The 56672-nt window shown below is 74.0% G+C and carries 57 protein-coding genes and 7 tRNA genes (2 of these 64 cut by a window edge); 30 read left to right on the forward strand and 34 right to left on the reverse strand.

Annotation, left to right across the window (positions count from 1 at the left end; all coding sequences use genetic code 11):
* From FIC82_RS12445 to pdxT, 9 genes are all read right to left on the reverse strand, one after another.
* Positions 1–306, reverse strand: the 5' portion of a protein-coding gene (locus FIC82_RS12445) for an adenine phosphoribosyltransferase (protein ID WP_154798759.1). The gene continues 300 nt to the left of window position 1, outside the view; 306 of the gene's 606 nt are visible here — the first part of the coding sequence; its start codon is at positions 304–306; its stop codon lies off the left edge, out of view.
* Complete coding sequence (gene secF, locus FIC82_RS12450) at positions 303–1418, reverse strand: protein translocase subunit SecF (protein WP_154798760.1); 1116 nt, start codon at positions 1416–1418, stop codon at positions 303–305. Before secF ends, FIC82_RS12445 begins: the two co-directional genes overlap by 4 nt.
* On the reverse strand, positions 1418–3406 hold the full coding sequence (gene secD, locus FIC82_RS12455; RefSeq protein ID WP_154798761.1) for a protein translocase subunit SecD: 1989 nt from the start codon (positions 3404–3406) through the stop codon (positions 1418–1420). Before secD ends, secF begins: the two co-directional genes overlap by 1 nt.
* Positions 3407–3487: 81 nt before the next feature.
* A complete protein-coding gene (gene yajC / locus FIC82_RS12460; RefSeq protein WP_154798762.1) occupies positions 3488–3934 on the reverse strand; it encodes a preprotein translocase subunit YajC in 447 nt (148 codons plus the stop codon).
* A gap of 209 nt (positions 3935–4143) precedes the next feature.
* Positions 4144–5154, reverse strand: coding sequence for a Holliday junction branch migration DNA helicase RuvB (gene ruvB / locus FIC82_RS12465; protein ID WP_418884359.1), 1011 nt, complete (start codon positions 5152–5154; stop codon positions 4144–4146).
* 68 nt (positions 5155–5222) lie between these two features.
* The gene (gene ruvA / locus FIC82_RS12470; RefSeq protein ID WP_168731813.1) at positions 5223–5861 is read right to left on the reverse strand and encodes a Holliday junction branch migration protein RuvA; all 639 of its coding nucleotides are present in this window, start codon (positions 5859–5861) and stop codon (positions 5223–5225) included.
* A 186-nt stretch (positions 5862–6047) separates the two neighbouring features.
* Positions 6048–6617 (reverse strand): crossover junction endodeoxyribonuclease RuvC, encoded by a 570-nt coding sequence (gene ruvC, locus FIC82_RS12475; protein WP_168731814.1) that lies wholly within the window; start codon positions 6615–6617, stop codon positions 6048–6050.
* Positions 6618–6835: 218 nt separating this feature from the next.
* Complete coding sequence (locus FIC82_RS12480; protein ID WP_154798765.1) at positions 6836–7597, reverse strand: YebC/PmpR family DNA-binding transcriptional regulator; 762 nt, start codon at positions 7595–7597, stop codon at positions 6836–6838.
* Between the two features lie 6 nt (positions 7598–7603).
* Positions 7604–8254 carry a pyridoxal 5'-phosphate synthase glutaminase subunit PdxT gene (pdxT, locus tag FIC82_RS12485; protein WP_168731815.1) on the reverse strand — a complete coding sequence of 217 codons (651 nt, stop codon included), beginning with the start codon at positions 8252–8254 and terminating at the stop codon, positions 7604–7606.
* A gap of 65 nt (positions 8255–8319) precedes the next feature.
* On the opposite strand from pdxT, the gene FIC82_RS12490 reads away from it, so the two are divergent.
* Positions 8320–9000, forward strand: coding sequence for a hypothetical protein (locus tag FIC82_RS12490; RefSeq protein WP_154798766.1), 681 nt, complete (start codon positions 8320–8322; stop codon positions 8998–9000).
* A 55-nt stretch (positions 9001–9055) separates the two neighbouring features.
* Here FIC82_RS12490 and FIC82_RS12495 read toward each other — a convergent pair whose 3' ends face one another.
* The 9 genes from FIC82_RS12495 to FIC82_RS12535 form a co-directional block, all read right to left on the reverse strand.
* A complete protein-coding gene (locus FIC82_RS12495) occupies positions 9056–9622 on the reverse strand; it encodes an NUDIX hydrolase (protein ID WP_154798767.1) in 567 nt (188 codons plus the stop codon).
* A gap of 60 nt (positions 9623–9682) precedes the next feature.
* Positions 9683–10582 carry a pyridoxal 5'-phosphate synthase lyase subunit PdxS gene (pdxS, locus tag FIC82_RS12500; RefSeq protein ID WP_168732278.1) on the reverse strand — a complete coding sequence of 300 codons (900 nt, stop codon included), beginning with the start codon at positions 10580–10582 and terminating at the stop codon, positions 9683–9685.
* A 222-nt stretch (positions 10583–10804) separates the two neighbouring features.
* On the reverse strand, positions 10805–11455 hold the full coding sequence (locus FIC82_RS12505; protein WP_168731816.1) for a hypothetical protein: 651 nt from the start codon (positions 11453–11455) through the stop codon (positions 10805–10807).
* On the reverse strand, positions 11452–12657 hold the full coding sequence (locus FIC82_RS12510; protein ID WP_168732279.1) for a glycosyltransferase family 4 protein: 1206 nt from the start codon (positions 12655–12657) through the stop codon (positions 11452–11454). Before FIC82_RS12510 ends, FIC82_RS12505 begins: the two co-directional genes overlap by 4 nt.
* A gap of 2 nt (positions 12658–12659) precedes the next feature.
* Positions 12660–13664 carry a phosphatidylinositol mannoside acyltransferase gene (locus FIC82_RS12515; protein ID WP_154798769.1) on the reverse strand — a complete coding sequence of 335 codons (1005 nt, stop codon included), beginning with the start codon at positions 13662–13664 and terminating at the stop codon, positions 12660–12662.
* Positions 13664–14347, reverse strand: a complete 684-nt coding sequence (gene pgsA / locus FIC82_RS12520; protein ID WP_154798770.1) for a phosphatidylinositol phosphate synthase — start codon at positions 14345–14347, stop codon at positions 13664–13666. The genes FIC82_RS12515 and pgsA overlap by 1 nt, the downstream gene beginning before the upstream one ends.
* Positions 14347–14997 (reverse strand): HIT family protein, encoded by a 651-nt coding sequence (locus tag FIC82_RS12525; RefSeq protein ID WP_418884320.1) that lies wholly within the window; start codon positions 14995–14997, stop codon positions 14347–14349. The genes pgsA and FIC82_RS12525 overlap by 1 nt, the downstream gene beginning before the upstream one ends.
* A gap of 6 nt (positions 14998–15003) precedes the next feature.
* On the reverse strand, positions 15004–17031 hold the full coding sequence (thrS, locus tag FIC82_RS12530; RefSeq protein WP_171445708.1) for a threonine--tRNA ligase: 2028 nt from the start codon (positions 17029–17031) through the stop codon (positions 15004–15006).
* A gap of 133 nt (positions 17032–17164) precedes the next feature.
* Positions 17165–17344, reverse strand: coding sequence for a hypothetical protein (locus tag FIC82_RS12535; RefSeq protein ID WP_154798772.1), 180 nt, complete (start codon positions 17342–17344; stop codon positions 17165–17167).
* A gap of 160 nt (positions 17345–17504) precedes the next feature.
* On the opposite strand from FIC82_RS12535, the gene FIC82_RS12540 reads away from it, so the two are divergent.
* From FIC82_RS12540 to FIC82_RS12550, 3 genes are read left to right on the forward strand one after another with little or no spacing between them, the layout of a single operon-like run.
* Positions 17505–17948 carry an XRE family transcriptional regulator gene (locus FIC82_RS12540; protein ID WP_154798773.1) on the forward strand — a complete coding sequence of 148 codons (444 nt, stop codon included), beginning with the start codon at positions 17505–17507 and terminating at the stop codon, positions 17946–17948.
* A complete protein-coding gene (locus tag FIC82_RS12545) occupies positions 17941–18345 on the forward strand; it encodes a hypothetical protein (protein WP_154798774.1) in 405 nt (134 codons plus the stop codon). Before FIC82_RS12540 ends, FIC82_RS12545 begins: the two co-directional genes overlap by 8 nt.
* The gene (locus FIC82_RS12550) at positions 18342–19430 is read left to right on the forward strand and encodes a hypothetical protein (RefSeq protein WP_154798775.1); all 1089 of its coding nucleotides are present in this window, start codon (positions 18342–18344) and stop codon (positions 19428–19430) included. Before FIC82_RS12545 ends, FIC82_RS12550 begins: the two co-directional genes overlap by 4 nt.
* 586 nt (positions 19431–20016) lie before the next feature.
* On the opposite strand, the gene FIC82_RS12555 is transcribed toward FIC82_RS12550, so the two are convergent.
* The 3 genes from FIC82_RS12555 to FIC82_RS12565 all read right to left on the reverse strand — a co-directional run bounded on the left by FIC82_RS12555 (position 20017) and on the right by FIC82_RS12565 (position 22163).
* Positions 20017–20088 (reverse strand) — tRNA-Val (locus FIC82_RS12555).
* Between the two features lie 54 nt (positions 20089–20142).
* Entirely contained in the window at positions 20143–21063 is a 921-nt protein-coding gene (locus tag FIC82_RS12560) for an aminotransferase class IV (RefSeq protein WP_154798776.1), read from the reverse strand.
* Positions 21060–22163: a chorismate-binding protein gene (locus FIC82_RS12565; protein ID WP_168731817.1), complete on the reverse strand. Its 1104-nt coding sequence runs from the start codon at positions 22161–22163 to the stop codon at positions 21060–21062. Before FIC82_RS12565 ends, FIC82_RS12560 begins: the two co-directional genes overlap by 4 nt.
* 176 nt (positions 22164–22339) lie before the next feature.
* Here FIC82_RS12565 and FIC82_RS12570 point away from each other — a divergent pair.
* From FIC82_RS12570 to FIC82_RS12610, 9 genes are all read left to right on the forward strand, one after another.
* Positions 22340–22412, forward strand: a tRNA-Gly gene (locus FIC82_RS12570).
* Positions 22413–22460: 48 nt separating this feature from the next.
* Positions 22461–22531: transfer RNA gene (locus tag FIC82_RS12575), tRNA-Cys, on the forward strand.
* Positions 22532–22552: 21 nt separating this feature from the next.
* A tRNA-Val gene (locus tag FIC82_RS12580) sits at positions 22553–22624 on the forward strand.
* 154 nt (positions 22625–22778) lie between these two features.
* A tRNA-Gly gene (locus FIC82_RS12585) sits at positions 22779–22851 on the forward strand.
* Between the two features lie 56 nt (positions 22852–22907).
* A tRNA-Cys gene (locus FIC82_RS12590) sits at positions 22908–22978 on the forward strand.
* Between the two features lie 23 nt (positions 22979–23001).
* A tRNA-Val gene (locus FIC82_RS12595) sits at positions 23002–23076 on the forward strand.
* A 58-nt stretch (positions 23077–23134) separates the two neighbouring features.
* Positions 23135–24031 carry a hypothetical protein gene (locus tag FIC82_RS12600; protein WP_154798777.1) on the forward strand — a complete coding sequence of 299 codons (897 nt, stop codon included), beginning with the start codon at positions 23135–23137 and terminating at the stop codon, positions 24029–24031.
* Between the two features lie 51 nt (positions 24032–24082).
* Entirely contained in the window at positions 24083–24406 is a 324-nt protein-coding gene (locus FIC82_RS12605) for a DUF2277 domain-containing protein (protein WP_154798778.1), read from the forward strand.
* Between the two features lie 75 nt (positions 24407–24481).
* The gene (locus FIC82_RS12610) at positions 24482–24799 is read left to right on the forward strand and encodes a hypothetical protein (RefSeq protein ID WP_336240036.1); all 318 of its coding nucleotides are present in this window, start codon (positions 24482–24484) and stop codon (positions 24797–24799) included.
* Positions 24800–24802: 3 nt separating this feature from the next.
* On the opposite strand, the gene FIC82_RS12615 is transcribed toward FIC82_RS12610, so the two are convergent.
* On the reverse strand, positions 24803–25018 hold the full coding sequence (locus FIC82_RS12615) for a hypothetical protein (protein ID WP_154798779.1): 216 nt from the start codon (positions 25016–25018) through the stop codon (positions 24803–24805).
* Positions 25019–25235: 217 nt separating this feature from the next.
* Here FIC82_RS12615 and glgX point away from each other — a divergent pair, with 217 nt between their 5' ends.
* From glgX to FIC82_RS12640, 5 genes are read left to right on the forward strand one after another with little or no spacing between them, the layout of a single operon-like run.
* Positions 25236–27431, forward strand: a complete 2196-nt coding sequence (glgX, locus tag FIC82_RS12620) for a glycogen debranching protein GlgX (protein ID WP_154798780.1) — start codon at positions 25236–25238, stop codon at positions 27429–27431.
* Positions 27428–30091, forward strand: coding sequence for a malto-oligosyltrehalose synthase (gene treY, locus FIC82_RS12625; RefSeq protein ID WP_154798781.1), 2664 nt, complete (start codon positions 27428–27430; stop codon positions 30089–30091). Before glgX ends, treY begins: the two co-directional genes overlap by 4 nt.
* 56 nt (positions 30092–30147) lie before the next feature.
* Positions 30148–31977 carry a malto-oligosyltrehalose trehalohydrolase gene (gene treZ / locus FIC82_RS12630; RefSeq protein ID WP_216610056.1) on the forward strand — a complete coding sequence of 610 codons (1830 nt, stop codon included), beginning with the start codon at positions 30148–30150 and terminating at the stop codon, positions 31975–31977.
* A 14-nt stretch (positions 31978–31991) separates the two neighbouring features.
* On the forward strand, positions 31992–32918 hold the full coding sequence (locus FIC82_RS12635) for a PPK2 family polyphosphate kinase (RefSeq protein WP_154798782.1): 927 nt from the start codon (positions 31992–31994) through the stop codon (positions 32916–32918).
* Positions 32919–32923: 5 nt separating this feature from the next.
* Complete coding sequence (locus FIC82_RS12640; RefSeq protein ID WP_216609904.1) at positions 32924–33475, forward strand: GNAT family N-acetyltransferase; 552 nt, start codon at positions 32924–32926, stop codon at positions 33473–33475.
* A 28-nt stretch (positions 33476–33503) separates the two neighbouring features.
* Here FIC82_RS12640 and zapE read toward each other — a convergent pair whose 3' ends face one another.
* Complete coding sequence (gene zapE, locus FIC82_RS12645) at positions 33504–34628, reverse strand: cell division protein ZapE (protein WP_418884321.1); 1125 nt, start codon at positions 34626–34628, stop codon at positions 33504–33506.
* Positions 34629–34665: 37 nt separating this feature from the next.
* On the opposite strand from zapE, the gene FIC82_RS12650 reads away from it, so the two are divergent.
* Entirely contained in the window at positions 34666–35550 is an 885-nt protein-coding gene (locus tag FIC82_RS12650; protein WP_253691113.1) for a dihydrofolate reductase family protein, read from the forward strand.
* A gap of 5 nt (positions 35551–35555) precedes the next feature.
* A complete protein-coding gene (locus FIC82_RS12655) occupies positions 35556–36041 on the forward strand; it encodes a hypothetical protein (RefSeq protein ID WP_168731819.1) in 486 nt (161 codons plus the stop codon).
* Positions 36042–36098: 57 nt separating this feature from the next.
* Here the strand turns inward: FIC82_RS12655 and cuyB are convergent, their stop codons facing one another.
* Positions 36099–36839, reverse strand: coding sequence for a cysteate racemase (cuyB, locus tag FIC82_RS12660; RefSeq protein ID WP_168731820.1), 741 nt, complete (start codon positions 36837–36839; stop codon positions 36099–36101).
* A 144-nt stretch (positions 36840–36983) separates the two neighbouring features.
* Here cuyB and FIC82_RS12665 point away from each other — a divergent pair, with 144 nt between their 5' ends.
* The 3 genes from FIC82_RS12665 to FIC82_RS12675 are packed head-to-tail and all read left to right on the forward strand — an operon-like array spanning position 36984 to position 39544.
* Entirely contained in the window at positions 36984–37571 is a 588-nt protein-coding gene (locus FIC82_RS12665; RefSeq protein ID WP_154798783.1) for a GNAT family N-acetyltransferase, read from the forward strand.
* Between the two features lie 5 nt (positions 37572–37576).
* On the forward strand, positions 37577–38263 hold the full coding sequence (locus tag FIC82_RS12670; RefSeq protein WP_154798784.1) for an HAD family hydrolase: 687 nt from the start codon (positions 37577–37579) through the stop codon (positions 38261–38263).
* Positions 38264–38311: 48 nt separating this feature from the next.
* The gene (locus FIC82_RS12675) at positions 38312–39544 is read left to right on the forward strand and encodes a carboxylate--amine ligase (protein ID WP_154798785.1); all 1233 of its coding nucleotides are present in this window, start codon (positions 38312–38314) and stop codon (positions 39542–39544) included.
* Between the two features lie 101 nt (positions 39545–39645).
* On the opposite strand, the gene FIC82_RS12680 is transcribed toward FIC82_RS12675, so the two are convergent.
* Together FIC82_RS12680 and gndA are read right to left on the reverse strand one after the other, a co-directional pair.
* Entirely contained in the window at positions 39646–40815 is a 1170-nt protein-coding gene (locus FIC82_RS12680; RefSeq protein WP_154798786.1) for a DegT/DnrJ/EryC1/StrS family aminotransferase, read from the reverse strand.
* A 196-nt stretch (positions 40816–41011) separates the two neighbouring features.
* Positions 41012–42448 carry an NADP-dependent phosphogluconate dehydrogenase gene (gene gndA, locus FIC82_RS12685; protein WP_154798787.1) on the reverse strand — a complete coding sequence of 479 codons (1437 nt, stop codon included), beginning with the start codon at positions 42446–42448 and terminating at the stop codon, positions 41012–41014.
* 260 nt (positions 42449–42708) lie between these two features.
* On the opposite strand from gndA, the gene FIC82_RS12690 reads away from it, so the two are divergent.
* From FIC82_RS12690 to FIC82_RS12720, 7 genes are all read left to right on the forward strand, one after another.
* The gene (locus tag FIC82_RS12690; protein ID WP_253691114.1) at positions 42709–43332 is read left to right on the forward strand and encodes a DUF3000 domain-containing protein; all 624 of its coding nucleotides are present in this window, start codon (positions 42709–42711) and stop codon (positions 43330–43332) included.
* Positions 43329–44603 carry an HRDC domain-containing protein gene (locus tag FIC82_RS12695; protein WP_154798789.1) on the forward strand — a complete coding sequence of 425 codons (1275 nt, stop codon included), beginning with the start codon at positions 43329–43331 and terminating at the stop codon, positions 44601–44603. Before FIC82_RS12690 ends, FIC82_RS12695 begins: the two co-directional genes overlap by 4 nt.
* Positions 44604–44624: 21 nt before the next feature.
* Positions 44625–45671, forward strand: coding sequence for a lipid II:glycine glycyltransferase FemX (locus FIC82_RS12700; protein WP_253691115.1), 1047 nt, complete (start codon positions 44625–44627; stop codon positions 45669–45671).
* Positions 45672–45863: 192 nt separating this feature from the next.
* A complete protein-coding gene (locus FIC82_RS12705; RefSeq protein ID WP_154798790.1) occupies positions 45864–47159 on the forward strand; it encodes a thiolase family protein in 1296 nt (431 codons plus the stop codon).
* Between the two features lie 2 nt (positions 47160–47161).
* Positions 47162–49327, forward strand: a complete 2166-nt coding sequence (locus FIC82_RS12710; RefSeq protein WP_154798791.1) for a 3-hydroxyacyl-CoA dehydrogenase NAD-binding domain-containing protein — start codon at positions 47162–47164, stop codon at positions 49325–49327.
* Positions 49328–49550: 223 nt separating this feature from the next.
* Positions 49551–49763 (forward strand): hypothetical protein, encoded by a 213-nt coding sequence (locus tag FIC82_RS12715; protein ID WP_154798792.1) that lies wholly within the window; start codon positions 49551–49553, stop codon positions 49761–49763.
* Positions 49764–49772: 9 nt separating this feature from the next.
* Entirely contained in the window at positions 49773–50123 is a 351-nt protein-coding gene (locus FIC82_RS12720; RefSeq protein WP_154798793.1) for a hypothetical protein, read from the forward strand.
* 1 nt (position 50124) lies between these two features.
* Here FIC82_RS12720 and FIC82_RS12725 read toward each other — a convergent pair whose 3' ends face one another.
* From FIC82_RS12725 to pflB, 8 genes are all read right to left on the reverse strand, one after another.
* Entirely contained in the window at positions 50125–50895 is a 771-nt protein-coding gene (locus tag FIC82_RS12725) for a PIG-L deacetylase family protein (protein WP_154798794.1), read from the reverse strand.
* Positions 50896–50913: 18 nt separating this feature from the next.
* Positions 50914–51627 (reverse strand): GNAT family N-acetyltransferase, encoded by a 714-nt coding sequence (locus tag FIC82_RS12730; protein ID WP_216609905.1) that lies wholly within the window; start codon positions 51625–51627, stop codon positions 50914–50916.
* 95 nt (positions 51628–51722) lie between these two features.
* The gene (locus tag FIC82_RS12735) at positions 51723–53945 is read right to left on the reverse strand and encodes a DEAD/DEAH box helicase (RefSeq protein ID WP_154798795.1); all 2223 of its coding nucleotides are present in this window, start codon (positions 53943–53945) and stop codon (positions 51723–51725) included.
* Positions 53942–54328, reverse strand: a complete 387-nt coding sequence (locus FIC82_RS12740) for a type II toxin-antitoxin system death-on-curing family toxin (RefSeq protein ID WP_168731821.1) — start codon at positions 54326–54328, stop codon at positions 53942–53944. Before FIC82_RS12740 ends, FIC82_RS12735 begins: the two co-directional genes overlap by 4 nt.
* A gap of 2 nt (positions 54329–54330) precedes the next feature.
* Positions 54331–54528, reverse strand: a complete 198-nt coding sequence (locus tag FIC82_RS12745) for a CopG family transcriptional regulator (protein ID WP_154798796.1) — start codon at positions 54526–54528, stop codon at positions 54331–54333.
* A gap of 202 nt (positions 54529–54730) precedes the next feature.
* Positions 54731–55363, reverse strand: coding sequence for a GrpB family protein (locus FIC82_RS12750; RefSeq protein ID WP_216609906.1), 633 nt, complete (start codon positions 55361–55363; stop codon positions 54731–54733).
* A gap of 132 nt (positions 55364–55495) precedes the next feature.
* The gene (gene pflA / locus FIC82_RS12755) at positions 55496–56497 is read right to left on the reverse strand and encodes a pyruvate formate-lyase-activating protein (RefSeq protein WP_154798797.1); all 1002 of its coding nucleotides are present in this window, start codon (positions 56495–56497) and stop codon (positions 55496–55498) included.
* 20 nt (positions 56498–56517) lie between these two features.
* A protein-coding gene (pflB, locus tag FIC82_RS12760) for a formate C-acetyltransferase (protein ID WP_154798798.1) crosses the window boundary here: on the reverse strand, positions 56518–56672 show its 3' portion. 2155 nt of this gene lie beyond the right edge of the window; 155 of the gene's 2310 nt are visible here — the last part of the coding sequence; its start codon lies beyond the right edge, outside the window; the stop codon is at positions 56518–56520.

The following is a 56672-nucleotide window of genomic DNA, read 5'->3' on the forward strand; positions in this document are numbered from 1 at the left end:
GCCGACGCCCAGGTGCGTCGCGAGGGGCGCGCCGATGAGGAACCCGCGCGCCTCCATGCCGGCGACGAGGTCGATGCCGCCCGCGGCGCGCGCCGCGTCCCCGAGCGCCTCGACGACGTGCCCGAACGCCTCGCCGTCGGCGAGGAGCCCGGTGATGTCGCGGAACGTGATGCCGGGCCCGGGGTAGTCGGGCACGGCGCGGACGAGCTCGAGCACGCGCGCGGCCCGCTGCGCGCCGAGACCGGCGAGGCCGACGGCCCGCAGGCCGTCCGCCTCGCCGGTCGGCGGTTGGAGCGCGTCGCTCATCGCGGGCGACGGCGGCGCGGCTGCGCCTTGTTGCCCAGGTGCCCGCCCGGCTGGAGCTGACGGTGGCCCGCGACGCCCGCGGCGGCGAGCTCGGCGTCCTCGTCGTCACCCGCGGACTCGAGCTTCTCCGCGCGCAGCGCGAGCACCTTCGCCGTGTGCTCCTGGATGGGCTTCTCCCGCTCGCGCAGCGTGACCTCGAGCGGTGTCGCGAGGAACACCGACGAGTACGCGCCCACGCCCATGCCGACGAACAGCGCGAGGGCGATGTCGCGCAGCGTTCCCGCACCGAGGAGGAAGGCCCCGATGAAGAGGATGCCCGCGACCGGCAGCAGCGCGACGACCGACGTGTTGATCGAGCGCACCAGCGTCTGGTTGATCGCGAGGTTCGCACGCTCGGCGTACGTGCTCCGCGTCTGGTCGAGCACGCCGACGGTGTTCTCGCGCACCTTGTCGAAGACCACGACGGTGTCGTAGATCGAGTACGCGAGGATCGTCAGCAGACCGATCACCGTCGCCGGCGTGATCTCCCAGCCGATGAGGGCGTAGATGCCGACGGTGACGACGAGGTCGTGGAAGAGCGCGATCACCGCGGCGAGCGCCATGCGCCAGTTGCGGAAGTAGACCGTCATGACGAGGCTCACGAGGAGCAGGAAGACGACGAGGCCCACGACGGCCTTCTGGGAGACGTCCTTGCCCCAGGTCGGGCCGATGAACGAGCTCGTCACCTCACCGGCGGAGACCCCGTAGGCGTCGGCGAGCTCGGTCCGCACCTGCTCGACCTGGTCGTTGCTGAGCTCGGCCGTCTGGACCCGGACCGTGGACGCCCCCACAGACGTGACGCGCGGGGCCTCCTCCGGGGCTACCGCTGCGACCGCGTCGAGCGCGGGTTGCTGCTCCGTGTCGCTGACGCCCGAGACGGTGAACTCCGAGCCGCCCCGGAACTCGATCCCGAGGTTGAGCCCGTCGCCCGCGACGCGGACACCGATGACCCCGAGCGACAGGACGACGAGGACGACGGCGACCAGGAAGTACGCGCGCCGCTTCGCGACGATCGCGTAGGACCGGCGGCCCGTGTACAGGTCGTTGCCCCACTGGGCGAAACCGCTGGCCATCAGTGCTTCTCCTCGTTCTCGTCGTCCGACGCCGGGGCGTCGGACGCCCCCGCGTCGGCGGTGCCGGAGCCGGCCGCGCGACGCTCTGCCGCACGACGCTCGGCGATGGTCATGCGCTGCCCGTCGCCGCGGCCGACGCCGGCGCCGACCGTCTCCCGGACGGGCGCCGGGCGCTCGTGCGCCGGCGCGCTGTCGTCACCGGTCACGTCAGCGGGCTCCACGGCCTCGCTCGACGACTCGGCCGTGACCACGCGACCGCGGCCCGCGTACCGCGCGCTGCGGACGCCCAGGCGACGCGGGTCGAGCCCGGACGCCGGGTGCCCGTTCGCGAAGAACTTCGTCCTCGCGAGGAGCTGCAGGAGCGGGTGGGTGAAGAGGAACACGACGACGAGGTCGACGAGCGTCGTGAGGCCGAGCGTGAACGCGAAGCCGCGCACGCCACCGACCGCGAGGTAGTACAGGACGATCGCCGCGACGAAGTTCACCGCGTCCGAGGCCAGGATCGTGCGGCGGGCACGCTGCCAGCCCTTCTCCACGGCCGAGTTCAGGGTGCGGCCGTCACGCAGCTCGTCACGGATGCGCTCGAAGTACACGATGAACGAGTCCGCGGTGATACCGATGGCCACGATGAGGCCGGCGACGCCCGCGAGCGACAGCCGGTACCCGATCGTCCACGACAGCAGCGAGATCACCCCGTAGGTGATGATCGCGGCGACGCCGAGCGACGCGACGGTCACGAGACCGAGCGTGCGGTACTGGAAGAGGGAGTAGATCACCACGAGCAGCATGCCGATCGCGCCCGCGAGCAGACCCTTCTCGAGCTGCTCGGACCCGAGCGTCGCCGAGATCTGCTCCTGGCTCTGCACCTCGAACGTCAGCGGGAGGGAGCCGAAGTTGAGCTGGTTCGCGAGCGTCGCGGCGGTGTCGCGCGTGAAGCTGCCCGAGATCTCCGCCTTGCCGTCGGGGATCGCGACCTGAGACACCGGCGCGGAGATCACGAGACCGTCGAGCACCATCGCGAACTGGTTCTGCGGCGACGGCAGCGACGTGAGGCGCGTCGTGACCTCGCGGAACGCCTGCGTGCCCTCGGAGTCGAACTCGATGTTGACGACCCACTCGTTCGTGACCACGCCGTTCTGCCCGACTCGCAGGCCCGAGCTGGCGTTCGAGATGTCCGTGCCCTCGATCTCGACCGGGCCGAGGACGTACTTGGCGAGACCGTCGTCCGAGCACGCGACGAACGCGCTGTCGGTCGGGCCGCTGTCGCCGCCCACGAGGTTCTCCGGGAGCGTGCAGTCGAGGGCGTCGAACTGCTCCTGGATCTCGGGGGTGATCTGGGCCAGGTCGCTCGGGTTCTCGGGCCGCGTCGTCTCGGTCTCGGACGTCGCGTCGTCGGCCGGAGCCTCCGTCGAGCCGTCCGTCGCCGCGTCCTCGGCGGGGGCCTCGGTCGAGCCGTCCGTCGCCGCGTCGGCCGGGGCGTCCGCGGACTCCTCGGCGCCGTCGGTCGTGGTCCCGTCACCGGTGGCGGCGTCCTCGCCCGTGGCGGCCTCGTCCGTCGCGACGGGCGTCGGCGCGCCGACGGCGAGGACGGGGCGGAACCGCATCTGCGCGGACCGGCTCACCAGGTCGATCGTCTCCTGCGAGGGCTCGCCCGGGATGCCGACGACGATGTTGTTCTGGCCCTGGCTCGTGATCTCGGCCTCGGAGACGCCCTGCGCGTCGATGCGCTGGCGGATGACGTTGATCGCCTGGTTGATGTCCTCGTCCGTCGGCTGCGAGCCGTCGGTGGTCACAGGCTGCAGGATGATCTGCGTGCCACCCTCGAGGTCGAGCGCGAGGCCCGGGGTGAGGCTCGCCCCGCCCGGATTCTCGTCAGACTTCGGGTCGAGCTTCGTGCCCGCGAAGAGGGACCCGAAGAGGACGACGATGAGGATTCCCAGGGTGACGAGGGTCCGTACGGGCCTCGCTCGTGTGCTGCTGGTGGCCAACTGTCCGTCTCTTCTCGTGCGTGTGCGGTGGGCCTCGCGGCCCACCGCGTCAGACCGGTCGCGGCAGCGACCGGCTCGGGGTCACTTGGTGTCGGTGCCGTCGTCCCGGCGCCCGCGGTCCTTCTCCGACCCGTCGTCGGTCAGACCGGACAGGTCGTCGGGGACGACGAGGTCGTCGACGTCCCCCTTCGAGGTGCTGGTGCCCGGGTCCGCGCTGCCGTACTCGGTGTCCTCCTCCGACGCCTCGTCCGTCTCCTCGGCCTCGACCGGGGGCTCGACGAGCTTGGCGACGGCGGCGCGCAGCCACCGGGACTGGTTGCCCGGCGTGGACTCGATCGTGATGACGTCGGCTTCCTCGTCGACGTCGACGATCGTGCCGAACATGCCCGAGCCCGTCATCACCTCCTGCCCGGGGGCGAGGTTCGCCCGGAAGCTCTGGGCCTCGCGCTGCTGCTTGCGGGTGCGGCTGGTCATGAGGAACATCGCACCCGCCGCGAGGGCGAGGATGAGGATGAAGCTGATATCCATGACGGAGTCTCGTGTCCTGTTCTGTGCGGGATCTGCGCGCAGTCTAGGCGTGCGCGCACGGTTCACCAACGAGCCGTCTCGCCGCGGAGTTCCGCCCGCTCGGGTCCCCACCATTCTAGGACCACGCGCGGAGCGCCTGTGACCGCCGTCACGGGGACCCCGAGAGCCCACCGGACTCGGCCGCCGGCAGGTCGCGTCCAGGCTCGCCCTCAGGCGTCGAACAGCGTGCCGCCCTCCCGCGGCGGGGTGAGCCCCAGGTGGGCCCACGCGGCCGGCGTCGCGACCCGACCCCGGGGGGTCCGCCCGATCAGCCCCTCGCGCACGAGGTACGGCTCGGCGACCGTCTCGACGGTCTCCGCCTCCTCCCCGACCGTCACGGCGAGCGTCGTCAGGCCGACGGGGCCACCGTTGAAGCGCGTGCACAGCGCGGTGAGGACGGCGCGGTCGAGCCGGTCGAGGCCGATGGGGTCCACCTCGTAGACCTCGAGCGCGGCACGCGCGGCGGCGAGGTCCATGCTGCCGTCGCCGCGGACCTGCGCCCAGTCGCGGACGCGGCGCAGGAGCCGGTTGGCGATGCGGGGCGTGCCGCGCGAGCGCCCGGCGATCTCGCGCGCGGCGTCCGGGTCGAGGGCGACGCCGAGCAGTCCGGCGGACCGCGTGAGCACGCGCTCGAGCTCGTCGCTCGAGTAGAAGTCGAGGTGCCCGGTGAAGCCGAACCGGTCACGCAGCGGCGCGGGCAGCAGTCCCGCGCGCGTCGTGGCGCCGACCGCGGTGAAGGGGGGCAGCGAGAGCGGGATCGCGCTCGCGCCGGCGCCCTTGCCCACGACGACGTCGACCCGGAAGTCCTCCATCGCCATGTAGAGCAGCTCCTCGGCGGGGCGCGCGAGGCGGTGGATCTCGTCGATGAAGAGCACCTCGCCCTCCTCGAGCGAGGAGAGCACGGCGGCCAGGTCGCCCGCGTGCTGGATGGCCGGGCCGGACGTCACGCGCAGCGACGTCCCCAGCTCCGCGGCGATGATCATGGCGAGCGTCGTCTTGCCGAGCCCCGGGGGCCCGGACAGGAGCACGTGGTCCGGCGCGCTCCCGCGAGCCAGCGCGGCCTGGAGCACGAGCGAGAGCTGGTCGCGCACGACGGCCTGACCGACGAACTCCTCGAGCCGTCGGGGTCGCAGCGCCGCCTCGGCCGCGCGTTCCAGGTCGTCCGCGCCCGCGGCGACGATCCGCTCGGACGAGAACGTCCCGTCACCGCCGAAGCCGTCGACGCCCACCTGGTCGAAGTTCGCCACGGTCAGCCCCTCGGTCCGCCGAGGACGCGCAGCGCCGCGCGCAGCGCACCGGCCACGTCAGGAGCCTCGACGACGTCGACGCCCGCCTCAGCGAGCACGGTGGAGACCGCGTCGTCCGCGGCCTTGAGGTTCCAGCCGAGCCCGACGAGCGCCTCGACCACCTGGTCCCGGCGGTCGTCGACCCGGTGCGGACCGGTCCCGGCGGCGGGCTCGCCGGCCGCGGGGGCGTCGGCGCCCGTGGGCGGCCCGAGCTTGTCGCCCAGCTCCAGCGCGATGCGCTGCGCACCCTTGTTCCCGATGCCGGGCACGCGCACGAGAGCGGCGATGTCGCCACCTCCCACGGCGCGGCGCAGGGCGTCCGGCGTGTGCACGGCGAGCATCGCGAGCGCGAGGCGCGGACCCACGCCGCTCACGGTCTGGACGGTCTCGAAGACGGCGCACTCGTCGTCGTCGGCGAACCCGTAGAGCGTGAACGAGTCCTCGCGCACGACGAGGCTCGTCGCGAGGCGAGCCGTCTCCCCGACGCGCAGGCCGGCGAGCGTGGCGGGCGTGGCGTGGACGAGATAGCCCACTCCCCCGACCTCGAGCACGGCGCGGTCGAGCTGGACGCTCGCCACGACACCGCTCAGGGACGCGATCACGCAGGCTCCTCTCCCGGCCGGCAGCGCCGACCTGGTCCGATGGTCCGCGGCCCCGAGGACCGCCGTGGGGCCGCGCGCCGAGGTGCGCGTCGAACACCCGTACGACCGCGGTCACTCTAGCAAGGGCCGCCCACCCGCCGACCGACCGACACGGGCCACCCGCAGGGGCTGACGGCACGGTCACCGCTAGCGTGGCGCGCGGCGCCCCTTCGCCGCGTGCTCGGCGGCCGCCCAGGCGCGCTGCGCGGGCGTCAGCTCGTGCCGCTCGCCGCCCTGGAGCGCACCCGCAGGTCGCCACAGGTGGCAGATCGCGAGCGCGAGCGCGTCGGCCGCGTCCGCGGGCTTCGGCGGCTCCGCGAGCCCCAGGATGCCGGCGACCATGCGCTGCACCTGCTCCTTGCCCGCGCGCCCGCTCCCGGTGACCGCGGCCTTGACCTCCGACGGCGTGTGCAGCGCGACCGGGACGCCCCGGCGCGCCGCGCCGACCATCGCCAGACCCGCGGCCTGGGCCGTGCCCATCACGGTCCCGACGTTGTGCTGCGCGAACACGCGCTCCACCGCGACGACGTCCGGCACGTGCTCGTCGAACCACGCGTCCAGCCGCTCGGAGATCCGCAGGAGCCGCAGGTCCACGCTGAGATCCGGGTCCGTCCGGATCACGCCCACGGCGACGAGCTCGGCCCGCCGCCCCCGCGCGGAGTCCACCACCCCGACACCGCACCGGGTCAGCCCAGGATCCACACCGAGAACGCGCACCCCAGTACCCTCCCACGAGCCGACGACGGAACCCCTCCGCCTCGCGGGCCGCAGACCAAGGCGAGCCGACACCGGCGGGGCGGGTGAGGTGCGCGCGGTCGTGGCGGGCCTGGCGGGAGCGGCGCGAGGAACGAGCGCCGCGGATGGTAGACCGCGCGCACCTCACCCGCCCCGCCACCCAGGGCGACCAGTTCGGTCACCTCGGGCGACACCCGCGGTCAGTCGTCGTTCTCGAGCTCCGCCATGACCTCGTCCGACGCGTCGAAGTTCGCGTAGACGTTCTGCACGTCGTCGCTGTCCTCGAGAGCGTCGATGAGGCGCAGGATCTTGCGCGCCCCGTCGGCGTCGACCTCGACCTCCATGGACGGGTGCCAGATCGAGTCGGCCGAGTCGTACTCGAGACCCGCCTCCTGGATCGCGGTGCGCACGGCGACGAGGTCGCTCGCCTCGCACAGCACCTCGATGACCTCACCCTGGTCCGTGACCTCCTCGGCGCCCGCCTCGAGCGCGGCGAGCATGACGTCGTCCTCGGTCACGCCGTCGGCCTTCGGCACGACGACGAGGCCCTTGCGCGAGAAGAGGTACGACACCGAGCCGGGGTCGGCGAGGTTGCCGCCGTTGCGGCTGAACGCGAGGCGCACCTCGGAGGCCGCGCGGTTCTTGTTGTCGGTGAGGCACTCGACGAGGACGGCGATGCCGTTGGCGCCGTAGCCCTCGTACATGATCGTCTGGTAGTCGACGGCGTCGGCGCCCGTGCCGGAGCCTCGCTTGACGGCGCGGTCGATGTTGTCGTTCGGGACCGACGACTTCTTCGCCTTCTGGATGGCGTCGAACAGCGTCGGGTTGCCCGCGGGGTCACCGCCGCCGGTGCGCGCCGCGACCTCGATGTTCTTGATGAGCTTCGCGAAGAGCTTGCCGCGCTTGGCGTCGATGGCCGCCTTCTTGTGCTTGGTCGTGGCCCACTTGGAGTGCCCTGACATGCGTTCCTACCCCTTCGCGATTCTGACGAACAGCTCGTGCACGCGCGCGTCCCCGGAGATCTCCGGGTGGAACGAGGTGGCGAGCAGCGATCCCTGCTGGACTGCGACGATCCTACCGGCGGCGGCCGCGGGGATGCCGGGCGCCTCGTGGTCGGGGATGCGGGCGAGCACCTCGACGCCCGGCCCGACCTCCTCGACCCACGGCGCGCGGATGAACACGGCGTGCACCGCGTCCGTCCCACCAGCCCCGCCGGGGCCGTCCTCCCGCGGGGCCAGACCGGCGAACGCGAGGTCCGTCTCGAACGAGTCGACCTGCCGCCCGAACGCGTTGCGCCGCACGGTCACGTCGAGCCCGCCGATGGTCCGCTGGTCCGCCGTGCCGCCGAGGATGCGGTCGGCGAGCAGGATCATGCCCGCGCACGAGCCGTAGACGGGCAGCCCGTCGGCGATGCGGGCGCGCAGCGGCTCGTCGAGCTCGAAGATGCGCAGGAGCTTGTCGATGGTCGTCGACTCGCCCCCGGGGAGCACGAGCCCGTCGACCGCGGCCAGCTCCTCGGGACGGCGGACGCCGACCGTGCGGGCGCCGGCGGCCTCGAGCGCGGCACGGTGCTCGCGCACGTCGCCCTGCAGGGCCAGGACACCGATCGTGATCGTCACGAGGGGGAATGATACGTGCGCCGACGCACGCGCCCGGCCGTGGCACGGTTGCTAGCCTCGCCGTCGTGACCACTCCGCCCGGCACCGGACCGACGTCGCCCTACCCCGCTCAGCCTCCGTCCGGGTACCCGGGTCCGTACCCCGGCGTCCCGCCCCGTCCGCCGCGCAGCACGCGCGGGGCCACGGTCCTGGTCGTCGTCGGTGCGGCACTGCTCGTGGTCGCCCTCGTGGCGGGCGTCCTCGGCGTGACGACCTTCGTGCGGGCGCTGCCCACGGGCGTGGTCGACGGCGCGGGCGAGCCCGGTTCCGCGGCCCTCGCCTCGGGGGACGTCCCCGGGGAGGCGGAGATCGCGCTCGTCGGCGGCGAGCCGTACAGCGTGTGGGCGGTCGTCCCGATCGGCGCGGAAGGTTTCGACGCCGACGACGTCACCGTGTCGTGCCCGGACGGCGACCTCCAGGTGCGCCACCCTTCCGTCTCGGGGAGCTCCGGCTTCGGGTCGTACGAGGCGACGACCGTCGCCGAGGTGTCGTCGCCGTCGGCCGAGACCTGCACGGTGTCCGTGGCGCAGGGCGACGCCTCGCCCGGGGCGACGTTCGTCATCACCGAGGGCTGGCGGTTCGGCGAGTTCTTCGCGACGGTCGGCGGCACGATCCTGCTGTGGTTCGTCGCGATCGGAGGGACGCTGCTGGGCCTGGGGCTCCTCGTCGGCGGGATCGTGTGGCGGCTCGTCGCGCGCCGGCCGTGACCGCACGGCGAGACGCCTCGCACCCGTGGCGGGACGTCGGGCGGCACACCGTGCCTCAGTGCTCGCGGGCGATCCCGAGGTGGTGCGTCACGCCGTCCCACCCGCCGAGCAGCGGGGCGACGAGGTCGGGCAGGCCCTCGGGGAAGATCTCGATCTCGACCTCGCGCAGGTCGTCGAGCGACCACCAGCGCATCTCGTCGACGACGTCCAGCTCGACGTCGGTCCACCCCTCGCGGCTCAGCTCGCCGCCTGCTCCGGCCGCGCCGTCGAGCCGCGCGAGGTAGAGCACCTCGTCCTGGCGGCAGTGCTGGCGGTAGAAGTCGAAGATCGCGCTGCGCGTGTAGACCGGCCCGACGAGCACGCCCGGGTCGAGCACGATCCCGGTCTCCTCGCGGACCTCGCGCAGCGCCGCGTCACGGTCGCTCTCGCCCGGGTCGACGCCCCCGCCGATCGTGAACCACCACGAGCGCTCGGGCTGGTCGACGTCGTGCCCACGAGCCAGGAGGATCCGGTCGGCGGAGTCGAGCAGCAGGACGCGCGCGCCCCGGCGGAAGTAGAGCCCGTCGTCCCCGAGCACCCAGTCGGGGCCCAGGGACGACGGCGCTCCGGCGGCCTCGGCCATGCGCGCGTCAGGCGTCCGTCGTCGTGGTGACGACGGACGGCCGACCCGTGGAGCGCTCCGTCACCAGCCGCGCTCGGCGAACTGGATCGAGCGCGCGGGCTCGTCGACGTTGATGCCCACCATCGCCTCGCCCAGACCGCGCGAGACCTTCGCGATCACGTCGGGGTCGTCGTGGAACGTCGTCGCCTTGACGATCGCGGCGGCGCGCTGCTCGGGGTTGCCCGACTTGAAGATGCCGGAGCCGACGAACACGCCCTCCGCTCCGAGCTGCATCATCATCGCCGCGTCGGCCGGCGTCGCGATGCCGCCCGCGGTGAACATGACGACGGGCAGCTTGCCCGTGGCGGCGACCTCCTTGACGAGCTCGTACGGCGCCTGGAGCTCCTTGGCCGCCACGAAGAGCTCGTCCTCCGGCAGCGCGGTGAGGCGGCGGATCTCCCCGCGGATGGTGCGCATGTGCGTCGTCGCGTTGGAGACGTCGCCCGTGCCGGCCTCACCCTTCGAGCGGATCATCGCCGCGCCCTCGGTGATCCGGCGCAGGGCCTCGCCGAGGTTGGTGGCGCCGCACACGAACGGGACGGTGAACTGCCACTTGTCGATGTGGTGGGCGTAGTCCGCGGGCGTGAGCACCTCGGACTCGTCGACGTAGTCGACGCCGAGCGACTGGAGCACCTGCGCCTCGACGAAGTGGCCGATGCGCGCCTTGGCCATCACGGGGATGGAGACCGCCTCGATGATCCCGTCGATCATGTCGGGGTCCGACATGCGCGAGACGCCGCCCTGCGCGCGGATGTCCGCGGGGACGCGCTCGAGCGCCATGACGGCGACCGCGCCCGCGTCCTCGGCGATCTTCGCCTGCTCGGGCGTGACGACGTCCATGATGACGCCGCCCTTGAGCATCTCCGCCATCCCGCGCTTGACCTTGGCGGTGCCGACGGTGCCGGCGCCCTCCGTGGTCACGGCGCTCGGAGCGCTCTCGGCAGGGACGTTCTGGTCGGCCACGTTGGTCACCGGTACCTCACACCTTCAGGTCAGGGGAACGTCGCGCGCTCGCGCGCGGACGCCGTCGAACAGGCTCGACGGCACATGCTCCCACGCGCTCCCATCCTATCGCCGGGACGTCCGTCCTCCCGGGGCCCCCGGCCACCTCGACGTCGCGGTGCGACGGTCGGACAGGCCCGCTCAGTCCGGTGCGGTCGCCGACGCGGCAGGCCGGGCGAGCCCGTCGGGCGCGGCGTCGTCGAGCTCGACCGTCGCCGGCATCGGCGCGTGCCCGGCGAGGTGGAACAGGCGCACCCACCACTTGCGCCGCACCCGCTGCGCCTGGGCGACGGCCTCGTTGTGGAACCGGCGGGCGAGCTGCGCCCGGTACCACGCCGCGGCGAGGGTGCCGACGAGCTCGTCGCCCGCCGGGGCGGACCGGAGCTCGGCGACCTCGTCCGCGTCCTCGAGCACCGAGCGCAGCGTCGCCGTGAGGTCGCTCTCCGCCAGGGCGCGCGACTCGGCCATGCCTCCCAGGAGCCGCCGGGGCGGCGCGTCCCTGGGCACGACCAGCCCCGGCACCTGGTCCGCGAGCCGGAGCGCGTCGTCCTCGTCGTCCAGGACGGAGTGCGCCGCCTCGGCCAGGAGCACCGAGCTGGCCGGGTCGAGCTCGCCGGACGCCGCCAGGTCGACCGCGGCGGACGCCCGGCGCACGAGCTGCGCGTCCAGCGCGAGCCGGGAGGCCATGACCTTGCGGTGCAGCCGGTCGAGGCGGGACGCAGCGACCCAGAGGACCCAGGCGACGACCGCGGCGGCCACGAGGGCCAGGACGGTGGTCTCGGACCAGGTCACGGGCGTGCCCCCTCGTCGTCACGTGCGCGGCCCAGCAGACGCCCGCCGCGCCGCGAGCGCGGATCCTCGTGGACCGGGATGACCGCCTCGGACGCCGCCAGCACGGTCTCGTAGACGGCGAGCACCTGCGCGGTCACGGTGGACCAGTCGAAGCGCCGGACGAACTCGCTCGCCCGCGCGCGGTAGGCGTCGCGCCGCGGCGGGTCGGCGAGCACGTCGAGCACGGCGGCGGCGAGCGCGTCCGGGTCGCCCACGGCGAACAGCGCGCCCGCGGCGCCGTCGTCGAGCACGCGGCGGAACGCGCCGAGGTCGCTCGCGACGACGCACGCGCCCGCGCTCATCGCCTCGACGAGCACGATGCCGAAGCTCTCGCCCCCGGTCTGCGGGGCGATGTACAGGTCGACGGACGCGAGCATGCTCGCCTTGTCCTCGTCGCTCACCCCGCCGAGGAACTCGACGGAGGCCGCGTGCTCGCCCAGCGCCTCGATCGCGGCCTCGCGGCCGTCGTCGCCGCGGCCCGCGACGAGGAACCGTGCCCCCGGGACCTTCGCGAGGATCGCCGGGATCGCCGCGGTGAGCACCGGCAGGCCCTTGCGGGGCTCGTCCAGCCGGCCGAGGAAGGCGATCGTGGGCGCGTCCGGCGTGCCCTGCCACCTGGGGCTCGGCGTGGCGGACGCGAAGGTGTCGACGTACACGCCGTTGGGGATCACGACGGCGTCACCGCCCAGGTGGTCCACGAGCGTGCGCCGCGCGTCCTCGGACACCGCGATGCGCGCGTCGATCTTCTCCAGGCTCTGCCGGACGAGCGGGTAGGCGACCTGCAGCGCGCGCGAGCGCACGAGCGAGGTGTGGAACGTCCCGACGATCGGCCCCTGCGCGATCCACAGCGCGACCATGCTCAGCGACGGGTTCACCGGCTCGTGGATGTGCAGGACGTCGAACCGGCCCGCCTCGAGCCAGCGCCGCACGCGGCCCGCGGTGCGCGGACCGAACGTCACGCGCGCGACGGAGCCGTTGTAGCGGACGGGGACCGCGCCCCCGGCCGGCGTGAGGTAGTCCGGGACGGGGGTGTCGTCGTCGGCGGGCGCGAGCACGGAGACCTCGTGGCCCTGGGCGATGAGCGCCTCGGCGAGGTCGCGGATGTGGAACTGCACGCCGCCGGGGGCGTCGAACGAGTAGGGGCACACGATGCCCACGCGCAGGGTCATGCCGTCCTCCCCGCGTCGCGTGCCGCGTCGTCCGGCGCCGGCGCGTCGCCCTCCCCGGCCTCGGCACGGGTGCGGGCGTACCGCGCGGGGTCGAGGTCGTCGACGAACACCTTCTGGAGCATGTGCCAGTCCTCCGGGTGCTCGCGGATCGCGACGCTCAGGGCGTCGACCCAGGCTTGCGTCGCCGTCGCGACCTGCTGGGCGCGCGGGACGCCGGGGTCGATCTCGACCCGGGGGAAGAACTGGATGACGAGGCCCCACGGGGAGCGGGCGGCCCGTCGTCGGGCACCGCGCAGCCGCTCGTAGTAGATCCCGGTCGGGACGAGCGGTGTCCCGGTGCTCACCGCGAGCGCCGCGGGCCCGGCGGCGACGCGCGCCCGGTGCCCGAAGAGGTCGACCTCCACGCCGCGGTGGGTGAGGTCGCGGTCGGCGAGCAGCGGGATGATCTTCCCCGGCCGGCTCGCGCCGCGCACGAGGTCGCGGAACACGTCGCCGTCGCCGAGCGCGAGGATCTCGAGCCCGATCGAGTTCCGGAACGCGAGGAACTCCTCGAAGAGCTCGTCCGGCTTCAGCCGTTCCGCGACGGTGAGCACGGGCGCGATGTTCGGTGTCGCGTAGGCGCCGGCGAGGTCCCAGTTTCCCTGGTGGGACAGGGCGAGCACGGGGCTGCGGTCGCCGTCGAGGTGCACCGTGAGGTTGTCGTAGCCGACGACCCGCACCCGGGCCCGCACGCGCTCCGGTGTCCACGCGGGCAAGGTGAACGCCTCCCGGTAGTAGCGCATGTAGGAGCGCATGCCCGCGCGCGAGAGGCGGCGCAGCGCGCGCGGGGAGAGCCCCGGGCGCACGCGCGCGAGGTTCCGCTCCAGCTGGCGCACTCCCCCGCCGCGCAGGAGCCAGGTCACGTCGGCGATCGCGCCGAACAGGCCGCGCAGCACGGGCTCGGGGACCTTGCGGGCGTTGCGCCAGGCGAACGTGAACGCCATGCCGGCGTCGAGGGCCATCAGCGACCGTCCTCCTTCTCCTCGGTGCGCGGGGCCCGCGCTTCCGGCGGTGCCGCCGCGAGCGCGACCGCCTGGCGACGCACGGTCGCGACGCGCTGCACGACCGTGACCGCGCTGGCGAGCGCGAGCAGCCCCAGGACGACGACGAGCACGACGGGCGGGACGCCCAGCCCGACGATGCCCGCGGCGACGAGCGCCGCGACGAGCCGGTCGGCGCGCTCCGCGATCCCGACCTGCGCCGTCATCCCGACGCTCTCGGCGCGGGCACGCGCGTAGGGGACGACCGCGCCGAGCGCGAGGCACGCGAGCGCGGCACCGGTCCCCCACGCGGCGAGGTCGGGCGTCAGGCGCGGGTCGTCGGCTCGCACGAACCACAGGGTCAGGCCGACGAACACCGCGGCGTCCGCGAGGCGGTCGAGCGTCGAGTCGAGGAACGCGCCCCACGGGCCGGACCGGCCCGCGCGGCGCGCCATCACCCCGTCGAGCACGTCGGCGAACGCGCAGACCATGACGACCATCACCCCGGCGAAGAGGTGCCCCGTCGGGAAGAGCCACAGGGCGCCGACGACGACCCCGAGCGTCCCGGCGATCGTCACCGCGTCGGGGCTCACGCCAAGACGGAGCAGGAGCGCGGCGAGCGGGGTGAACAGGCGCGTCGTGAGCGCGCGCAGGCGGCCGAACATCAGGCGGTTCCCTCCGCGGGGGCGTCGGGTCGGGCGGACGGCCACGCGGCGGCGAGCCGGGCGCGCGTGTCACCCAGCAGCTCGGGCACGGCCTTGGTCTGCGCGACGATCGGCAGGAAGTTCGCGTCGCCCGCCCAGCGCGGCACGACGTGCTGGTGCAGGTGCGCGGCGATGCCCGCGCCCGCGACCGCGCCCTGGTTCATGCCGAGGTTGAACCCGTCGGGTGCGGACACCGCGCGCACGACACGCATCGCGGTCTGCGTGAGGTGCGCGACCTCGACGGTCTCCGGCTCGGTGAGGTCCGTGTAGTCGGACACGTGGCGGTACGGCACGACCATGAGGTGGCCCGGGTTGTACGGGTAGAGGTTGAGCACGACGTACGCGGTCGCGCCGCGCGCGACGATCAGCCCGTCCTCGTCGGAGCGGTCCGGGATGCGGCAGAACGGGCACTGGCCGCGCGAGTCGTCGGCCGGCTTGTCCTGCCCGCCGATGTACACCATGCGGTGCGGCGTCCACAGCCGGTCGAGGCCGTCGTCGAACCGCGGGTGCGTGCCCGGGAGCTCGACCGTCGCCCCGCTGCCGGGGTCGGGTACGGCGCCCGGGGCGGCCTCGTCGGCCGCCCCGGGCGCCCCCGTGCGCTCGTCGCCCACGCGGCGTCAGACCTGGACGCGGTCGCGGACGGCCGTGACGATCCGCTCGACCGCCTCGGCGACGGGCACGCCGTTCTCCTGGCGCCCGTCGCGGTACCGGAACGACACGGCGCCGCCCTCGACGTCCTCGCCGCCCGCGATGAGGACGAACGGCACCTTCTGCGTGCTCGCGTTGCGGATCTTCTTGCCGAAGCGGTCGTCGGAGTAGTCGACCTCGGCGCGGATCCCCTGCGCGCGCAGCTGCGCGACGACGTCCGCCAGGTAGTCGTTGAACGGCTCCGCGACCGGGACCGCGATCACCTGGACGGGCGCGAGCCACGCCGGGAACGCCCCCGCGTAGTGCTCGAGCAGCACCGCGAAGAAGCGCTCGATCGAGCCGAACAGCGCCCGGTGGATCATCACGGGGCGCTGGCGCGTCCCGTCCGCAGCCGTGTACTGGAGGTCGAACTTCTCGGGGAGGTTGAAGTCGAGCTGGATCGTCGACATCTGCCACGTCCGCCCGATCGCGTCCTTCGCCTGGACCGAGATCTTCGGGCCGTAGAACGCCGCCCCGCCCGGGTCGGGCACCAGGTCGAGGCCCGACGCGGTCGCGACCTCCTCGAGCGTGCGGGTCGCCTCCTCCCACGTCGCGTCGTCACCCACCGACTTCTCGGGGTCGCGCGTCGAGAGCTCCAGGTAGAAGTCGTCGAGCCCGTAGTCCTTGAGCAGGTCCAGCACGAACGTCAGGAGCGACGTGAGCTCGTCGCGCATCTGCTCGCGCGTGCAGTAGATGTGCGCGTCGTCCTGGGTGAAGCCGCGGGCGCGCGTGAGCCCGTGCACGACGCCCGACTTCTCGTACCGGTACACCGTGCCGAACTCGAACAGGCGCAGCGGCAGCTCGCGGTACGAACGGCCGCGCGCGTCGAAGATGAGGTTGTGCATCGGGCAGTTCATCGGCTTGAGGTAGTAGTCCTGCCCCGCACGCTTGACGTTGCCCTCGTCGTCGATCTCCTCGTCGAGGTGCATCGGGGGGTACATGCCCTCGGAGTACCAGTCGAGGTGACCCGACGTCTGGAAGAGCTTCGCCTTGGTGATGTGGGGGCTGTTGACGAACGAGTAGCCCGCCTCGACGTGACGCCTGCGCGAGTAGTCCTCCATCTCCATGCGGACCATCGCGCCCTTGGGGTGGAACACGGCCAGCCCCGAGCCGATCTCCTCCGGGAACGAGAAGAGGTCCATCTCGGCACCGAGCCGCCGGTGGTCGCGGCGCTCCGCCTCCGCGAGACGGTCGAGGTACGCCTTGAGCTCGTCCTTCGTCGGCCACGCCGTGCCGTAGATCCGCTGGAGCTGGGGGTTCTTCTCGCTGCCCCGCCAGTACGCCGCCGCGGAGCGCATGAGCTGGTAGCCGTTGCCGATGAGTCGCGTGCTCGGCAGGTGCGGGCCGCGGCACAGGTCCTTCCAGACCACGGTCTCGCTCTCGCGCCCGGCGCCGCGCACGTTGTCGTAGATCGTCAGCTCGCCGCCGCCGACCTCGACGCTCGCGCCCTCGGTGTCGTCGGCCGCACCGCCCTTGAGCCCGACGAGCTCGAGCTTGTACGGCTCGTGGGCGAGCTCGACGCGCGCCTCGTCCTCGGTCACGACCCGGCGGCGGAAGGTCTGGCCCTCCCGGACGATCCGGGACATCGCCTTGTCGAGGGCCTTGAGGTCCTCGGGCGTGAACGGCGTCTCGACGTCGAAGTCGTAGTAGAACCCGTCGGTGACGGGCGGGCCGATGCCGAGCTTCGCGTCCGGGTTGACCTGCTGGACGGCCTGGGCGAGGACGTGCGCGGCCGAGTGCCGCAGCACCGCGAGCCCGTCGGGCGAGTCGATGGTCACGCCCTCGACGACGTCGCCGTCGACGACCGGGGTGTCGAGGTCCTTGAGGACGCCGTTGACGCGGATCACGACGACGTCGCGACGAGCGGCGAACAGGTCCGTGCCCGTCGTGCCCGCCGTCACCGTGGTCTCCTCGGCCTCGAGGGTGATGGTGAGGGGTGACGAGACGACGTCAGACACGTCCGTGCTCCGTTCTGCTGGCGGGTGGCGCGCACCGCGCGCCCGGTCGAGGTCCTGCGGCCGGCGGGCACCTGCCCGACAGCACGAAGGGCGCCGTCGTGGACGGCGCCCCTCGATCGTACCGACCCGCAGGTCAGTCGTTGTGCTCCTTGGCCTTCTCGGCCACGGTGTCGACGTGCTGGTCGACCGAGTCCGGCGCGACCGACTTGATCTTCTCCGCGACGTCGTCGATCCGCTCGTCGGTGAGGAACTCCTTCGCCTTGCCGAGGAGGTCGCCGAGACCCCCCTCGCTCTTCGGTGTCTGCTCGCTCATGCCGGCTCCCTCCGGGTCGGTGGCGCGCGGGTCGCGCCCGGGGCTCCGGGCACGTCCGTGCCCGTTCGTGGCCCGTTCGGAACGCTACCCCGCGCGACCCGCGCCCCGCGACGGGAGGGCGGGGCGCAGGGACCTGCACCGGCCTGCCACAATCGTCGCCATGGACGACGACGTGGCACCCGGCGAGCGGACCGCACGAGTCTTCCGCCGCCGGCTCAACGAGCTCTTCGCCCGGGGTCGTGGCGGACGCCCCGTGACCAACCGCGAGGCCGCGCAGTGGATGACCGAACGCGGGTACTCCATCAACGAGGCCTACCTCAGCGCGCTCCGCGGCGGCCACCGCTCCTCGCCGAGCCTGCGCGTCGTCGAGGGCATCGCCGCGTTCTTCCACGTCAGCACCGGCAGCCTCGTCGACCCCGAGGAGGACCCCGACGCCCGCCTGCGAGCCGCGCTCGCCGACGAGGGCGTCGAGCAGTTCGCGCTCCGCGCCCAGGGGCTGTCCCCCGAGAACGTCCGGGCGATCATCGAGATCGTGGACCGCGTGCGACGCCTGGAGCACCTTCCCCCCGTGACCCCGCCCACGCCGGACGACGACCGTGGATGACCTCCTGCGCGCCGCGGGACTGGACCGCGCCCGCAGCATCGAGGAGGCGTGCCGCCTGGTCGCCGCGGTGCGCGGCCGCCCCCTGGAGGTCGTGGAGGGCGACCTCGGACCCGGCGTGTCCGGGCTCTGGCTGGCCTTCCCCGAGCGTGACCTCGTCCTCGTCGACGCCCGCCAGACGCTCCCTGGGCAGCACCGCGACCACGTCGTCGCGCACGAGCTCGTCCACGTCCTCGAGGCCGTCGGCGCCACGACGGCGGCGCCCGTCGGTGCGTGCCGGGACGGTCACCGGGACCCCGGCGAGCTGCGCGTCGAGCGCCTCGCGAGCGAGCTCATGATCTCCATCGCGTCCCACGGCAGCTCCGCCACACGGCTCACCTCCCTCGAGCTGTACCGGTGAGCCACGCCTTCGGCGTCCTCGCCGTGGCGCTCTTCGCCACGGCGTCCGCCTGGACGGGGCTGCGCGCCCGCACCGGCGCCGACGCGGCGCTGCCGCTCGGGCTGGGGTTCGTCGCGCTCGCGTCCGCGTTCCGCGTCCCGGCCGCGGCCGAGCTGCTCAAGACCTGGGCGCCCGCGGGGACGCACGAGGTCGCCAAGCACGTCGCGCTCGTCACCGGATGCCTGTTCGTCGGGGTCTGGGCGTACGGCGCCACCACCGGCCGCGCCCCGCGCACGCGGTACGTGGCGCTCGCGGCCGTCGCCGTCGGTGCCGCGATGGTCGCGATCGCGGTCGTGAGCGGCCCGTGGACCACGCACGACCTCGACGCGCAGGTACGGGACCGGCCACTCATGTGGGGCTACTGGGCGCTCTACTACGGGACGTTCGTGGCGGCGACGGCGACGTTCGCCGTCTCGTGCGTCCGCACGCGCTCGCAGCGACCCGTGCGACTGCGCTGGGGGATGGACGTCGCGGCCGCGGGCGCGGTCGTCGCCGTCGGGTGGGCGGTGGTGAGCTTCGTGGCGATGGTGCAGCACGAGCCGGGCAGCACCGAGCCGTACCTCGTCCTCGGCCTGCGGACGCGCTACCTCGTGCTCGCGGCGAGCGTCCTGCTGACGGTCGGCATCGTGGGACAGCTCGCGTCGTCGGCGGCGTTCGCGCGCGAGCGCCGCCGTGACCTCGGCCACCTCCACGCCTTCCTCGCCACGGCCGTGGGCGACGGCGGGCTGCGCGGGTCGAGCGCCGCCGTGGACGAGTACCACCGCACCATCGAGATCCTCGACGGCCTGGCCGCGCTGGCCCTCCACTCCCGCCGGGACGACGTGGACCACGTGCGGGTCGCCGTGCCGGGCAGCCCGCGCGAGGTGATCCTCGCCTACCAGCTCCAGGTCGCGGCGACCCGACGTGGCCGCGGTGACGCGCCGAGCGCCGAGCCGGACGACTGGTCGGGGCTGCTCGCCGACGACGACGCGCTGCGGAGGCTCGGACGCGCGCTGCGCGACCGCACGAGCCGGGAGGCGACCGTCCGGGTGCTGGAGGGGGTCTGAGTCACGCCGCCGTGGCTCGACGCCAAGCTCCCCCTGCGCGCTTGGCCCCGCGCCGAGCCTCGGCCGGCGGGGCTCAACCTACAGACAGACTCTCCGGGGCGCAACACGCCTTACAGTTGAAATCTCAACGGTCCGTGGCGATTCGCGCGGCCGTCCGCGGCGTCCGGCAGGGTGGCGGTGAGGCACGCCTCGCGGCACGCTCGGAGGTCGTCGCGGATCCGAGGAGCGCGAGCCCTGCGCTCGTCCCGGTCGCTCGGGATGCCGCTCCGCATCGCCGCGCGCAGGGTGCGCCACCCTGCCACGACGGCGCCATGTCGGCATCTCCGAAACCACCTCGTCCCCCGATCCTCGATCACCACCGGGCCGTGCGCGAAGCCCTACCCTTCGACGACGGCCGCTGGCTCCGATTCGACGCCGACCGCACACGGATCTCGCGAGGAGCCGCCTCATCCACCGGGCCGGCGCCCTCGTACGCTCCCCTGACGCGCCCCGCAGGTGCCCAGAGCCGGTTCGCGGACCTTCATGGGCAAAGCGAGAAGGCCCCCCGAGCTCAGCGATTCGCTGGTCGGAGGGCCTTTCGAGAGGGTGGGCGATACTGGGTTCGAACCAGTGACCTCTTCGGTGTGAACGAAGCGCGCTACCACTGCGCCAATCGCCCGAGTGCGAGGTCGATACTAGCCTGAAACGGACCGGATCGAAAAACCAGCCCCGATCAGGGGTCGAGACGCTCGCGACGGCGCCGCTCGAAGAGCTCGCGCGCGGCGAGCGACAGCTCCCCGGCTGCCACGTCCACGCCGTCGAGCCAGGTCACGGGCTGGACGTTGCGGACCGAGCCGGTGAGGAGCAGGTTCGCCTCCCCCGCGGTCACCTCGTCGAGCACAGAGAACGGGAGCTCCCCCGGGTGCGCCTCGCGCACCGGCAGCCCGTCCTCCGCGGCCCACTCGAGCAGCAGCTCGCGCGTGATGCCGGCGAGGCACCCCGACGCCAGGAGCGGCGTGACGAGCTCGCCCCCGCGCTCGACGAAGACGTTCGCCCCCGTGCCCTCGCACAGCTCGCCCGCGGTGTTCGCCAGGAGCGCCTCGTCACCGCCCTTCGCGACGGCGTCGGCGAGCGCGACCACGTTCTCGGCGTACGACGTCGTCTTGAGCCCGGCGACGGCCGACCGCTCGTTGCGCGTCCACGGCGAGCGCACGGCGCGTCCCGTCGGGCTGATGGTCGCGGGCCCCGCGGCGACGACGACGGTCTGCGCGCCGGGCGTCCGGCCGGACCCGAGCGGGCCGACCCCGGCGGTCACGGTGATGCGCAGGCGTCCGACGCCGCCCGCTCCTGCGCGTGCCCGCGCAGCGGCCTCGGCGAGCACGGCGGTGACGCCGTCGAGCACCCGCTGCTCGTCCGGCGCGTCGAGCCCGAGGCCCGACGCGGACCGCGCGAGCCGGCGCAGGTGCCGCGTGAGCGCGAACGCCTGCCCGTCGAACACGGCGCACGTCTCGAACACGCCGTCCCCGACCGTGAGGCCGTGGTCCACGGCGCTGAGCGCCTGCTCGCCCGGGCCGACGAGGTGCCCGTCGGCCCAGATCACGAGGTTGTCGGACGGGCGGTCGGACGTCGGCGTCGTGGCGGCTGCGGGGCTCATGGCTCCAGTGTGCCGGAGGCGAGGCCGACGAGCCGTCGCGCCTTGAGCTCGGTCTCCTCCCACTCGCGCGCGGGGTCGCTCCCCCACGTGATCCCGGCCCCGGTACCGAACCGGAGCACGCCGTCGGCCCACCAGAACGTCCGGATCCCCACCGCGAGCACCGCCTCGTCCCCGTCGACCCAGCCGATCGCGCCGCAGTACGGACCGCGCGGCACGGGCTCGAGCGCCTCGATGATCCGCAGCGCCGACGACTTCGGTGCGCCGGACACGGACGCGGGCGGGAACGTCGCGTCCAGCAGCGCCGGCCACAGGGCAGCGGTGCCGCGCAGCCCGGGGCGGACACGGCCGGCGACCGTGCTGACGAGGTGCACGAGGCCGGGGTGCCGCTCGACGGCGAGCAGGTCCGTGACCTCGACGGTCCCCGCGTCGCACACCCGCTGGAGGTCGTTGCGCACGAGGTCGGTGATCATGACGTTCTCCGCGCGGTCCTTGGCGGTGAGCCCGTCCGGCGTGGGCGCGGTGCCCTTGATGGGGCCGGAGGTGACGGTCCCGCCCGCGACGCGGAGATAGAGCTCGGGGGACGCGCTCACGACCCACACCGGGTCGACGCCGGAGCTCGCGGGGACGTGCAGGACGCCCGCGTAGGGCGCCGGGTTCCCGCGGGCCAGACGGCGGCCGAGGGCCACGGCGTCCGGCTCACCGCCGTCCGGGAGGACGAGGGGGGCGGACAGGACCCGGCAGACGTTGGCCTGGTAGACCTCGCCCTCGCGGACCTCGTCACGCACACGGGTGACCGCGGCCTCGTAGGTCGCCCGGTCCATCGACGTGACCCAGTCGGACGGCGCCGGGCCATGCCACGCGTCACCGCCGCCGTCGTCCGGGGCGAGGCCTGCCGGGTCGACCCGCTCGGCGAACCGCCAGGCGCGCGCCCGGCCGCCGCGGGCAGGGGCGTCGAAGTCCACCACGACGAACCACGGGCCGCCGTCGCCGAGCCGCTCCGGCTCGCGCCACAGGTCGACGACCTCCAGCACACCGGTGGCGGCGCGGCCGGCGAAGCGCGCGAGCCCCGGCCCCGTCGACGTTCTCCCAGGTCCTGGCACGGGACCACGCTACCGACCGCGTGCGCGCGACCCGGACGCGGCCGGGGACGGACCCGACGCGCACGGGACGGCGCCGGTTGGACTCCGGGCGCGAACGTGGACTAATGTCTGGGACGCGCCGGAACGCCGGAGGGCAGCAGGAAGCGATTCCTCGACACCTTCCAGGGTCCGGCCGCGCGGATGTGGCTCAGTTGGTAGAGCATCACCTTGCCAAGGTGAGGGTCGCGGGTTCGAGTCCCGTCATCCGCTCGGAGGCCCACTCCCCGACCGCCCTCGCGGCGGTGGGGAGCAGGTCGCGGTGGAGTGGCCGAGAGGCGAGGCAGCGGCCTGCAAAGCCGTATACGTGGGTTCGAATCCCATCTCCACCTCGCAACAGCACCACCCCTTTGGGGCGATTGGCGCAGCGGTAGCGCGCTTCCCTGACACGGAAGAGGTCACTGGTTCGATCCCAGTATCGCCCACGAGCACTCGCGAGAGGCCGCCCCGGCACCGTCCGGAGCGGCCTCTCGCGTGCCGACCATCACCCGGACCGGATGCACGGTCCTGGCCGGAAGTCGGCTAGTATGTGCTTCGCGCCGGATCGTCGGAGGGTTCTCACCCTCGAAGACCGGCCGCGCGGATGTGGCTCAGTTGGTAGAGCATCACCTTGCCAAGGTGAGGGTCGCGGGTTCGAGTCCCGTCATCCGCTCGGAGGCCCACTCTCTGGCCTGCTCCTTCAGGAGCATGAGAGAGGACGCGTCTCAAGGTGGAGTGGCCGAGAGGCGAGGCAGCGGCCTGCAAAGCCGTATACGTGGGTTCGAATCCCATCTCCACCTCGCATGCAGTGCAGCATCACCCCGGGCGATTGGCGCAGCGGTAGCGCGCTTCCCTGACACGGAAGAGGTCACTGGTTCGATCCCAGTATCGCCCACCAGCACGAAGGCCGTCCCGGTTCGCCCGGGGCGGCCTTCGTCGTCCACTACCCTCGGCCCATGCCCGACCTGCGCCCCGCCCACGACGTGCTGCCCCTCGGCCCCGCCCCGCGTCCCGCCACCGCCGCCGAGCTCCTCGCCCGCCTGCGCCCCGCGCTGCTCGACGCGCTCGGTCCGACCGTCGAGGGCTCCGAGCGGGTGCGCCTCGACGCCGACCTCGACGGCCCGGACGTCGCGCGGCTCGACGTGGACCTGACCGGGGTGCACGTGCGTGTCGGCAGCGCGCAGCACGAGGCAGGGCACGGTGGAGCCGCCGACGCGACCGACCCCGCGACCCGGGACGTCGAGGACGTGCGCTCGCGCGAGGACGCGGAGCTGCGCAGACTGCGCCTCGACGCGCACCCGCTCCTGGTCGAGGACGTCCCCGTGGACGTCGACGCCGAGGTCGCGGGCCTGCGGTTCCGCTGGGTCGAGGACACCGCCGGCGCGCTCGGGGTCGAACCGGTCGAGCCCGACGACGCGGCGCCCGTCAGCGGTCACGTGCGCGTCGCCGCGCCGCGCGACGCGCTCGTCGCGACCGCTCGGCGCCTCGTGGCGACCGAGCTCGAGAGCATCGGCCTCACCCTCGCGTCGCTCGACGTCGAGCTCGCGTCGGCCGGTCCTCGCAGCGTCTCGCTCCGCGGGTTCGCCCGGGTGCGCAAGGGGATCCTCTCCGCGAGCGTGCGCGCGGCCGGTACCGCCGAAGTGGACGCGCACATGGTGCTGACCGTCCGGGACCTCGAGCTGTCGAGCCGCAACCCCGTCGTCGCCGCCCTGCTCCTGGCGGCGCGCGGCGAGCTGGCGAAGGCCGAGGGCCACCGTGTCGACCTCGCGTCCGACCTGCCCCCGGGCGTGCGCCTCGCGGACGTGCGCGTCGAGGTGGGCGAGACGCTCGCCGTCACCGCCCGCCTGGCCTGAGACGCCGCGCCGGCCTTGTGGCGATCCTCACACGCACGTAGCGTCGAGTTCATGTGCCGGAACATCACGACCCTGCGGGGCCTCGAGCCCCCCGCGACCGACGAGGAGATCGAGGCGGCCGCACGCCAGTTCGTCCGCAAGGTGACGGGGATCCAGCGCACGAGCGCCGCGACCCAGGAGCCGTTCGAGCGGGCCGTCGACGAGGTGACGGCGATCGTCGCGCGCCTGCTCGGCGAGCTGCCGGAGCGTCGCAACCCGCCGAGCACGATCCCGCCGCTGCGCCGCGAGGAGGTCCGAGCACGGATCGCCGCGCGCGAGGCCGCGGAGCGCGAGCACGAGCGTGCGCACGCCCTGGGGATCGCCCACACCCACTGACTCCACCTCCGGAGCCCGCGGGCTCCGGGCGACGCGCGTGCCGAACCGCGCCGTCGGCGTCTAGGCTCGTGGCCCGTGAGCGCCGTACCCGACTCGACCCCGCCCGCGCAGGCCGCGCGCCCCGAGCCCGTCAGCGCGAGCATGCGCCGTGCCAAGGCGGGCGCCCGCTCCGCGCACGTGACGATCGGGCAGGTCCGGGAGGACCCGGCGGGGCGCGTGACCATCGACTGCTCGTGCGGCATGTCGCTCACGAACGGGCCCGACTGGACCGTCGACGAGCACATCCGCCTCCACCGCGCCGAGGCGCGCTACCTCGCGCTGAGCACGGTCGCCCCGGCGGGGATGCCCCGCCTCATCGAGGTCGACGCGGACCGTCTCCCGCGCGTCGACTGACGACTACAGCTCGTCCGGGTCGTCCCAGGACGTTCCCGACGAGGCGCCGTCGATCGGTCGGCGCTCGCTCTCGGAGAGCGACTGCGGCGCCTTGGTCGCGTCGCCGCCGGTGAGCACGTCGCCGGCCCCCTCCCCCTCGTCCTCGCGGCGCGGGGAGAGCCGCGCGGACGCGACGTCGGACTCGTTGAGGTCGTCACGGTGGTGTGCGTGGGTGCTCATGGGACGGGTCTACCAGGTCCGACGGCTCGACGCACCATCGTCCGCCCTGAGTCGTCGTGAAGGTGTCGTCGAGGCCGGTCGTGGCGAGACGGCCTCGCAGCGGCGAGGGCCAGCCGGTCGTGCTTGGCACACTATTTATGGCGAGTGTCCGTCATCACCCGTGACGCGGAGCCGTCTGCGACGACAGCGACCCGGGGTGCGTGGAATCCTCAGGGGCATGCAGACCTGGCCAGGCCACCCCTACCCGCTCGGGGCCACCTACGACGGGACGGGGACGAACTTCGCCCTGTTCTCCGAGGTCGCGGAGCGCGTCGAGCTCTGTCTCCTCGGCGACGACGGCACCGAGACGCGCGTCGACCTCGAGGAGGTGGACGCGCACGTCTGGCACGTCTACCTGCCCGGGAAGGGTCCCGGCACGCGCTACGGCTACCGGGTGCACGGCCCGTACGACCCGGCGAACGGCCACCGCTGCAACCCGGCGAAGCTGCTCCTCGACCCCTACGCGAAGGCGATCGAGGGTCGCGTGGACGGCGACGAGTCGCTCTTCTCCTACCGTTTCGCCGACGGCGGCGACGCGGCGCCGTCGGACGAGGCCACCGAGGGCGAGGTCGCCGAGGACGCGCCCGCGACCGCTCCCCCGCTCAACGACGACGACTCCGCCGGCCACACGATGGTCGCGGTCGTCATCAACCCGTACTTCGACTGGGGCCACGACCGCCCGCCGAACCGGGACTACCACGACAGCGTGATCTACGAGGCGCACGTCAAGGGCATGACGATGCTCCACCCCGACGTGCCCGACGAGCTGCGCGGCACGTACGCCGGCATGGCGCACCCGGCGGTGATCGAGCACCTCGTGACCCTCGGCGTCACGGCCGTCGAGCTCATGCCGGTGCACCAGTTCGTCAACGACCCCACGCTCGTCGAGAAGGGTCTGTCGAACTACTGGGGCTACAACACCATCGGCTTCTTCGCGCCCCACAACGGCTACGCCGCGTACGGCACGCGCGGGCAGCAGGTCATGGAGTTCAAGACCATGGTGAAGGCGTTGCACGAGGCCGGCATCGAGGTCATCCTCGACGTCGTCTACAACCACACCGCGGAGGGCAACCACCTCGGCCCGACGCTGAGCTTCCGCGGCATCGACAACAAGGCGTACTACCGGCTCGTCGACGGCGACGAGGCCCACTACTTCGACACGACGGGCACGGGCAACTCGCTGCTCATGCGCTCGCCGCACGTGCTCCAGCTCATCATGGACTCGCTGCGGTACTGGGTGACCGAGATGCACGTGGACGGGTTCCGCTTCGACCTCGCGGCGACCCTGGCCCGGCAGTTCCACGAGGTCGACCGCCTCTCGGCGTTCTTCGACATCGTGCAGCAGGACCCGGTGATCTCCCAGGTCAAGCTCATCGCCGAGCCGTGGGACCTCGGCGACGGCGGCTACCAGGTGGGCGGATTCCCGCCGCTGTGGACCGAGTGGAACGGGCAGTACCGGGACACCGTGCGCGACTTCTGGCGCGGCGAGCCCTCGACCCTGCCCGAGCTCGCGAGCCGGCTCACGGGCTCCTCCGACCTCTACGAGCACAGCGGCCGCAAGCCCATCGCGTCGATCAACTTCGTCACGGCGCACGACGGCTTCACGCTGAACGACCTCGTGTCCTACGACGAGAAGCACAACGACGCCAACGGCGAGGGCAACAACGACGGCGAGAGCCACAACCGGTCCTGGAACTGCGGGGTCGAGGGGCCGACGGACGACCCCGAGGTGCGGGCGCTCCGCGCGCGCCAGCGCCGCAACTTCCTCGCCACGCTGCTGCTCTCCCAGGGCGTGCCCATGCTCGCGCACGGTGACGAGATCGCGCGCACGCAGGGCGGCAACAACAACGGCTACTGCCAGGACAACGAGATCACCTGGATGGACTGGGGCGGCGAGGAGGGCCTCGACGACGAGCGGGCCGCTCTCCTCGACTTCGCCCGGCGCGTCGTCTGGCTGCGCCGCGACCACCCGGTGCTGCACCGGCGCCGCTTCTTCCTGGGCCGAGGCGGCTCCGGGACGGCCGACGACGAGCTGCCCGACATCGAGTGGCTCGACATCACCGGGTCGCGCATGGACCAGCAGGACTGGGACCACGCGTACGCGCGCACCGTCATGGTGTTCCTCAACGGCGACGCGATCCCCGAGCAGGACCGGCGCGGCGAGCCGATCGTCGACGACTCGTTCCTCCTGCTGCTCAACGCCCACTCCGACGCGCTCGAGTTCACCGTGCCGCCCCCGGCGTACGGCGAGGAGTGGGACGTCGTGCTGGACACGGACGGCACGGTGGACGTCGGCGACACGCTGCGACCGGGCGACACGGTCCCCGTGACGGGCCGCAGCGTCATCGTCCTGACCCGGCCGCCGCTGCGATGACGGCCACCGCGCCCGACCCCGGCACGACCGGCGCGCCCACCCCGGCGCGCCGCGTCCCGGTCTCCACGTACCGGCTCCAGCTCGGCCCCGACCTCACCTTCGACGACGCCGCGCGCCAGGTGCCCTACCTCGCGTCGCTCGGGGTCACGCACCTCTACCTCTCCCCCGTGCTCCAGGCCGCGCCCGGCTCGACGCACGGGTACGACGTCGTCGACCACTCTCGCGTCAGCGACGAGCTCGGCGGCCGCGAAGGGCTCGATCGCCTGGCCGCGAGCGCCCGCGCGGCGGGCCTGGGCATCGTGCTCGACGTCGTGCCGAACCACATGGCGGTCCCGACCCCTGCGTGGCACAACCGCGCGCTGTGGTCCGTGCTCGAGGAGGGCCCCGACTCGCCCTACGCCCGGTGGTTCGACGTCGACTGGTCCGCGGGCGAGGGCGCGGTGCTCATGCCGGTGCTCGGCGCGCGCCTGGGCGACGTGCTCGCGGCGGGTGAGATCACGGTCGACGAGGTCGCGATCCCCGGGTCGCCGGAGCCCCGGCGCGTGCTCCGGTACTACGACCACGTCTTTCCCGTGCGGGCGGGCACGGAGGACCTGCCGCTCACCGAGCTGGTGGAGCGCCAGCACTACCGCCTCGCGTACTGGCGAGTGGGCGACGAGGAGCTCAACTACCGGCGCTTCTTCGACGTCGGCTCGCTCGTCGCCGTCCGGGTCGAGGACGAGGAGGTGTTCGACGCGACGCACGCGCTCGTGCTCGGCCTCGTCGCCGACGGTACGGTCGACGGGCTGCGCATCGACCACCCGGACGGCCTCGCGGACCCGGCGCAGTACCTGCAGCGGCTCGCGGACCGCACGGACGGCGCGTGGGTCGTCGTGGAGAAGATCCTCGCGGGCGAGGAGCAGGTGCCGCCGGACTGGGCGACGGTCGGGACCACGGGGTACGACGTCGCGTGGCGGCTCCAGCAGCTCTTCGTGGACCCGGGCGGTCGGGCGGGTCTGGACGCGGTGATGACTCGCCTCACGGGCGCCGTGCCGGGCGGGCTGGGCGCGCTCGTCGAGGAGGCGAAGCGCGAGGTCGTCGCCGGGCCGCTCTACGCGGAGGTGCACCGCCTGACCGACCTGGCGGCCGCCGTCTGCCACGACGACCCGCGCCTGCGCGACCACACCTGGCGCGGTCTGCACCAGTGCCTGCGCGAGCTCCTCGTCGCGTTCGACCGGTACCGGGCGTACGTCGTCCCGGGCACGCCGCCGCGCCACGAGGCGGTGCGGGCGGTCGAGGAGGCGGCCGGGCGCGCGCGGACGCACCTCGACCCGCAGCGCGCGGAGACGCTCGAGGTCGTGGTCGACCTCGTGCTGGGACGGGAGGTCGGCAGCGCGGGACGTCGGCGTGAGGCGCGCCGCGACGAGCTCGTGGTGCGCTTCCAGCAGGTGTGCGGGGCGGTGACGGCCAAGGGCGTGGAGGACACCGCGTTCTACCGGTGGACCGAGCTCGTGGGCCTGTGCGAGGTCGGGGGCGAACCGGACCGGTTCAGCCTCGGCGTGCACGACTGGCACGGGTTCGCGCAGCGGTTCGCGGCCCTCACCCCGCACGCCCTCACGGCCGGCTCGACGCACGACACCAAGCGCGGCGAGGACACGCGCGCGGCGCTCGGGGTGCTCTCCGAGGACGCGACGGGCTGGTCGCGCCTCGTCGACGAGGTCCGCGCCGCGACGGCCCCGTACCGCGGGGTGCTCGTGGACGGCCTCGCCGAGAACCTGTTGTGGCAGACCGTCGCGGGGACCTGGCTGCCCGACGCGGAGGCCAGGGCCGACCCGGCCGACGGCTCGTCGGACACCCCGTCCGGTGCGGCGATCGCGCCCGACCGCCTCGTGGAGTACCTGCACAAGGCGCTGCGCGAGGCGAAGGTCGCGACGTCCTGGACGAGCCCGGACGAGGCCTACGAGGAGGCCGTCGCCGACCTCGCGCGGCGCGCGCTCGCCGACCCGGCCGTGACCGGCGCGTTCGCGCGGTGGTCCCGGGAGCACCGCGAGGAGCTGCGCGCCGCGAGCCTCGGGATCACGCTCGTCCGGCTCACGGCGCCGGGCGTCGCCGACGTCTACCAGGGCACCGAGTCCTACTCCCCCACCCTCGTGGACCCCGACAACCGACGCCCGGTGGACGTCGAGGCGCTCACGGAGCGGCTCGCGCGGCTCGACGGCGGCGCCCCGGCGCGCACGCTCGCGGACGAGAAGCTGCTCGTCACGGCGCGCGCGCTGCGGCTGCGCCGCGCCCTCGCCGACGCCTTCGTGGGCGAGGGTGCCGGGTACGCGCCCGTGGCGTCGTCGACGCCGTGCGCGCTCGCGTTCGCGCGCACGACGCCGGGCGGCGGCGCCCCCGGGGTGCGCGGCGGGACGGGCGCGGACGCCGTGCCGGGCGCGCCCGTCGCGCGCGTCGTGACCGTCGCGACGCGCCTCGCCGGGACGGTCGAGAGGCTCGGCGGGTGGCGGGACCACGTCGTCGCCCTCCCCGACGGGGCGGGCCTGTGGATCGACGTCCTCACCGGGCGCGAGCACCGGGCGGGTGTCGTGCCGGTCGCGGAGCTCCTCACCGACCTGCCCGTGGCGCTCCTCGTCGACGCGGGCACGGCGTCACGCGTCCTCGCGGCCGGAGGGGACTCGTGACGACGCCGCCCCCGGCACCTCGCGTGCCGGCCCCGCGGGCCACGCCGCTCCTCTCCGTGCCCGGGCCCCGCCCGATCGTGTGGGCGCCGACGGCCCGCAGCGTGGAGCTGCTGCTGCCCGAGCCCGGCTCCGGGTCGTTCGAGGGCGCGGCGCGGCGACCGCTGCGCCTCGTGGGCGCGCACGTGCCTGGCTGGTGGGGCTACGACCACGAGCTCCCGTGGGGCACGGACTACGGGTACGCCGTCGACGGCGGGCCGGGTCGCCCGGACCCGCGCAGCCCGTGGCAGCCGTACGGGGTGCACGGGCCGAGCCGCACGTTCGACGCGGCGTTCGCGTGGACCGACGACACGTGGGCGGGCCGCGACGTGCGGGGCGAGGTCCTCTACGAGCTGCACGTGGGCACGTTCACCCCGCAGGGCACGCTCGACGCCGCGATCGACCGGCTCGACCACCTGGTCGACCTGGGCGTCGGCGCGGTCGAGCTGCTGCCCGTCGCGGCGTTCGGCGGCGAGCGGGGCTGGGGCTACGACGGCGTGCACCTGTACGCCGTGCACGAGCCGTACGGCGGTCCCCGCGCCCTGCAACGGTTCGTCGACGCCGCGCACGCGCGCGGGCTCGCCGTCGTGCTCGACGTCGTCTACAACCACCTCGGGCCGTCGGGGAACTACCTGCCGGAGTTCGGCCCGTACTTCACCGACGCCCACACCACCCCGTGGGGGTCCGCGGTCAACCTCGACCGCCCGGGCAGCCGCGAGGTGCGCGAGTGGGTGATCGACAACGCCGAGCGGTGGTTCGTCGAGTTCCACGTCGACGCGCTGCGGCTCGACGCGGTGCACGCGCTCGTCGACGACTCCCCCACCCACCTGCTGGCCGAGCTCGCGCGGCGGGTCGACCGCGTCGAGCAGGAGCTCGGGCGGCCGCTCACCCTGGTCGCGGAGTCGGACGCGAACGACCCGGCCACGGTGACGGGGGTCGAGCAGGGCGGGCGCGGCATGCGCGCCCAGTGGGCCGACGACGTCCACCACGCCGTGCACGCGCTCCTCACGGGCGAGCGGCAGGGCTACTACGTCGACTTCGGCCCGGTCGCCGTGCTGCGCAAGGCGCTCACAGGCGTGTTCGTGCACGACGGCACGTTCTCCACCTTCCGTGGCCGGACCTGGGGGCACCCGGTCCCGCCCGGGACCGACGGGCACGCGTTCGTCGTGAGCTCCCAGAACCACGACCAGGTCGGGAACCGCGCGTTCGGGGACCGGACGTCGGCGACGCTCGACGGTGGCGGCCTGGCCGCGGCCGCCGCGCTCGTGCTGGTCTCGCCCTTCACACCGCTGCTCTTCATGGGCGAGGAGTGGGGTGCGTCCACGCCGTGGCAGTTCTTCACCGACCACGCCGAGCCGGATCTCGCCGAGGCGGTCCGACGCGGGCGGGCCGCGGAGTTCGCCGACCACGGCTGGGGCGACGGCACGCCCGTGCCCGACCCGCAGGACGCGGCGACCCGCGACGCGAGCGTGCTCGACTGGACCGAGCGGCACCGCGGCGAGCACGCGCGCCTGCTCGCCTGGTACCGGGCACTGGTCGCGCTGCGGTCGCGTCCCGACGTGCGCTCGGGCGACCTCTCGGTCGTCCGTGTGCACGGGCCGGGCGGCGTGGACGACGACGCCTCCGGGGAGGAACCGCTGACGGGCGCGGCCCCGCACGGAGGTCCCGCGTTCGTCGTCGACCGCCGGACCGTCGCGATCGCGGTGAACCTCGGCGACGCGCCTCGGCGGCTACGGCTCGCGCTCGGCGGCACGCCGCGCCTGCTCGCGGCGTGGGACCCGGCGACGGACGTGCACCGGCGCTCCGTCGACCTGCCCGCGCGTTCGGTCGCCGTCCTGTCCTGGGTGTGACTACGCTCACGCCCATGTCGACGACGAAGAAGGCGAAGAAGCACGGCGCAGGTCACGACGCACCTCAGCACGCGCGGACGCGTCCGACCACGCTCGACCCCGACTGGGAGGTCGCCCCCACCGAGTCGTTGCGCGCACCCGTCGGGTTCGACCTCGCCGCGTTCGACCGCGGCTCCACGCCGGGGTTCGCCGGCGGCAAGGCCGCCGGGCAGGCGCTCGTCGCACGGCACGCGGACGAGCTCTCCGAGCTCCAGGAGCGCCTGTTCGCCGAGGGCCGCTCGGGCGGGTCACGGTCGGTGCTGCTCGTGCTGCAGGGCATGGACACCGCGGGCAAAGGTGGCATCGTGCGGCACGTCGTCGGCCTCGTCGACCCGCAGGGCGTCGCGCACCGCTCGTTCGGCGTCCCGACGCCCGAGGAGCGCGAGCACGACTACCTGTGGCGCATCCGTCGCGCCCTGCCCGAGCCGGGGTACATCGGTGTCTTCGACCGGTCCCACTACGAGGACGTGCTCGTCGCTCGCGTGGACGCGCTCGTGCCGCCGGACGTCTGGGAGGCGCGGTACGACGAGATCAACCGGTTCGAGGAGGAGATCGTCGCCTCGGGCACGATCGTCGTCAAGGTCGCCCTGCTCGTGTCCTACGAGGAGCAGCGGGCCCGCCTCATGGAGCGGCTCGAACGCCCGGACAAGTTCTGGAAGTACAACCCCAACGACGTCGACTCGCGCCAGAAGTGGCCCGCCTACCAGGAGGCCTACCAGGCCGTCCTCGACCGGACCAGCACCGAGATCGCGCCGTGGCACGTCGTCCCGGCCGACCGGAAGTGGTTCGCGCGGCTCGCCGTGAGCGAGCTCCTGCTCGACGCGCTGCGCCGCCTCGACCTCGGCTGGCCCCCGGCCGACTTCGACGTCGAGGTCGAGAAGAAGCGCCTCGCGGCGACGTGACCCCCGTGGGCCCGGAGATCGCGTTCCGGCGCCTCGCACGCGACGACCTGCCGCTGCTCGCCGCGTGGCTCGCCGCGCCGCACGTCGCGCGCTGGTGGCACCACGAGACCACGCCCGAGGCGGTCGAGCGCGACTTCGGACCGTCGGTGCGTGGCGAGGAACCGGGCGAGGACCTCGTGGTGCTCGTCGACGGGACGCCGGTCGGCCTGCTGCAGCGCTCGTTCCTGCGCGACTACCCGCAGTACCGCGACGAGCTGGTCGCCGCGGGGGTCGATGTGCCCGACGGCGCCGTGACGCTCGACTACCTGCTGGGCGACCCGGCGCGCACCGGGCACGGGCTGGGCACCCGGGTCGTCACCGAGGCCGTGCGCCGGACCTGGGCGGAGCTCCCCGGGGCGACGGCGGTCGTCGTCCCGGTGCCGGCGGGCAACGCAGGCTCCCGGCGGGTGCTCGAGAAGGCCGGGCTCCGGCGCGTCGCGGACGCCGACCTCGAGCCCGACAACCCGGTCGACCCACCGCGCCACGCGGTCTACCGCGCCGACCGCCCGGCGCCGTGAGCGGTCGTCGACCGCGGTCCGGCGAAGGTCAGGAGGACGCGCGCGCGACCGCGCGACCGTCCTCGGCGAGCGCGCCGAGGCGGGAGAGCGCGCGGTAGTACTTCTTGCGGTACCCCCCGCGGAGCATCTCCTCGGTGAACAGGCTCCGCTCGCCCGCGTAGTCGTCCGACCCGGCGAGCAGCACCGGCACGTCGCGGTCGTAGAGGCGGTCGACGAGGACGACGAGGCGCAGCGCGGCGGACTGCTCGGTCACGGTGTGCACGCCGGTGAGCGCGACGACCTCGACGCCGTCGAGCAGCGCGCGGTAGCGGCTGGGGTGCACGTGCGAGAGGTGCGCCAGGAGGTCGTCGAACGCGTCGAGCGTCGTGCCGGGGCGGCCCGTGGCGGCGGCGCGCACGGCGTCCTCGGGCAGCGGCGCGGAGTCGGTCACGACCGCGCGGTGGCGGTAGTCCTCGCCGTCGACGCGCAGCACCTCGAACCGGGCCGCGAGCGCCTGGATCTCGCGCAGGAAGTCCTCGGCCGCGAAGCGACCCTCGCCGAGCGCCTCGGGCAGCGTGTTCGACGTCGCGGCGAGCGCGACGCCGCGGTCGGCGAGCTCGCGCAGCAGGCGCGACATGAGCACGGTGTCGCCGGGGTCGTCGAGCTCGAACTCGTCGATGCACACGAGCTTCTTCGTGGCGAGCGCGTCGACGGTCGCCTGGAACCCGAGCGCCCCGACGAGGTTCGTGTACTCGACGAACGTGCCGTAGGCGCTCACGTCGAGGCCCACGGCGTGGGCGAGCGACGTGAGGAGGTGCGTCTTGCCGACGCCGAACCCGCCGTCCATGTACACCGCGGGCGCGGCCTGCTTCCGGGCGCCGAACAGACCCTTGCGCGCGGGCTTCACGACGGCGGCCGCGACCTCCTCGAGCCGCGCGACGGTGCGCGCCTGGCTCGGGTACGCGGGGTTGGCGCGGTAGGTCGAGAAGCGCGCGTCGGCGAAGTGCCGGGGCGGCAGCAGGTCGGCCAGGAGGCGCGTGGGCGGGACGGACGGGCGGACGTCGGCGAGGGCACGCACGCGTCCGGCGTCGGGAGTCGCGTCGGAGGCCGACGCGCTGGCGGTGCCGGGGAGGGCTGCCGGGGCCGAGGCGCCACCGGCGACGGGCGCAGTCACGAGGATCCAGCCTACGCCTGCGGCTAGCCTGGCCGCTGTGACCTCCACCACGACTCCCCCCGCACAGCCGGGCGACGGCCCGGGCGGGCAGCCCACGGGCCGCACCGACCTGCCCCCGCTCGACGTGCTGCTCCCCGTCGCGGAGCACCTGCCTCCTGACGCGCGCGAGGAGCGCCTCGCGGCGCTCTACGCGTACGACCCCCCGACACGCGGGTTCCACGTCGTGCGCGCCAACATGGTCGCGAGCGTCGACGGCGCGGCCTGGGGCCCGGACCACCGCTCCGGGTCGATCAACGACGACGCGGACTGGCGCGTGTTCCGCGTCCTGCGCGCACTGGCCGACGTCGTGCTGGTCGGCGCGGGCACGGCCCGCGCGGAGGGCTACACCGCGCTCGACCGGCCGCGCGGGCTGCGCCACCTGCACGACGCAACGCTCGAGCTCGCGATCGTCACGCGGACCGGCCGCGTCCCCGAGGCGCTCGCCCGTGACGACCGCCCGCCCCTCGTGCTCACCGGCCCCGCCGGGGCCGCCGCGGCCCGGGGCGACGTGCCCGCGGACCGGGTGCTCGTCGTCGGGCAGGACGCGGGGGGCACCGCGGACGAGCCGGGCCCCGCCGTCGACCTCGCCGCGGGGCTCGCCGCGCTCGCCGAGCGTGGGCTGGCTCGCGTGCTCACCGAGGGTGGCCCGACGCTGCTGGGCGACCTGCTCGCGGCGGACCTCGTCGACGAGCTGTGCGTCACCACGACGCCGAGCGTCGTCGGGCAGGGCCCCGGCCGCATCGTGGCCGGAGCGGCGCCGTCGGGCACGACGGCGCTCCCGCCCCGGGGCGCGCGCCTCGCCCACCTGCTCCACAGCCCCGAGGACCGCCCCGGCTCCCCCGCCGGTACGACCGCCGCGCGCTGGCTCCTGCCGATAGGCTGACCCGCGTGACCGACACGATCCTCGTCCTGACCGAAGACACGCTGAACCCGGCCGACGTGCAGCACATCCTGTCGCTGCACGAGGGCGAGGAGCTCACCTACCGGGTCCTGGTCCCGGCGGACACGGAGCGCAACGTGATCTCCGGGATCATCGACCACCTCAGCGTGGGCGAGCTCAAGGAGGCGTGGGACGAGGTCCTCGGCCGCGAGCCTTCACCCGTCCAGGCCACGGCCACGGCCGGCGAGCAGCTCAAGGCCAGCGTCGCCGAGCTGCGCGCGGCGGGGCGCGAGGCCGACGGCGCCGTCATCGACGACGACCCGCTGCCCGCGCTGCACAAGGCCGTCGCCGCGGACGGCGTGCGCGAGATCGTCGTCGTGACCTACCCGCACGCCGTCGAGGACACGTTCCACACCGACTGGGCGTCCCGCGCGCGCGAGGAGCTCCACGTCCCCGTGCTGCACCTGTACTCGGGCACGAGCGAGCTCGGCTGAGCCGCCTCCGAGCACTACCGCCGAGGTAGAGGCCGGTCCACGGGGTCCGACGCTCGGTCAGACCTCGCGGACGCGGTGCCCCGCCCGGCGGATGGTCGCGCGGGCGAGCTGGTCGGTCGAGTCGAGGTAGAGCGGGTCGGCGAGCAGGTCGTGGTCGACGGCGACGACCGACAGCTCCGTGCAGCCCAGCACGATCACCTGGGCACCTCGGTCGACGAGCCGGCCCGCGACGGCCCGGAACGTCTCGATGTCGACCGGCCGGCCCGCCTTGACCTGCTCGTAGATGATCTGCGAGACGAGCGCCTGGTCGGCGTCGTCCGGGACGAGCGCGCCGATGCCGTGGCGCGCGAACGCATCCTGGTAGACGCCCGACGCCGCGGTGCCCGCCGTCGCGAGCAGCCCCACCGCGCCCAGGTCGGCGACCCGCGCCCGGGCCGCGTCGACCGTCGTGTCGATGATGGACACGAACGGCACGCTGATCGCGTCGAGCACCTGCTGCGTGAAGTAGTGCGCGGTGTTGCACGGCATGACGAGGAAGTCCGCCCCGAAGCGCTCGAGCCGCTGCGCGTCGCGCGCGAGCACCGGGCCGGGATCGGCGTCCGAGCGGCCGAGGATGAACGCCGTGCGGTCGGGGATCGTCGCGTGGTTGAGCACGACGGCGTCCACGTGGTCCTGGTCGCGCTCGGCCTCCGTGAGCTCGACGAGGAGCTGGAGGAAGTACGCCGTGGCGAGGGGGCCGACACCTCCGAGCACTCCGACGAGGGGCTGGGCGTGGTCCTGGTCCGGTCGCGACGTCACCCGTGGATCCTACGGCGGCGGGCCCCGCCCGCCGCCACGGCCACAGGTCCCCTCCCGGCACGGGCTCGGCGCACCGGCGGAGCGACGTGGTCCGCGACCCGGACGCGATGCTCCCCGTCGTACCCGCACGGCGATGCTGGGCCCATGGCTCCCATGCTCGCCGGCCCGACGGTCGACCCGCGCGCCTTCGACGCGCCCCAGCCCGAGCTCGACACCGGCGACGGGCTGCGGTTGCGCCCGTGGACCGGCGACGACGCCCCCGCGCTGCGCACCGTCTACGACGACCCCGCCGTGCAGCGGTGGCACGTCCGGTCGCTCGCGACCGACGACGAGGCACGCGACGTCGCGCTCGGCTGGGCCGCGCACTGGGGCCAGGCCGCGGGAGCCTCGTGGGCCGTCGTCGACCACGACGGCGCGCTCCGCGGGCGCGTCGCGCTGCGCGACGTGTCGCTGCACGACGGCAGCGCCGAGGTCGCCTACTGGACGGTTCCCGAGGCGCGGGGCCAGGGAGTCGCGCCCCGCGCGCTGCGTGCCGCGACGCGGTGGGCCTTCGAGACCGGCTTCCACCGCCTGTGGCTCGAGCACGCGGTCGACAACGCGCCGTCGTGCCGCGCGGCGGCCTCCGCGGGGTTCGACGCGGAGGGGGTGCGACGCTCGGCCGTGCTCCACGCCGACGGGTGGCACGACATGCACACCCACGCCCGGATCGCGCCCACACCGCCGCTAGGGTGACGGCCATGACCGTGCGCCACGTCCTGTTCGACGCCGACGGCGTGCTCCAGCACATCCCCGACGGGTGGTTCGCGACGGTCGAGCGCTACCTCGGCGACCGGACCCGGGAGTTCCTGCTCGAGACCTGGAGCGAGGAGCTGCCCATGCTCGTGGGAGACGGTGACTACCTCCCGGTCCTCGCCGCGGGGCTCGAGCGCTACGGCGTGACGGAGCCGGCCGAGGACGTCTACCGCGCCGTGTGGTTCGACGCGCTCGAGGTCGTCGACGAGTCGTTCGCCCTCGTGCGGGCGCTGCGCGCGAGCGGCTACGGCGTGCACCTCGGGACCAACCAGGAGAGCCGGCGCGTGCCGTTCATGCGGCAGACGCTCGGCTACGACGCGGAGTTCGACACGAGCTGGTACTCGTGCGAGCTCGGGCTCGCCAAGCCCGACCCGCGCTTCTTCGTCGAGGCAGCACGACGCATCGGCGCGGACCCGGGCGAGGTGCTGTTCGTCGACGACACGGCGCGCAACGTCGAGGGAGCGCGCGCCGCCGGCATGGTCGGGGTGCACTGGGACGTCTCGCGAGGGCACGACGAGCTCGTGCGCGTGCTGGCCGGGCACGGCGTCGTCGTCCGCGCCGGTCAGGACGCCACGGGCGAGGGCGTCGGGGGCGAGGGCGTCGGCCCGGGCGCGGCCGTACCCGGCCCGTAGGATGGCGGACGCCCGCCGACCACACAGAGAAACGGACGACCCTCCGCGATGACGTACGGCAACGCCGAGTTCCTCCCCATCGTCCTGGGGACCAACCTCAACACCTACAACATCGCGAGGTCGTTGCACGAGGCGTACGGCGTCCGCACGCTGGCCCTGGGCCGCTTCCCCCTGCGGGAGACGGCGGACTCCCGCATCGTCGACGTGCGCACCTACCGCGACTTCGACGACCCCGAGCGCATCGTCGCGGTCCTGCGCGAGCTGGCCGAGGAGTTCCCGGGGCGCAAGCGCCTGCTCATCGCGAACATCGAGTTCTACACGAACGTCGTGATCGCCCACCGCGCCGAGCTCGAGGACCTGTACGTCATCCCGCTCGTCGGCGAGGAGCTGGCCGCGCGCCTCATGAACAAGACGGACTTCGCACGCACGTGCGCGGAGCTCGGGGTTCCGCACCCGGAGACGGTGATCGCGACGGCGGCCGACGTCGACGCCCCCGGCTTCGGCGAGGACCTGCCCTTCCCGTACCCGCTCATCCTCAAGCCGGCGGACACGGACACGTACCCGCGCCTGCAGTTCGAGGGCAAGAAGAAGGTCTACCTCGTCGCCGACGCGGCCGAGCTGCGCGACGTCGCGCGCCGCATCTTCGGGGCGGGCTACACGGACGACCTCATCGTGCAGGAGTACCTCGCGGGCGACGAGTCGGTCATGCGCGTGGTCAACACGTACTCCGACCGCCACGGCCGCCTGCGGTTCCTGTCCGCCGCGCAGATCGTGCTCGGCGAGTACGACCCGAAGCTCGTCGGCAACTACAACGCCGTCGTGACGATGAAGGACGACAGGCTCACCGAGTCGGTCCGGCACCTGCTCGACAGCCTCGGCTACGTGGGCGCGGCGAACCTCGACGTCATGTACGACCGCCGGACGGGCACGAGCAAGATCCTCGAGGTCAACCTGCGTCAGGGCGCTGCGAGCTTCTACACGATGGCCGCGGGCGGCAACCTCGCGCGCTGCTACGTCGAGGACCTGGTGCACGGGCGCGAGCTGCCCGAGCAGGTCACCTCGGAGGCGCGGCTGTGGGTCAACGTGCCCTACCCGGTCGTCCGGGCGCTCGTGCCGGTGTCGTTGCGCCACCGCGTGAAGAAGGCCCGCAAGCACGGGGTCTGGCACACGCTGCGCTACGCGCCCGACATGAGCCTGCGCCGTCGGCTGGACGTGTGGCGCGTCGACCTGCGCCACACGCTCGACTACGTGAAGTTCGCGCGCTCGCGCCCGTCGGCATGACCCCGGGCACCCCTGCGCCGGCCAGGCGGTCTCGGTCCGTCCTGCGTCGCTGACGGACGCGGACCGCCTGCTCGCCCGTCAGGGATCGCCTGGTCGGAGGGTCAGGAGCTCAGCGCCGATCGCACCGCCTCGACGATGCGGCGCGCCGTCGCTACTCCCACCGTCGTCGGGAGGTTGACGACGCGCGCCACGAGGTCCTCGGTCGTCGCGAGCGCCGGGTCTCCCGGCGTGTACCCGTACACCGCCGGGTCGTCCGGGCCGGGGAACAGCGCGGGGCGGTACCACTTGCCGACGTAGAACCCGGCGGCCGTGAGCTCGCGCACGAGCCGGTCGGCCGTCGCCGCGTCGGGCGCGAAGAACGGGAACCGCACCAGCGGCGCGCGCTCGCCGATGCCCGCGGGCACCTCGACGACGTCGGACAGCCCGCGCACGTACTCCGCGACCGTGTCCGCGCGGCGCGCCTCGACGTCGCCGCTCGACCGCAGGGCGTCGACCATCCGACCGGTGACCCACGCCGACGGCCGCTGCGCCGGGTGCGCGAGACCGCCCCGGTTCTCGACGGGAGCGATCGCCGGCTCGTACGCGCCGACGGCGGTCAGCGCGCCGCGGACCTTGCCCGCCGCCCCGCCGGGGAGGCGGTTGAGCACGCGGACCTGCGTCCGGAAGCTGCGCGCGGCGAGGTCGAGCCGGGCCCCCACGACCGGCAGCGCGTCGAGCGCGGAGACGATCGCGGCGCGCAGCGCCGGGTCGAGCGCGGGATTCACCCACACGGCGCCGCCGAACCGCGTGGGGAGCATCTTCTCGACGCCGAACGAGTGGGACGACACGTCCGCGACGGGAGAGCCGTCGGTGTCGCGCGCGAGGCGCGTCACGCAGTGCGCGCTGTCCTCGACGAGCAGCGCGCCGACCGAGCGCGCCGCGGCGCGCAGCCGGAGCCCGGTCGCGTCGTCGACGATGCCGAACGTGTTCTGGAGCACGACGGCGCGCGTGGCGGGCCCGACGGCGAGACGGTCGGGGTCGATCGCGACGGTCGCCGGGGAGACCTCGGCGTAGACCGGCCGCAGCCCGGCGACGAGGACGGGGTCGACCGCCGTCGAGCAGGTGAACACCTGGGTGACGACGTCACCCGCCCCGCGTGCCTCGGCGAGCGCGCGGAACACGACCTCCATCCCGTACCGGGCCTTGAACACGAGGAACCAGTCGGCCGGGTCGGTACCCGTCCGGTCGGCGAGCATCCTCGTCGCGGTCGCGTCCTGGGGGTGGCGGCTCATCGTTCTCCGTGTCGTCGGTGTCGGGGGTGGGGCCCGTGGGGGGCCGCCGGGCCTAGCCTGCCACGTCGGTGGGACCCGACGTCCGGAAGCCCCACCCCCGGGGCACGGCCGGGCCGGGGGGTGGGCCGCACGCGCCGACGGCGGCCGCCGCGCCGGAGCGCGACGACCGCCGTCGGGGACGTGCGGTGGTGAGCCGTCAGGCGTCGGACTCGGTCCGGTCGCCCGACCACTCGGTGTGGAAAGTGCCCGCCTTGTCGACGCGGCGGTAGGTGTGCGCGCCGAAGAAGTCGCGCTGCGCCTGGATGAGCGCGGCGGGCAGGCGCTCGGCCCGGACGCCGTCGTAGTACGCGAGCGACGACGAGAACGCCGGCGTGGGGACGCCGTTCAGCGCGGCCTGCGCGACGACGCGGCGCCAGGCCGCGAGGCCGTTGCCCACCGCGCCGGTGAAGTACTCGTCCGCGAGGAGCAGGGGGAGCTGCGCGTCACGCTCGTAGGCCTCCGTGATGCGATTGAGGAAGCGCGCCCGGATGATGCAGCCGCCGCGCCAGATGCGGGCCATCGCGCCGCGGTCGATGTCCCAGCCGTACTCCGCGGATGCCGCCGCGATCTGGTCGAAGCCCTGCGAGTACGCGACGACCTTGGATGCGTAGAGCGCGAGGCGCACGTCCTCGACGAACGCGTCACGGTCCTGCACGTCCCACGCCGCGGCGTCCGCGGGCAGCGCCGCACGGCCCGCCTCGCGCTGCGGGACCGAGCCGGACAGCGCGCGGGCGAACGTCGCCTCGGCGATTCCCGTGATCGGCACGCCGAGGTCGAGGCCGTTCTGCACCGTCCAGCGGCCGGTGCCCTTCTGCTCCGCCTGGTCGAGCACGACGTCGACGAACGCCTTGCCGGTCTCGGCGTCCACGTGCTGGAGCACGTCCGCGGTGATCTCGATGAGGAACGACTCGAGGTCGCCCGTGTTCCACTGCGCGAAGATCTCGCCGATCTCCTGCGCGGACGCGCCGAGCCCCTGCTTGAGCAGGTCGTACGCCTCGGCGATGAGCTGCATGTCGGCGTACTCGATGCCGTTGTGCACCATCTTGACGAAGTGGCCGGCGCCGTCGGGGCCGACGTAGGTGCAGCACGGCGTGCCGTCGACCTTGGCGGAGATGTCCTCGAGGATCGGGCCGAGGCTCTGGTAGGACTCGCGCGTGCCGCCGGGCATGATCGACGGGCCGTTGAGCGCGCCCTCCTCGCCGCCCGAGACGCCGGTGCCGACGAAGTGCAGGCCCTGGGCCGCGAGCGCCTTCTCCCGGCGGATCGTGTCGGGGAAGTGCGCGTTGCCGGCGTCGACGACGATGTCGCCCTCCTCCAGCAGCGGCACGAGCTCGTCGATGACGGCGTCGGTCGCCGCGCCGGCCTTGACCATGATGACGACCTTGCGCGGGCGCTCGAGCGAGGCGACGAAGTCGGCCATCGACTCGGACGGGACGAAGTCGCCCTCGCTGCCGGCCTCGGCGATCAGGGACTCGGTCTTGGCGTACGAGCGGTTGTGCACCGCGACCGTGTAGCCGTGCCGGGCGAAGTTCCGGGCCAGGTTGCGACCCATGACGGCGAGTCCGGTCACACCGATCTGTGCGCGTGCTGACATCTGCTTCCCTGCTCCTCGAGGGTCGGTCCCGGCGCACGACGGCCGCGCGGGAGGGCGCGGAACCGGACCGGGCCGGGCGGGAGCGCGGCCGGGTGCACCGGTGATGGATACCCGGCCAGCCTAGTCCTCGTGCGCCGCACCGCTCCCGAGCGGCCACGATCCGGTCACCGGAAGCGTTCTTGACGAAGTCGGGATCACGATTCGGTGACACCCGCGCGGCGCGCGTCCGGTTCGTCCGGTCGGCTCGTAGTGTGCCGAGGGTGATCACCGCTCACGGGACCGACGCTCCCCCGGCGTTCCGTGCCGTCCTCGACGCCCTCGGCGCGCGACGGCTGCGACCCGAGGTGACGCTGCGCGAGGTCCCTGCCCCCCGCCGGATCGCGCCGTGGTCGGTCGCGCTCACGGGCGAGGTCGAGGCCGCGCGCTCCGAGGACCCCGACCTCGCGTCGGGGCGTTTCATCGTGCTCCACGACCCCGACGGCCAGGAGGCCTGGCAGGGCACCTTCCGGGTGGTGACGATGGTGCGCGCGACGCTCGAGCCGGAGATGGCGTCGGAAGAGATGCTCGCCGAGGTCGCGTGGACGTGGCTCGAGGACGCGCTCCACGACACCGGTGCGGCCGTCCGCGCGGAGGGCGGCACGGTGACGCGCGTCTTGTCGCAGAGCTTCGGCGCGCTCGCCGGCAAGCACAACGACGTCGAGCTGGAGATGCGCGCGTCGTGGACCCCCGTGCCGGCGGGGAGCGCCGCTGCGGCGGACCTCGGCGACCACCTCGCGGCGTGGGCGCAGCTCCTGTGCACGGCCGCAGGTCTTCCGCCCCTGCCCGACGGCGTGACGCCGCTCGGTGCCCGACCCCCCGCGCGACGCAATACCGTGGGGCCATGAGCTCGACCGCAGCACCCGCACCCCCACCGCTCGACCCGTCCACCGCGGCGGGCCTGCAGCACCCCTCCGTCACGCCCCTCACGGAGCCCTCCGACGGGGTCGGCCGCGTCGTCGACACCCCCGCGGCGTTCGCGCGCGTCGTCGACGCGTTCGCCGCGGCGAGCGGCCCGGTCGCCGCCGACGCGGAGCGCGCGTCGGGCTACCGGTACGGGCAGCGCACCTACCTCGTCCAGGTGCGCCGCGAGGGCGCAGGGACGGCGCTCGTCGACCCGGTGGCCGTGCCGGACCTGTCGCCCCTGCGCGAGGCGGTCGGCGACGCGGAGTGGGTGCTGCACGCGGCGTCCCAGGACCTGCCGGGCCTCGCCGAGCACGGCGTGGTGCCCGCGAGCGTGTTCGACACCGAGCTCGCCGCCCGGCTCCTCGGCATGGAACGCGTAGGCCTTGCGGCCGTCGTCGCCGACGTGCTCGGACTGGGCCTCGCGAAGGAGCACTCGGCGGTCGACTGGTCGACGCGCCCGCTCCCCGAGGACTGGCTGCGGTACGCGGCCCTCGACGTCGAGGTGCTCGTCCCGCTGCGCCGCGCCCTCGGCGAGCGACTCGAGGAGGCGGGCAAGGCGGACTGGGCGGCACAGGAGTTCGAGGCGGTGCGCACCGCCGGACCACCGGCCCCGCGTCCCGAGCCGTGGCGGCGCACGTCCGGCACGCACACGCTGCGCGACCCGCGTCGGCTCGCGGTGGTGCGGAGCCTGTGGGAGGCCCGCGACGCGACCGCCCGCGCGCGGGACATCGCGCCGGGCCGGGTGCTGCCCGACCGCGCGATCGTCGCCGCGGCGGAGGCGCTGCCCCGCACGGCCGGGCAGCTCGTCGAGCTCCCTCCGTTCGCGGGCAAGGGCACGCGCCGCCGGGCCGCGTACTGGCAGCGCGCCGTCGACTCGGCGCTCGCGCTGCCGGCGAGCGCCCTCCCGACCACGCGCGGGCCGCGCACCGACGCCCCGCCGCCGCCGCGCGCCTGGGCGGACCGCGACCCCGGGGCCGCGGCGCGTCTCGAGGCGGCGCGCGCCGTCGTCCAGGGGCTGTCGGATCAGTACGCGGTCCCGGTGGAGAACGTGCTCCAGCCCGACGCGCTGCGGCGCCTGTGCTGGACGCCGCCGGAGCCGGCCGACGTGGCCGGGATCGCCGCGTTCCTGCGCGGGCGCGGGGCGCGCGACTGGCAGGTGGGGCTGGTCGCCGAGCCCCTCGCGGACGCGTTCGGGGGCATCGCCGGGGCGTAGCGAGCGGGTAGGGTCGTCCGCGTGCACGACGCGAACCTGACGATCCGGACAGTCTCCGACCGCGCCTCCTGGGACGCCCGGGTGAACGAGCTCGGCGGCCACCCCCTCCAGCTCTGGGGCTGGGGCGAGGTCAAGGCCACGGGCGCGTGGACCCCGCACCGCGTGGAGGCGGTGGACGCCGACGGCCGCGTCCACGGTCTGGCACAGGTGCTGGTGCGGTCGCTGCCGGCGCAGTTCAAGGCCCTGTGCCACGTGCCGCGCGGGCCCGTGATCGCGCCGTCGGGAGCCGACGGCTGGGGCGCCGGGCCGGGCGTGGGCGACGACGCGACGCGCGACGCGTTGACCCGGGCGGTCGTCGCGTGGTGCAAGTCGACGGTCGGGGGCGTGGGCGTCACGATCGAGCCCGACTGGCCGGTCGGGACGCACCTCGCGCTGCCCGACGCACGCCCGGCGGCGAACCCGATCCTCTACCCGGTCACGCTGATCCTCGACCTCACGAAGTCCGAGGACGAGCTGACCAAGGCCATGGGCAAGTCGACGCGGTACGACATCCGCAAGGCAGCGCGCACCGGGCTCGAGGTGCGCCGCGTGACGGACGAGGCCGAGGTGCGCCAGGTGCTCGACGTCTACCACGAGACCGCCGAGCGCGCGGGCTTCGCGCTGCACGACGACGAGTACTACCTCGCGATCCACCGCGAGCTCGGCGAGCACTCGGTGCTCGTCGCCGCGTTCTCCGAGGGCGCCCCCGTGTCGTTCGTGTGGTGCGTGTCGTCGGCGACGACGTCGTTCGAGCTCTACGGCGGCATCAACGACGCGGGACGCAAGCTGCGCGCCAACGCCCCGGTGAAGTGGCACGCGATCACGCTCGCGCAGGAGGCCGGGCTCGTCCGGTACGACATGAACGGGCTGCTCAACGACGGGATCAGCGAGTTCAAGCGCAGCTTCGCGCAGCACGACGACGAGCTCGTGCACAGCGTCGACGTGCCGTTCTCGATGTGGTACTCGGCATGGAACAAGGGCCTGCCGACCGCGAAGAAGGTCGTGCGCAAGCTCCGCGGGAGCCGCTGACCTCCTCGCTCGTCCCGGCCTGACGGCCAGCAGAGACCCGGTATCGCGCGATGCGATACCGGGTCTCTTCATGTCGTAGCATCGGTCTCGTGCTTTACCGATACTCGCGGTAGCGTGTATCGCACGTACGACTCCGAGCGGTGCCGCTCCCGGACACCGCCGTCCCGACCATCTGCATCGGATGGAGATGCCATGACCGTGGCCAACGAGGCCCCCTCCCTCACCTCGGCACCCACCCAGGCGGCCAGCCAGCGCTCGCGCCGGCGCCCCGTGCGCGACGTCGTCTTCGTCGAGGGCGTGCGCAGCCCGTTCGGCAAGGCGCGCCCCGACGGGATCTACGCCGAGACGCGCGCGGACGACCTCGCCGTGAAGACGATCCGCGAGCTCCTGCGCCGCCGCCCCGAGCTCCCCGCCGAGCGCATCGACGAGCTCGCGCTCGCCGCGACGACGCAGACCGGCGACCAGGGCCTCACGCTCGGCCGCAGCGTCGCCGTCCTCGCGGGGCTGCCGAAGTCGGTGCCCGGCTTCGCGATCGACCGCATGTGCGCGGGTGCGATGACCGCCGTCACGACGACGGCGGCGAACGTCGCCGTGGGCGCGCAGGACGTCGTCGTCGCGGGCGGCGTCGAGCACATGGGCCACCACCCCATGGGCGAGGGATCGGACCCGAACCCGCGGTTCGTCGCCGAGCGCCTCGTCGACTCCTCCGCGCTCGTCATGGGCGCGACGGCCGAGAACCTGCACGACCGGTACCCGCACCTCACCAAGGAGCGCGCCGACGCGTACGCCGTCGCGAGCCAGGCCAAGTACGCCAAGGCCCTCGCGAACGGCGACATCTCGCCCGACCTCGTGCCGGTCGCGACCCGGTCGACCGAGCTCGGGTGGGGCCTGGCCACGGCCGACGAGCTCCCCCGCCCGGGCACGACGGTCGACTCGATCCGCGACCTCAAGACGCCGTTCCGCCCCGGCGGGAAGGTCACGGCAGGCAACGCCTCGCCGCTGACCGACGGCGCGACGGCGTGCCTGCTCGCCGCGGGCGACGTCGCCGACGAGCTCGGGCTGCCGGCGCGCATGCGCCTCGTCGCGTACGCGTACGCGGGCGTCGACCCCGAGGTCATGGGCATCGGCCCGGTCCCGGCGACCGAGCGCGCGCTCGCGTCCGCGGGCCTGACGATCGACGACATCGGCCTGTTCGAGATCAACGAGGCGTTCGCGGTCCAGGTGCTCGCGTTCCTCGACCACTTCGGCATCGCGGACGACGACGAGCGCGTGAACCTCTACGGCGGCGCCATCGCCATGGGCCACCCGCTCGCGTCCTCGGGCGTGCGCCTCATGACGCAGCTCGCGCGCCAGTTCGAGCAGCACCCCGAGGTGCGCTACGGCCTGACGACCATGTGCGTCGGCCTCGGCATGGGCGGCACCGTCATCTGGGAGAACCCGCACCACGCCGACTACTCCGGCCACACCTTCGAGACCGCGGAGAACTGACGATGAGCGCACCCACCGACACCCAGACCCCGGCCTCCTCTCCGGACAGCGTGAAGGACGCCGCGCGCGGCGAGCGCGTGACACACTCGCGCGTGCGCGACGTCGCCCTCCCCGGAGGGACGGGCACGCTCGCCCTGCTCACGCTCGACAACGGTCTCGACCACACCAAGCCGACGACGCTCGGCCCCGAGGGCCTCGCCGAGCTGCACGCGGCTCTCGAGGTGCTGCGCCGCCGGGCCGCGGACGGCGAGATCGTCGCCGTCGCGATCACGGGCAAGCCGTACTTCCTCGCCGCGGGCGCGGACCTCACGCAGGCCGCGGCCGTCCAGGTGCGCGACGACGCGCTCGCCCTCGGGCGGGCCGGGCACGCCGCCTACACCCTGCTCCAGGACATGGGCGTGCCGACGTTCGCGTTCGTCAACGGCGTCGCGCTCGGCGGCGGCCTCGAGGTCGCGCTCAACTGCACGTACCGCACCGTCGCGTCCGACGCCGGCGCGCTCGCGCTGCCCGAGGTCGGCCTCGGGCTCGTCCCCGGGTGGGGCGGCGCCTACCTCGTGCCGCGCCTGCTGGGCGTCGAGAAGGCGATGGATGTCATCCTCGCCCGACCGGCCGCGAACAAGCCGTTCAAGGCGAAGGAGGCGTACGAGATCGGGCTCGTCGACGCGCTCTTCGAGGCGCCCGACTTCCTCGAGTCCTCGCTGCGCTGGGCCGAGGCCGTGCTGCGCGGCGAGATCGTCGTCGAGCGCCGCGAGCTCGACCCGCAGCCCGTGTGGGACGCCGTCGTCGCCGGGACGCGTCAGCGCCTCGACGCCGTGGTCGCGGGCTCGCGCCCCGCGCCGTACCGCGCGCTCGACCTGGTCGCGGCCGCGCGCACCGCGTCGCGCGAGGAGGCGTTCGCCGCCGAGGACGAGGCCCTCGCGGACCTCATCATGAGCGACGAGATGCGCGCGAGCGTGTACGCGTTCCAGCTCGTCTCGAAGGGCAAGCGTCCCCAGGGCGCGCCCGACCCGAAGCTCGCCCGCCCCGTCACCCGGGTGGGGATCGTCGGCGCCGGTCTCATGGCCGCGCAGATCGCGCTGCTGTTCGCCCAGCGCCTCCAGGTGCCGGTCGTCATGCGCGACCTCGACCAGGAGCGGGTCGACAAGGGTCTCGGCTACGTCCGCGCGACGGTCGAGAAGCTCGTCGGCTCGGGCCGCATGTCCGCGGACACGGGCGCGCGCATCGTCGGCTCCGTGCACGGCACGACCGAGCTCGGCGACTTCGCGGGCTGCGACGTCGTCATCGAGGCCGTCACGGAGATCCTCGGGCTCAAGAAGAAGGTCTTCGCCGAGCTCGAGAGCGTCCTCTCGCCCGAGGCCGTGCTGCTGACCAACACCTCCGCGCTGTCGATCACCGAGATGGCGGCCGACCTCCAGCACCCCGAGCGCGTCGTCGGGATGCACTTCTTCAACCCCGTCGCGCAGATGCCGCTCGTCGAGATCATCCAGGCGGCGAAGACGGACGACGCCGCGCTCGCCACGGCGTTCGCCATGACGAAGAAGCTCCGCAAGACGGCCGTGCTCGTCGCGGACCGCCCCGGCTTCGTCGTCAACCGTCTGCTCATCCTGCTCATGGGCAAGATCGTCGAGGCGGTCGAGAACGGCACGTCGGTCGAGGTCGCGGACCGCGCCGTCGCACCGCTCGGCCTGCCGATGCCGCCGTTCGCGCTGTTCGACCTCGTGGGTCCCGCCGTCGGCCTGCACGTCCTCACGTCGCTGCGCGAGGACCTGGGCGACCGGTTCCCCGAGTCCCCGGGCCTGCAGCGCATCGTCGACGAGCAGATCCCCGTCGTGCTCGACGCACCCAAGGGGCTCCCGAAGCCGGTCGACCCCGCGATCCAGGCCGTGTTCGGGACGGGCGAGGCTGGTGGCGCGGGGGCTCTGGACGAGGCGGGCGTCCTCGACTCCGTCCTCACGGCGCTCACGCAGGAGATCGGGCGCATGCTCGACGAGGGCGTCGTCGCGAGCCCGTCGCAGATCGACCTGTGCATGATCCTCGGCGCCGGGTGGGGCTTCCACCTCGGCGGCATCACGCCGTACCTCGACCGCACGGGGTACAGCGAGAAGGTCCTGGGCCGCCGGCTCCTGCCCGACGGCGTCGCGAACGTCCCCGCGGCGTCGCGCGTCTGAGCCACTCGGCAGCACCCCGGCTGCCCAGCATGCGGTCGTGGCCCGTCCCGCGCTCGGGACGGGCCACGACCGCATGCTCGGCGGTCGACCTGGGCATGGTCGGCTGCCCTACCGGGGGCGGACCCCTTCTCGTCGCCGCCCGTCCGCGGTCGTACGACGACCGTGCGGAGGTTCCGTTCGCGGCCCGATCCGTCGAACTCGCGTGCTCCGTAGCGTCGTGGGCATGACGAACTCCGCCTCTGCGCAGCCTACGACCGACCTCCCCCTGACCACGACCCCCCGCGGCACGACCGAGCGCCGCATGCTGGGCGCCCTCACGCTCGCCGCGGGCGCCGCCCTCCTGCTGTCCGCGTGCGGGAGCATCGGCGAGGCGGTCGCCGAGAACCGCGCGGGCCACACGAAGACGTACGAGTTCGCGACCGGGAAGGCCGGCTAGGCCGATGCCGTGCTCCCCGACTGGGTCCCCGACTCCGCCACCGACGTACGGGAGGTGGTCCGCACGACCGGTGACGAGCGGATCCTCACGATGACGGCCGACCTCGGCGCGCTGCCCGAGAGCTGCACCCCCGTCTCGGCGCAGCACCCGCTGGAGCCTCGGCCCGAGCGTGGCGAGCTGACCGCCGCGGACTACCGCACGACGGCGACTCTCCAGGCGTCGTGGTGGGACGAGGGCACCGAGCAGTCCGCGACCGCGATGTGCGGGAAGTGGTGGGTCGGGTCGCGCGACGGCGCGCTGTTCGGGTTCACGCCCGAGCTAAAGGTCGTCGAGGTCGAGGACCAGCCCGACCCGGCCTGAGTCAGTCCTCCCAGCCCATGCGCAGCACCTCGAACGCGACGGCGTGCGCGACGCCCATGCGCTCGCACGTGGGCGCGCTCATGGACGCGAGGAACGCGGCCGGGTCGAAGTCCGCCCAGCCGAGGCCGTCGAGGTAGGCGGCGTGCGCGCGCAGCGACGCGACGCCCGCGTCGAAGGTCGCGCTCACGTCGACGCCGTGCGCGGCGTCGGGCGACGCCGCGACCCAGACCTGGCGCACCCCACCCCAGGGCTCGATCCCGTCCGTCTCGACCTGCTCGCGGAACACCCACCGGTTCCCCGCGTCGCGCACGGCGTCGACGACGGCCCGTCCGGTCGCGACGTGGTCCGCCTGGTTGAGCATCCCGCCCGGGAACGTCTCGCGGTAGTTCCCGGTGATCACGACGTCGGGCCGGTGGCGCCGGACCGCTCCCGCGACCGCCCGCCGCAGCGGCAGCCCGTACTCGAGCACGCCGTCCGGCAGCCCGAGGAACTCGACCTCCTCGACGCCGACGACCCGCCCGGACGCGATCTGCTCCGCCTCGCGCACGCGGCGCGCCTCGTCGGGGTCCATGCCGTCGATGCCGGCCTCGCCGCTCGTCACCATGCAGTAGACGACCCGCTTGCCCTGGCCCGTCCACCGCGCGACCGCCGCCGCGGCGCCGAACTCCATGTCGTCCGGATGGGCGACGACGACGAGCGCCGTGGACCAGTCCTCGGGCAGCGGGGTCAGGGGCGGGGTGGGGATCGCGGAGGTGCCGGAGTCGTCGGTCATACGACAGACGCTAGGCCGTCACGCGTCCCGCGGCGCGTCCAGGCCGAGCAGGACGCGCACCGGCCCGAGGCCCTCGATCGAGACCGCAGGGCGGTCGGTCCGCGCCTCCCACGCCTCCCGCGCGAGGCGGTACCGCTGGGACACGGCTGCCTTCCCTTCGCGCGCGACCACGTCGACGCCGTCCGGGGCGTAGCCGAGCGCCCGCGTGACGCCGTTCGAGGCGGCGTTGTCGGCGAACGCGGTCGTCACGGCCGACTCTGCGCCGAGGCCCGCGAACGCGAGGTGGAGCACGGCCTGGCGCATGCGGCGGCCGACGCCTCGGCCCTGATGACGCCGGCCGAGCCACGAGCCCGTCTCGACGACGCGGGTCACCGCGAAGTCCGTCGCCATGAGCGCCTGGACGCCCAGCACCTCGTCGCCACCGTCCGCGTCCGGGCGCGCGCGGACGACCGCGAGCTCGATCGCGAAGCGCTCCGGCGAGACCGAGGCACGCGCGCTCCACTGGTACGCGAGGACGCTGCGCGCGACCTCCAGCGGCGTCCCGCGGGTCCAGGGCGTCGTGAACGGCATCGCGTCCGGGGCGTGCACACCGTCAGCCGCGAGCCGGGCGAGGTCCAGCAGGAGGTCGTCGTCGATGGCGCGCAGGGTGAGGTCGCCGCACCGCACGCGCAGCCCGGCGAGCGGCCACAGGTCGACGTCGGTGAGGGCGGGCGTCCGGGAGTCGTCGGTCACCGTGCGATCCTCACGGACGCGCGACGCACGGACAAGGACATTCGTCCGAAGGGTTTCGCCGCCGCGCCCTCCGGGGGGCGCGCGCGGACGGTCGCTCAGTCCTCGACGACGGCGTCCTTGACGGATGTGACGGCCGGGTCGACGAAGAGCCGTGCCCGCTCGGCGTCGACCACGGCGCGCGCCAGCGACGCCTCGGACACGTCGACCGCGCCCGCGACCTCCTCCGCGAGCGCGCTGCGGCGCGCGTACGCGTCGAACAGCCGGGCCTTGGTCCCGAGCAGGCGCACGAGGTGCTCGTCGACGCTGTCGACCGTGAGCAGGCGGTGCACCTGGACCGTCTCGACCTGCCCCATGCGGTGGGCGCGCGCGACGGCCTGCGCCTCGGTCGTGGGCTTGGTCTGCGGCTCGCACAGGATCACCACCGAGGCAGCCTGGAGGTTGAGGCCCACTCCCCCGACGTCGATCTGGCTCACGAGCACTCGCGGCGTCTCGGCCGCGGTGAAGTCGTCGACGATCGTCTGGCGCGTGCGCGCAGGCACCGAGCCGGTCAGCGGGGCGAGCGCGAGATCCCCCAGCGCGCGGGCGACGACGTCGACGACGTCCCGGAAGTACGAGAACACGACCACCTTGCGCCCGTTCTCGGCCGCCTCGCGCGCGAGCTCCACGAGCCGGCGCAGCTTCGCCGAGTCCTCGGGATGCTCGACCGCGAACGCCGCCCGCCGCATCGCCATGAACGACCCGGCCTCGACCGCCTCGCGGTACGCCGCGCCGTCGACCGCACCGAGGCGCTCCCACTCGTCGACCTGCACCAGCTCGGGCAGCTCCTCGAGCACGTCCTCGGCGTTGCGCCGCAGGTAGGCGGGCGCGACGGCGTGCCGGAACGCGTCGGGCCCCGCCGCACCGTGGGCCGCGTCGAGACGGGCAGCGAGGTCTGGCTGGAGGTAGCCCAGCAGGGTGCGGAACTCCTCGACCCGGTTCTCCATGGGGGTCCCGGTGAGGAGCAGCACGTGCTCGGTCGTCCCGGCGAGGGTTGCGACGGCGACCGAGCGCTTCGCGAGCGGGTTCTTCACGTAGTGCGCCTCGTCCACGACGAGCACGGCGGGACCGGCGGACCCGGCCGTCGCGAAGGCCCCGGTCCCGGCGCGACGCAGTACCGCGAACGTCACGACCGCGACGCCGCCGGTCGCGCACCACGCCTCGGCGGCCTCGTCGCGATCCTCGCCGTGCACGGCGTGGACCGGGAGGTCCGCGTGCGCGCGCAGCTCGCGCACCCAGTTCTCCAGCACGCTCGCCGGGCACACGACGAGAGCGTGCGTCGCGCCGCGCGCGAGGAGGTGCGCGACGACGGCGATCGCCTGGACGGTCTTGCCGAGCCCCATCTCGTCGCCGAGCACCACGCGTCGCTGCGCGAGCGCGAAGCGCGCGCCGAACGCCTGGTAGCCGCGCAGCGAGACCCGCAGCAGGGTCTCGTCGAGCGCCTGCGTCTGCACGCGGTCGACGAGCTCGGCGGGCAGGTGACCCTCGGCGGCGGCGACGTCGCGGCCGGTGGGGGCGACGCCGTCGAGCAGCGCGTAGTACGCCGCCGACCGTCGCCGGAAGCCCGCCCAGGCGTCGTAGGGGCCCACCGGCTCGGCGAGCAGGCCCGTGACCCGGCGCGCGTCCTCGACCAGACCCGTCGCCCGGGCCCGCTCCGCGACCCCGGCGAGCGTCGCCACCGCCGCGAACGCCCGACGGCGCCGCTCGCCCCACGCGAGGAGGCGGCGCGGCCCGCTCGCGACGACCCGCGCGTCGTCGTGCACGCGCTCGTGCTCCGCGAGCGCGGAGCGCACCTGGTCGCCGTACCGGGCCACCGCCGCGTCCGCCTGGTCGAGCGTGTGCAGCGCCTGGACGAGCGCTGTCGCGACCGGGTCGCGCGGCGTGAGGTCGATCCGGAAGCGCAGGCTCTCGCGCACCGCGCGCGCGACCTGCTCGGCGGCGGCGAGCAGGTGCGTCGCGGTCTGCGGGCCGACGTCAGGGACTCTCTCCAGGCCGGCGCGTCCGAGGCGTGCGACCTCGCCCACCGTCCGGACGCCGGCGTCCGCGAGGGCCCCGAGCCGGAGCCGCTCGCGCGTGACGTCGCGCAGCGCCGCGACGTCCACCGTGTCGAGCCGCGCGAGGACCTTCTCCTCGCGACTGTCGCCGAACGCCGCGCGCACCCGGTCGCGCGCCGCCGCCGGGGCCGCCGCCAGTGCCGCGAGCAGAGAGGCCAGCTCGTCCGCCTCCTCGACGACCGCCCGCGCCGCGGCGATGTCCGGCCGTGCGACGGTGGAGGTGGTCACGACTCCGGGCGCACGACGTGACCCGCGAGCTCGCGCGCGACCTCGGCGACCTCGTCGATCTCACCAGCCGCGATGCCGACCACGAGCGCGTACGCCACCTCCTGCGGCATGGCGAGCCGCGCACCGTTCACCGCGTAGAACAGCCTCGTGGCGACCCATCCGAGCCGCTTGTTGCCGTCGATCAGGGCGTGGTTCTTCGTGAGGGAGAGAAGCAGGGACGCCGCCTTCTCGTCGAAGGCGGGATACGCCTCGACCCCGAACATGGACGCCGCCGGACGAGCCAGGGCCGACGACAGCAGGCCGTAGTCCCGCACGGCCGGCGGGTGCCCGAGAAACGCCGTCGCCGCGGCGACGAGGTCGTCCTCGTCGAGGTAGACGACCACGGCTACTGCGCGAGCCGGTCGAGCAGCTCCCGGTCCTCCGCCACGATGTCGGCCAGCATCCGGTCGCGCATCTCCCGCCGCTTCGCGTCGTACTCGACGACCGCTCGTGCTACCGCGGTGTTCGCCGAGATGCCCTCGCGGTGGGCGATACGCTCCAGCGCCGCCTGTGCGTCGTCGTCGAGCCGCAACGTCATGGCCATGGAAACGCCCTTCCGGTCTGGTATCACTACGGTATCAGCCCGTGGTCCGTCAGCCCAGCAGGACGACGACACGTGCGGGGTGCTCGACGTCGTCGACGAACACGCTGACCGGGAGCGGCGCTCGCCTCGCTGGCAGGGTCCTCGAGGACGAGCACGCCGTGGTGCAGGGAGGCGACGAACCCGCCGAGGAATGAGTCAGCGGTCATCGAGGACCACGCTCCGAGCGATCGCGCTCGGCGAGCCAGTGCTCCATCCGCGCCTGGGCCGCGTCGAGGAACGCCGTCTTGTCGCGCGTGTAGTCGTCGTAGTCGTCGGCGTCCGAGTGGCGCGCGGCGAGGCTCCGCTTCGTCGCCTCGTAGGCGGCCGCCTCGGCGGGGACGGCGCGCAGCCAGTCGCGGAACGCGACGACGTACGCGGCGAAGGGCGAGTCGAGGCGCCGGACGTGCAGGATCACGGGCGGCTCGCCCTCGACGTCGGTGCGGGTGAGCAGCCGCTTGCGGTACAGCGCCGGGTCCGGGTCGGCACCCGGGCGGGGGTTGTCGCGGTACACGCCCGGGGAGTCCGGGCGCGCGCCCCGCTCGATCGAGAACCCGAGCGGCGCGAGCTCTGCCTCCAGCGCCTCCTCGGTGGGCAGGGCCGCGAGGCGCACCTGGAGGTCGATGATCGGCTTCGCGGCGAGCCCGGGGACGGCGGTCGACCCGATGTGCTCCACCACGAGCGGGCCAGTGCCCTCGGGGGGATCGAGACGGCCCAGCGCGTCGGCGACGAGCCCGGTCCACCGCTCCCCGATCGCGGTCCATCGAGGGTCGTGGGCGTCGACGGTCACGGCTGGCACCCCCGCACTCTACGGCCCGCGCCGCACCGAGGCGCCGCGCTGCCGAGACATGAGAAGTGGTCCCAGGACCACGTCGGTCCCGGTCCGCTTCTCACGTCTCGGGGAGCGGGGGCCTGTCGGCACGTCGTCGGGTCAGTACGTCTTCAGGCCGTGGGCGCGGAACTGGTCGCGCACGCGCTCGGTGAGCTCCGCGGACGGCGCGGGCGTGTCGTCGAGCTCGTAGGTGCGCCCGAGGGCGTCCCACTTGTCGCGGCCCATCTGGTGGAAGGGCAGCACCTCGACGCGCGTCACGGTGCCGGGGCGGATCTCGTTCAGCGACGCGGCGTACGAGGCGACCTTCTCGACGTTCTCCACGTCGTCGGTGAGGCCCGGGACGAGGACGAAGCGCACCCACACCTCGGGCGCGTGCCCCGTGAGGCCGCGCTCGGCGATCCGGCGCCCGAACCGCAGGGTCGGCTCGAGGTCGCGGCTCGTGACCTTCGTGTAGGTGTCGGGGTCGCCCGACTTCACGTCGAGCAGCACGAGGTCCGTGTCGTCGAGCATCGCGTCGGTCGCGTTCGCGCCGAGGAAGCCCGACGTGTCGAGCGCGGTGTGCACGTCCATCGCCTTGGCGCCGCGCAGCACGCGGGCGGCGAACGCGGGCTGCATGAGCACTTCGCCGCCGGAGAGCGTGAGCCCCCCGTGCGTGGCCCGGAACACGGGCAGGTAGCGCTTGACGCGCCCCAGGAGCTCGTCCGCCGTGACGGGCCGACCGTCCTTCATCGCGAACGTGTCGGGGTTGTGGCAATAGAGGCACCGCAGGGGGCACCCGTTGAGGAACACCGTGAGCCGGGTCCCCGGCCCGTCCACGGCGGTGACGAGCTCCCAGGAGTGGACCGAGCCGAGCTCGCCCGCGCGCATCGCCGCGAGCTTGTCGGCCCGGTCCACGTCCGCGACCGTCAGCCCGTCCAGGCCCGCGCCCGCACGGCGGGCGTGGCCCACCGGGGTGCCCGACGCCGCGGGCTCGCCCGTCGTCGTCGGCGCACCCGGGACGTCGAGGCGCGTGGCGTCGTCGGGCAGGGTGCCCCCGGCGACGCCGCACCCGCGCGCCGCGCCAGGTCGGCGGGCGGTAGGGCCGGGGAGGGTGACGGTCATGGTCGGCTCCTCAGCGCTCGTCAGAGCGCGCCGTGGAAGGTGCGCGAGAGCACGTCCAGCTGCTGCTCGCGCGTGAGGCGGACGAAGTTCACCGCGTACCCGGACACGCGGATCGTCAGCTGCGGGTAGTTCTCCGGGTGGTCCATGGCGTCCAGGAGCGTCTCGCGGTTCAGCA

This window comes from Cellulosimicrobium protaetiae (genome assembly GCF_009708005.2).
GTDB lineage: Bacteria > Actinomycetota > Actinomycetes > Actinomycetales > Cellulomonadaceae > Cellulosimicrobium > Cellulosimicrobium protaetiae.

Bases quoted from the DNA above. Each gene is read 5' to 3' on its own strand.
- secF (WP_154798760.1), bottom strand. From the start codon at position 1,418: ATGGCCAGCGGTTTCGCCCAGTGGGGCAACGACCTGTACACGGGCCGC.
- gndA (WP_154798787.1), bottom strand. From the start codon at position 42,448: ATGTCAGCACGCGCACAGATCGGTGTGACCGGACTCGCCGTCATGGGT.
- FIC82_RS12540 (WP_154798773.1), top strand. From the start codon at position 17,505: ATGGACGACGACGTGGCACCCGGCGAGCGGACCGCACGAGTCTTCCGC.
- FIC82_RS12515 (WP_154798769.1), bottom strand. From the start codon at position 13,664: ATGGCCCTCGACGCCGGCATGGCGTTCACGTTCGCCTGGCGCAACGCC.
- glgX (WP_154798780.1), top strand. From the start codon at position 25,236: ATGCAGACCTGGCCAGGCCACCCCTACCCGCTCGGGGCCACCTACGAC.
- FIC82_RS12745 (WP_154798796.1), bottom strand. From the start codon at position 54,528: ATGGCCATGACGTTGCGGCTCGACGACGACGCACAGGCGGCGCTGGAG.
- pgsA (WP_154798770.1), bottom strand. From the start codon at position 14,347: ATGTTCGGCCGCCTGCGCGCGCTCACGACGCGCCTGTTCACCCCGCTC.
- treY (WP_154798781.1), top strand. From the start codon at position 27,428: ATGACGGCCACCGCGCCCGACCCCGGCACGACCGGCGCGCCCACCCCG.
- FIC82_RS12665 (WP_154798783.1), top strand. From the start codon at position 36,984: ATGGCTCCCATGCTCGCCGGCCCGACGGTCGACCCGCGCGCCTTCGAC.
- pflA (WP_154798797.1), bottom strand. From the start codon at position 56,497: ATGACCGTCACCCTCCCCGGCCCTACCGCCCGCCGACCTGGCGCGGCG.
- FIC82_RS12635 (WP_154798782.1), top strand. From the start codon at position 31,992: ATGTCGACGACGAAGAAGGCGAAGAAGCACGGCGCAGGTCACGACGCA.
- FIC82_RS12675 (WP_154798785.1), top strand. From the start codon at position 38,312: ATGACGTACGGCAACGCCGAGTTCCTCCCCATCGTCCTGGGGACCAAC.
- FIC82_RS12605 (WP_154798778.1), top strand. From the start codon at position 24,083: ATGTGCCGGAACATCACGACCCTGCGGGGCCTCGAGCCCCCCGCGACC.
- yajC (WP_154798762.1), bottom strand. From the start codon at position 3,934: ATGGATATCAGCTTCATCCTCATCCTCGCCCTCGCGGCGGGTGCGATG.
- FIC82_RS12725 (WP_154798794.1), bottom strand. From the start codon at position 50,895: ATGACCGACGACTCCGGCACCTCCGCGATCCCCACCCCGCCCCTGACC.
- FIC82_RS12615 (WP_154798779.1), bottom strand. From the start codon at position 25,018: ATGAGCACCCACGCACACCACCGTGACGACCTCAACGAGTCCGACGTC.
- FIC82_RS12495 (WP_154798767.1), bottom strand. From the start codon at position 9,622: ATGGCCGAGGCCGCCGGAGCGCCGTCGTCCCTGGGCCCCGACTGGGTG.
- FIC82_RS12560 (WP_154798776.1), bottom strand. From the start codon at position 21,063: ATGAGCCCCGCAGCCGCCACGACGCCGACGTCCGACCGCCCGTCCGAC.
- FIC82_RS12710 (WP_154798791.1), top strand. From the start codon at position 47,162: ATGAGCGCACCCACCGACACCCAGACCCCGGCCTCCTCTCCGGACAGC.
- FIC82_RS12670 (WP_154798784.1), top strand. From the start codon at position 37,577: ATGACCGTGCGCCACGTCCTGTTCGACGCCGACGGCGTGCTCCAGCAC.
- FIC82_RS12695 (WP_154798789.1), top strand. From the start codon at position 43,329: ATGAGCTCGACCGCAGCACCCGCACCCCCACCGCTCGACCCGTCCACC.
- FIC82_RS12535 (WP_154798772.1), bottom strand. From the start codon at position 17,344: ATGAGCGAGCAGACACCGAAGAGCGAGGGGGGTCTCGGCGACCTCCTC.
- FIC82_RS12680 (WP_154798786.1), bottom strand. From the start codon at position 40,815: ATGAGCCGCCACCCCCAGGACGCGACCGCGACGAGGATGCTCGCCGAC.
- FIC82_RS12715 (WP_154798792.1), top strand. From the start codon at position 49,551: ATGACGAACTCCGCCTCTGCGCAGCCTACGACCGACCTCCCCCTGACC.
- FIC82_RS12480 (WP_154798765.1), bottom strand. From the start codon at position 7,597: ATGTCAGGGCACTCCAAGTGGGCCACGACCAAGCACAAGAAGGCGGCC.
- FIC82_RS12600 (WP_154798777.1), top strand. From the start codon at position 23,135: ATGCCCGACCTGCGCCCCGCCCACGACGTGCTGCCCCTCGGCCCCGCC.
- FIC82_RS12705 (WP_154798790.1), top strand. From the start codon at position 45,864: ATGACCGTGGCCAACGAGGCCCCCTCCCTCACCTCGGCACCCACCCAG.